Origin of the sequence: uncultured Alsobacter sp. (assembly GCF_945952055.1) — a bacterium.
In the GTDB taxonomy this organism is placed as follows: Bacteria; Pseudomonadota; Alphaproteobacteria; order Rhizobiales; family Beijerinckiaceae; genus Alsobacter.
The window spans coordinates 1-55,755 of record NZ_CAMFHB010000002.1; the positions used below are offsets into that span (position 1 = coordinate 1).

The 55,755-nt window shown below is 69.3% G+C and carries 53 protein-coding genes and 2 pseudogenes (1 of these 55 only partly in view); 41 read left to right on the plus strand and 14 right to left on the minus strand.

The features are described from left to right. Nucleotides 1-326 (plus strand): annotated as a pseudogene (locus Q0Q47_RS01335) (hypothetical protein); the annotation flags it as partial. A gap of 89 nt (nt 327-415) precedes the next feature. Here Q0Q47_RS01335 and Q0Q47_RS01340 read toward each other — a convergent pair. After that, nucleotides 416-1,417, minus strand: coding sequence for a helix-turn-helix transcriptional regulator (locus tag Q0Q47_RS01340; protein ID WP_293853523.1), 1,002 nt, complete (start codon nt 1,415-1,417; stop codon nt 416-418). A gap of 619 nt (nt 1,418-2,036) precedes the next feature. Here Q0Q47_RS01340 and Q0Q47_RS01345 point away from each other — a divergent pair. The 3 genes from Q0Q47_RS01345 to Q0Q47_RS01355 all read left to right on the plus strand — a co-directional run bounded on the left by Q0Q47_RS01345 (nt 2,037) and on the right by Q0Q47_RS01355 (nt 4,771). After that, the gene (locus Q0Q47_RS01345; RefSeq protein ID WP_293853524.1) at nt 2,037-2,747 is read left to right on the plus strand and encodes a type 1 glutamine amidotransferase; all 711 of its coding nucleotides are present in this window, start codon (nt 2,037-2,039) and stop codon (nt 2,745-2,747) included. 2 nt (nt 2,748-2,749) lie between these two features. Next, nucleotides 2,750-3,907 (plus strand): Xaa-Pro peptidase family protein, encoded by a 1,158-nt coding sequence (locus tag Q0Q47_RS01350; RefSeq protein WP_293853526.1) that lies wholly within the window; start codon nt 2,750-2,752, stop codon nt 3,905-3,907. 102 nt (nt 3,908-4,009) lie between these two features. Next, on the plus strand, nt 4,010-4,771 hold the full coding sequence (locus Q0Q47_RS01355) for a LamB/YcsF family protein (RefSeq protein ID WP_293853527.1): 762 nt from the start codon (nt 4,010-4,012) through the stop codon (nt 4,769-4,771). On the opposite strand, the gene Q0Q47_RS01360 is transcribed toward Q0Q47_RS01355, so the two are convergent. The 5 genes from Q0Q47_RS01360 to Q0Q47_RS01380 are packed head-to-tail and all read right to left on the minus strand — an operon-like array spanning nt 4,746 to nt 9,386. Then, the gene (locus tag Q0Q47_RS01360; RefSeq protein ID WP_293853529.1) at nt 4,746-5,744 is read right to left on the minus strand and encodes a biotin-dependent carboxyltransferase family protein; all 999 of its coding nucleotides are present in this window, start codon (nt 5,742-5,744) and stop codon (nt 4,746-4,748) included. The genes Q0Q47_RS01355 and Q0Q47_RS01360 overlap by 26 nt on opposite strands. Further along, nucleotides 5,741-6,484, minus strand: a complete 744-nt coding sequence (pxpB, locus tag Q0Q47_RS01365) for a 5-oxoprolinase subunit PxpB (RefSeq protein WP_293853531.1) — start codon at nt 6,482-6,484, stop codon at nt 5,741-5,743. Before pxpB ends, Q0Q47_RS01360 begins: the two co-directional genes overlap by 4 nt. Continuing rightward, complete coding sequence (locus Q0Q47_RS01370) at nt 6,481-7,416, minus strand: hydroxyacid dehydrogenase (RefSeq protein ID WP_293853532.1); 936 nt, start codon at nt 7,414-7,416, stop codon at nt 6,481-6,483. Before Q0Q47_RS01370 ends, pxpB begins: the two co-directional genes overlap by 4 nt. Beyond that, a complete protein-coding gene (locus tag Q0Q47_RS01375; RefSeq protein ID WP_293853534.1) occupies nt 7,413-8,708 on the minus strand; it encodes a Zn-dependent hydrolase in 1,296 nt (431 codons plus the stop codon). The genes Q0Q47_RS01370 and Q0Q47_RS01375 overlap by 4 nt, the downstream gene beginning before the upstream one ends. Before the next feature lie 21 nt (nt 8,709-8,729). Further along, entirely contained in the window at nt 8,730-9,386 is a 657-nt protein-coding gene (locus Q0Q47_RS01380) for a GntR family transcriptional regulator (protein ID WP_293853535.1), read from the minus strand. 170 nt (nt 9,387-9,556) lie between these two features. Here Q0Q47_RS01380 and Q0Q47_RS01385 point away from each other — a divergent pair, with 170 nt between their 5' ends. From Q0Q47_RS01385 to Q0Q47_RS01420, 8 genes are all read left to right on the plus strand, one after another. Beyond that, nucleotides 9,557-10,744, plus strand: coding sequence for a Xaa-Pro peptidase family protein (locus tag Q0Q47_RS01385; protein ID WP_293853537.1), 1,188 nt, complete (start codon nt 9,557-9,559; stop codon nt 10,742-10,744). 14 nt (nt 10,745-10,758) lie between these two features. After that, entirely contained in the window at nt 10,759-12,300 is a 1,542-nt protein-coding gene (locus tag Q0Q47_RS01390) for an ABC transporter substrate-binding protein (RefSeq protein WP_293853538.1), read from the plus strand. 6 nt (nt 12,301-12,306) lie between these two features. Next, nucleotides 12,307-13,257 carry an ABC transporter permease gene (locus tag Q0Q47_RS01395; RefSeq protein WP_293853540.1) on the plus strand — a complete coding sequence of 317 codons (951 nt, stop codon included), beginning with the start codon at nt 12,307-12,309 and terminating at the stop codon, nt 13,255-13,257. Beyond that, the gene (locus tag Q0Q47_RS01400; protein WP_293853542.1) at nt 13,250-14,068 is read left to right on the plus strand and encodes an ABC transporter permease; all 819 of its coding nucleotides are present in this window, start codon (nt 13,250-13,252) and stop codon (nt 14,066-14,068) included. Before Q0Q47_RS01395 ends, Q0Q47_RS01400 begins: the two co-directional genes overlap by 8 nt. Continuing rightward, nucleotides 14,065-15,726 carry an ABC transporter ATP-binding protein gene (locus tag Q0Q47_RS01405; protein WP_293853544.1) on the plus strand — a complete coding sequence of 554 codons (1,662 nt, stop codon included), beginning with the start codon at nt 14,065-14,067 and terminating at the stop codon, nt 15,724-15,726. Before Q0Q47_RS01400 ends, Q0Q47_RS01405 begins: the two co-directional genes overlap by 4 nt. A gap of 35 nt (nt 15,727-15,761) precedes the next feature. Continuing rightward, nucleotides 15,762-16,979 (plus strand): M20/M25/M40 family metallo-hydrolase, encoded by a 1,218-nt coding sequence (locus Q0Q47_RS01410; RefSeq protein WP_293853546.1) that lies wholly within the window; start codon nt 15,762-15,764, stop codon nt 16,977-16,979. A 162-nt stretch (nt 16,980-17,141) separates the two neighbouring features. Beyond that, nucleotides 17,142-18,338 (plus strand): Xaa-Pro peptidase family protein, encoded by a 1,197-nt coding sequence (locus Q0Q47_RS01415; RefSeq protein WP_293853547.1) that lies wholly within the window; start codon nt 17,142-17,144, stop codon nt 18,336-18,338. 57 nt (nt 18,339-18,395) lie between these two features. Continuing rightward, on the plus strand, nt 18,396-19,169 hold the full coding sequence (locus Q0Q47_RS01420; RefSeq protein ID WP_293853549.1) for an MBL fold metallo-hydrolase: 774 nt from the start codon (nt 18,396-18,398) through the stop codon (nt 19,167-19,169). A 172-nt stretch (nt 19,170-19,341) separates the two neighbouring features. On the opposite strand, the gene Q0Q47_RS01425 is transcribed toward Q0Q47_RS01420, so the two are convergent. From Q0Q47_RS01425 to Q0Q47_RS01435, 3 genes are read right to left on the minus strand one after another with little or no spacing between them, the layout of a single operon-like run. Then, nucleotides 19,342-19,869 carry a MaoC family dehydratase gene (locus Q0Q47_RS01425; RefSeq protein WP_293853551.1) on the minus strand — a complete coding sequence of 176 codons (528 nt, stop codon included), beginning with the start codon at nt 19,867-19,869 and terminating at the stop codon, nt 19,342-19,344. A 17-nt stretch (nt 19,870-19,886) separates the two neighbouring features. After that, complete coding sequence (locus Q0Q47_RS01430) at nt 19,887-20,324, minus strand: MaoC family dehydratase (protein WP_293853552.1); 438 nt, start codon at nt 20,322-20,324, stop codon at nt 19,887-19,889. Further along, on the minus strand, nt 20,321-22,087 hold the full coding sequence (locus tag Q0Q47_RS01435) for an AMP-binding protein (protein WP_293853554.1): 1,767 nt from the start codon (nt 22,085-22,087) through the stop codon (nt 20,321-20,323). Before Q0Q47_RS01435 ends, Q0Q47_RS01430 begins: the two co-directional genes overlap by 4 nt. A gap of 275 nt (nt 22,088-22,362) precedes the next feature. Here Q0Q47_RS01435 and Q0Q47_RS01440 point away from each other — a divergent pair, with 275 nt between their 5' ends. From Q0Q47_RS01440 to Q0Q47_RS01510, 15 genes are all read left to right on the plus strand, one after another. Beyond that, nucleotides 22,363-23,988, plus strand: a complete 1,626-nt coding sequence (locus Q0Q47_RS01440; RefSeq protein ID WP_293853556.1) for an NAD(P)/FAD-dependent oxidoreductase — start codon at nt 22,363-22,365, stop codon at nt 23,986-23,988. Between the two features lie 17 nt (nt 23,989-24,005). Then, on the plus strand, nt 24,006-24,797 hold the full coding sequence (locus Q0Q47_RS01445; RefSeq protein WP_293853558.1) for an SDR family NAD(P)-dependent oxidoreductase: 792 nt from the start codon (nt 24,006-24,008) through the stop codon (nt 24,795-24,797). 117 nt (nt 24,798-24,914) lie between these two features. Further along, complete coding sequence (locus tag Q0Q47_RS01450) at nt 24,915-25,613, plus strand: TetR/AcrR family transcriptional regulator (RefSeq protein WP_293853560.1); 699 nt, start codon at nt 24,915-24,917, stop codon at nt 25,611-25,613. 36 nt (nt 25,614-25,649) lie between these two features. Further along, complete coding sequence (locus Q0Q47_RS01455) at nt 25,650-26,558, plus strand: 3-hydroxyacyl-CoA dehydrogenase family protein (RefSeq protein WP_293853561.1); 909 nt, start codon at nt 25,650-25,652, stop codon at nt 26,556-26,558. Continuing rightward, on the plus strand, nt 26,555-27,730 hold the full coding sequence (locus Q0Q47_RS01460) for an acyl-CoA dehydrogenase family protein (RefSeq protein ID WP_293853563.1): 1,176 nt from the start codon (nt 26,555-26,557) through the stop codon (nt 27,728-27,730). Before Q0Q47_RS01455 ends, Q0Q47_RS01460 begins: the two co-directional genes overlap by 4 nt. 12 nt (nt 27,731-27,742) lie before the next feature. Beyond that, the gene (locus Q0Q47_RS01465) at nt 27,743-29,272 is read left to right on the plus strand and encodes a long-chain-fatty-acid--CoA ligase (RefSeq protein WP_293853565.1); all 1,530 of its coding nucleotides are present in this window, start codon (nt 27,743-27,745) and stop codon (nt 29,270-29,272) included. Nucleotides 29,273-29,323: 51 nt separating this feature from the next. Then, a complete protein-coding gene (locus Q0Q47_RS01470) occupies nt 29,324-30,562 on the plus strand; it encodes an ABC transporter substrate-binding protein (protein ID WP_293853567.1) in 1,239 nt (412 codons plus the stop codon). A 32-nt stretch (nt 30,563-30,594) separates the two neighbouring features. After that, a complete protein-coding gene (locus tag Q0Q47_RS01475) occupies nt 30,595-31,461 on the plus strand; it encodes a branched-chain amino acid ABC transporter permease (RefSeq protein WP_293853568.1) in 867 nt (288 codons plus the stop codon). Nucleotides 31,462-31,476: 15 nt separating this feature from the next. Continuing rightward, a complete protein-coding gene (locus tag Q0Q47_RS01480; RefSeq protein ID WP_293853570.1) occupies nt 31,477-32,577 on the plus strand; it encodes a branched-chain amino acid ABC transporter permease in 1,101 nt (366 codons plus the stop codon). After that, the gene (locus Q0Q47_RS01485) at nt 32,574-33,332 is read left to right on the plus strand and encodes an ABC transporter ATP-binding protein (RefSeq protein ID WP_293853572.1); all 759 of its coding nucleotides are present in this window, start codon (nt 32,574-32,576) and stop codon (nt 33,330-33,332) included. Before Q0Q47_RS01480 ends, Q0Q47_RS01485 begins: the two co-directional genes overlap by 4 nt. After that, nucleotides 33,329-34,108: an ABC transporter ATP-binding protein gene (locus Q0Q47_RS01490; RefSeq protein WP_293853574.1), complete on the plus strand. Its 780-nt coding sequence runs from the start codon at nt 33,329-33,331 to the stop codon at nt 34,106-34,108. Before Q0Q47_RS01485 ends, Q0Q47_RS01490 begins: the two co-directional genes overlap by 4 nt. Then, a complete protein-coding gene (locus tag Q0Q47_RS01495) occupies nt 34,108-35,031 on the plus strand; it encodes an alpha/beta hydrolase (protein WP_293853576.1) in 924 nt (307 codons plus the stop codon). The genes Q0Q47_RS01490 and Q0Q47_RS01495 overlap by 1 nt, the downstream gene beginning before the upstream one ends. Before the next feature lie 33 nt (nt 35,032-35,064). Next, the gene (locus tag Q0Q47_RS01500) at nt 35,065-35,904 is read left to right on the plus strand and encodes an SDR family oxidoreductase (protein ID WP_293853577.1); all 840 of its coding nucleotides are present in this window, start codon (nt 35,065-35,067) and stop codon (nt 35,902-35,904) included. 100 nt (nt 35,905-36,004) lie between these two features. Beyond that, a complete protein-coding gene (locus Q0Q47_RS01505; RefSeq protein WP_293853579.1) occupies nt 36,005-36,814 on the plus strand; it encodes a TIM barrel protein in 810 nt (269 codons plus the stop codon). A gap of 3 nt (nt 36,815-36,817) precedes the next feature. Continuing rightward, on the plus strand, nt 36,818-37,468 hold the full coding sequence (locus Q0Q47_RS01510; RefSeq protein ID WP_293853580.1) for a LysE family translocator: 651 nt from the start codon (nt 36,818-36,820) through the stop codon (nt 37,466-37,468). Between the two features lie 23 nt (nt 37,469-37,491). Here the strand turns inward: Q0Q47_RS01510 and Q0Q47_RS01515 are convergent, their stop codons facing one another. Continuing rightward, a complete protein-coding gene (locus Q0Q47_RS01515) occupies nt 37,492-38,400 on the minus strand; it encodes a lipase (protein WP_293853582.1) in 909 nt (302 codons plus the stop codon). Between the two features lie 100 nt (nt 38,401-38,500). Between Q0Q47_RS01515 and Q0Q47_RS01520 the strand changes: the two genes are divergently transcribed. Beyond that, a complete protein-coding gene (locus Q0Q47_RS01520) occupies nt 38,501-39,046 on the plus strand; it encodes a hypothetical protein (RefSeq protein ID WP_293853584.1) in 546 nt (181 codons plus the stop codon). A 277-nt stretch (nt 39,047-39,323) separates the two neighbouring features. Here Q0Q47_RS01520 and Q0Q47_RS01525 read toward each other — a convergent pair whose 3' ends face one another. Beyond that, entirely contained in the window at nt 39,324-39,734 is a 411-nt protein-coding gene (locus Q0Q47_RS01525) for a type II toxin-antitoxin system VapC family toxin (RefSeq protein ID WP_293853586.1), read from the minus strand. Further along, nucleotides 39,731-39,973 (minus strand): antitoxin, encoded by a 243-nt coding sequence (locus Q0Q47_RS01530; protein WP_293853588.1) that lies wholly within the window; start codon nt 39,971-39,973, stop codon nt 39,731-39,733. The genes Q0Q47_RS01525 and Q0Q47_RS01530 overlap by 4 nt, the downstream gene beginning before the upstream one ends. A gap of 181 nt (nt 39,974-40,154) precedes the next feature. Here Q0Q47_RS01530 and Q0Q47_RS01535 point away from each other — a divergent pair, with 181 nt between their 5' ends. Together Q0Q47_RS01535 and Q0Q47_RS01540 are read left to right on the plus strand one after the other, a co-directional pair. Then, the gene (locus tag Q0Q47_RS01535) at nt 40,155-40,874 is read left to right on the plus strand and encodes a 3-oxoacid CoA-transferase subunit A (protein WP_293853590.1); all 720 of its coding nucleotides are present in this window, start codon (nt 40,155-40,157) and stop codon (nt 40,872-40,874) included. Then, nucleotides 40,871-41,545, plus strand: coding sequence for a 3-oxoacid CoA-transferase subunit B (locus Q0Q47_RS01540; protein WP_293853591.1), 675 nt, complete (start codon nt 40,871-40,873; stop codon nt 41,543-41,545). Before Q0Q47_RS01535 ends, Q0Q47_RS01540 begins: the two co-directional genes overlap by 4 nt. Nucleotides 41,546-41,684: 139 nt before the next feature. On the opposite strand, the gene Q0Q47_RS01545 is transcribed toward Q0Q47_RS01540, so the two are convergent. Then, nucleotides 41,685-43,286, minus strand: coding sequence for an IclR family transcriptional regulator C-terminal domain-containing protein (locus Q0Q47_RS01545; protein ID WP_293853593.1), 1,602 nt, complete (start codon nt 43,284-43,286; stop codon nt 41,685-41,687). A gap of 191 nt (nt 43,287-43,477) precedes the next feature. Between Q0Q47_RS01545 and Q0Q47_RS01550 the strand changes: the two genes are divergently transcribed. From Q0Q47_RS01550 to Q0Q47_RS01590, 9 genes and pseudogenes are all read left to right on the plus strand, one after another. After that, nucleotides 43,478-44,251 carry a ribonuclease activity regulator RraA gene (locus Q0Q47_RS01550; RefSeq protein ID WP_293853595.1) on the plus strand — a complete coding sequence of 258 codons (774 nt, stop codon included), beginning with the start codon at nt 43,478-43,480 and terminating at the stop codon, nt 44,249-44,251. Beyond that, nucleotides 44,248-44,700, plus strand: a complete 453-nt coding sequence (locus tag Q0Q47_RS01555; RefSeq protein ID WP_293853597.1) for a nuclear transport factor 2 family protein — start codon at nt 44,248-44,250, stop codon at nt 44,698-44,700. Before Q0Q47_RS01550 ends, Q0Q47_RS01555 begins: the two co-directional genes overlap by 4 nt. Further along, entirely contained in the window at nt 44,697-45,812 is a 1,116-nt protein-coding gene (locus Q0Q47_RS01560) for a mandelate racemase/muconate lactonizing enzyme family protein (protein WP_293853599.1), read from the plus strand. The genes Q0Q47_RS01555 and Q0Q47_RS01560 overlap by 4 nt, the downstream gene beginning before the upstream one ends. A 196-nt stretch (nt 45,813-46,008) precedes the next feature. Then, nucleotides 46,009-46,956 (plus strand): LysR substrate-binding domain-containing protein, encoded by a 948-nt coding sequence (locus Q0Q47_RS01565; protein WP_293853600.1) that lies wholly within the window; start codon nt 46,009-46,011, stop codon nt 46,954-46,956. A gap of 103 nt (nt 46,957-47,059) precedes the next feature. Continuing rightward, nucleotides 47,060-47,809, plus strand: coding sequence for an SDR family oxidoreductase (locus Q0Q47_RS01570; protein ID WP_293853602.1), 750 nt, complete (start codon nt 47,060-47,062; stop codon nt 47,807-47,809). Nucleotides 47,810-47,896: 87 nt separating this feature from the next. Beyond that, nucleotides 47,897-48,748 carry a transketolase gene (locus Q0Q47_RS01575; protein WP_293853603.1) on the plus strand — a complete coding sequence of 284 codons (852 nt, stop codon included), beginning with the start codon at nt 47,897-47,899 and terminating at the stop codon, nt 48,746-48,748. Further along, nucleotides 48,745-49,752 (plus strand): transketolase C-terminal domain-containing protein, encoded by a 1,008-nt coding sequence (locus Q0Q47_RS01580; protein ID WP_293853605.1) that lies wholly within the window; start codon nt 48,745-48,747, stop codon nt 49,750-49,752. Before Q0Q47_RS01575 ends, Q0Q47_RS01580 begins: the two co-directional genes overlap by 4 nt. A 184-nt stretch (nt 49,753-49,936) precedes the next feature. Then, complete coding sequence (locus Q0Q47_RS01585) at nt 49,937-50,956, plus strand: TRAP transporter substrate-binding protein (protein WP_293853607.1); 1,020 nt, start codon at nt 49,937-49,939, stop codon at nt 50,954-50,956. 4 nt (nt 50,957-50,960) lie between these two features. Then, nucleotides 50,961-52,843, plus strand: a pseudogene (locus tag Q0Q47_RS01590) (TRAP transporter large permease subunit). Between the two features lie 161 nt (nt 52,844-53,004). Here Q0Q47_RS01590 and Q0Q47_RS01595 read toward each other — a convergent pair. Further along, nucleotides 53,005-54,354, minus strand: a complete 1,350-nt coding sequence (locus Q0Q47_RS01595) for a PLP-dependent aminotransferase family protein (RefSeq protein ID WP_293853609.1) — start codon at nt 54,352-54,354, stop codon at nt 53,005-53,007. Between the two features lie 104 nt (nt 54,355-54,458). Between Q0Q47_RS01595 and Q0Q47_RS01600 the strand changes: the two genes are divergently transcribed. Further along, nucleotides 54,459-55,412 carry a nitrate ABC transporter substrate-binding protein gene (locus tag Q0Q47_RS01600; protein WP_293853610.1) on the plus strand — a complete coding sequence of 318 codons (954 nt, stop codon included), beginning with the start codon at nt 54,459-54,461 and terminating at the stop codon, nt 55,410-55,412. 52 nt (nt 55,413-55,464) lie between these two features. Further along, a protein-coding gene (locus Q0Q47_RS01605; protein WP_293853612.1) for an ABC transporter substrate-binding protein crosses the window boundary here: on the plus strand, nt 55,465-55,755 show its 5' portion. 579 nt of this gene lie beyond the right edge of the window; 291 of the gene's 870 nt are visible here — the first part of the coding sequence; its start codon is at nt 55,465-55,467; the stop codon falls past the right edge of the window.

The window sequence follows — 55,755 nt, forward strand, 5'->3', positions numbered from 1 at the left end:
TCGACGAGATGAGCCAGGCCGTCGCGCACATGGACGAGATGACCCAGCAGAACGCCGCCCTGGCCGAAGAGAGCGCGGCTTCCGCTTCGTCGCTGTCGGACCAGATCACGCGCCTCAACGATCTCGTCGCGGCCTTCAAGGTCTCCGGAGCGGGCTCGGCAGCCTTCGGAACGCCCACGATCACGCACGCGCTGCGCGAACGCGCCCAGCAGGCCTTTGCCGGGACGAAGCCGCGCACGCCGGCCAGGGCGGCAGCCACGGCCTCCGCGGCTGCGCCGGATTTCGCCAAGGCTCCGGCGCGGACCGGCACCTGGGACGAGTTCTAGACGGGACCGATTCCAGGCGGGACGGGTTCTAGACGGGACTTGGGCTGCGCGGGCTGACCTGCGCGGCCCTTCCCGTCCCTGTCGTCGCGTCAGTCCACGCCCATCTGCCTGCGCGCCCTCTTGCGCAGATCGCGCGGCGTTTCGCCGAACTTGTGGCGAAACGTGCTGGCGAAACGCCCCAGGTGGGGGAAGCCCCAGGCCACCGCGATGTCGGCGAGCTTCGCGTCCGGGCGCAGGAGGATGTCGCTGCGCGCCCCGGCCAGCCGATAGGCGGTCAGGGTCTCCAGCGGAGACCTCTCACGGTGGCGCTTGAAGGCATGCTGAAGCGTCCGGATGGACACGGACAGATGCTCGGCGACCTCGGTAACGCCGATGGGCAGGTGGCAGTTCTGCTCCATGAAATCCTCGGCGGCGCGCACGTAGGACAGGCTCAGAAGGCCTTCGCGGCTGGTGAGCGCCGACAGCTGCTCGGCTCCGAGCGCGCCGCACAGCAGGTCGACGAACGCGTCGCGGCAGCGGCGCATCAGGATGTCCTGCGTTTCGAAGGCCGGGACGTGCTGCATGGTCGACAGCATGACGGAGGAAAAGTTGACCAGCGCCGAGCCGGCCGGCGCGCGGGCATCCAGCGTCAGGCTCGCATCGCTCAGCAGCTTCACCGACCGGCCCAGCGTCTGGGTCAGCCGCTGTTCGAGCGCGCCGATCGTCACCATGAAGAGAAGTTGCCGCCGCCCGGGGGACAGCGTGATCCGGCGCAGGGTGCGCCCGCTCACGAGATGAATGAAGTTGTGCTCGCTTGCGAGGGTCTCGTCGGCGAGCTCGATCGTCGAGAGCCCGGCCCGCGGAATGAAGCACGTGATGATGTTGGCTTCGGTCGCGGGCTCGATGGTCAGGCCCGTCGCCGTCGCGTTTCGGGCGATGGTGAAATCCGACCAGGACACATACTGCGACCGGTACTCGATCGGCCGTGTCCCGCTGACCGGGGTCACCGTGACGGGGGCGATGACCTTGCTGACCACCTGTGAGATGTAGTCGGCATCCTGCGAGGCGAAGTCGACGTGACCGATTTGCCGGGGACTTGCGGCTTTCTGCATCGAACATGGCTCCACCCGCCAAAGCGGGCACGGGGAAAAACGCTCCGGCGACTTCGTCTTGCCAGGCCGGCCCGTCCGGACCCGGCCATGGCATTGCTTCTCCAGCGCCCTGTTCCCGCCCGGCATGGGCCCCAGGGGCCCCGGTCGTCCCCGCGTGACGGCCAAGATCTCCCGACCTCGTCCGATGCAATGACGACCGCATAAACCACATACTTATTCTGTTTTTATTTCCGTCCACGAACGGACGACTTGGTCAGAGCTAAGCAGGCAAAGCATAAATTCGCAAGATTCAATTCTTTTCGTCTGCGGGGGGAGATTTCATCTGCACGGAGCGCCGCTCCACGCGAATAGCCCGAGGTGCGCAGCAGAGCGCGCGGACCGTGAGCGCGTGTGCCTGTCCGTTCACCGGTCTCATATCGTCGGAATCTATCGACTTCGAAGCGTCGAGCAACAGCGATATCGCTTCGGTATTCGCCGTTTCATTCGCCAATCGGATAAATAACACGGGCGTTCGGCTCCCCGACGCGGGACTTGCCCGTTCGAGCCGCCGCGCCCGGAGACCGTTGCCCCCGCCCGGCGATCGGTCCATCGTGTGCCGACGATCCGAGGAAACCCAGCGATGCGCCTGCTTTATCTCCAGAACGGCCCCGCCCGCACCACCGTGAGCGGCCTCGAGCGGCGATTCGCCGACGCCGGCTTCGACGTGACGATGACCTGGGCCTATGGCGGCGAGGATCCCGGCGAGCTCGGCGCCTATGACGCGTGCTTCGTCTCGGGCTCGCCCCACGGCGCCTACGAGGACATCCCCTGGATCCACCGCGAGCACGCCTGGCTGCAGGACCTCGCCCGCCGGGGCGTGCCGATGCTGGGCATCTGCTTCGGCAGCCAGATCCTCGCCTCGGCCTTGTGCGGGCGCGACCAGGTGTTCCGGCGCAAGACCTGCGAGGTCGGCTACATGGACCTCGCCGTGACGGCGGCGGCACGGCAGGATCCCGTCGCCGGCGACCTCGGCGACACCGTCCACATGTTCGTGTGGCACAACGACGAGGTGAAGGCCGCGCATCCCGACATGGTGATCTTCGCGACGTCGCCCGATTGCCCCAACCATGTCTGGCGCCATGCGCGCCACCCGGCCTGGGGCATCCAGGGCCACCCCGAGGTCAGCGCGGAGCAGGCGCGCGGCTGGTTCGAATCCTCGAGGGCCCGGCTCGAGGCCGACGGCGCCGACGTGCCGGCCCTGCAGCGCGCGGCCCGCGATGCGGTGGAAGCGGACACCATGCTCGTGAACTTCATGACGGCGGCCCGGCAAGGCGCGCTCAAGGCGGCTTGACCATGGAGGCCGATGCCGAAGGCGCGCGTCCCTGGTTCGAAACGGCGGAATTCAGGGACCGGGTGGCCCGCGTCCAGGCGGTGCTGCGGGCTCGTGGGCTCGACGCGCTGCTGGCCTTCCAGCCGGAATCCGTCACCTGGCTGACCGGCTTCTTCACCCGGGGGTACTCGACCTACCAGTTCGCGCTCATTCCCGCCGAGGGCGACCCGTCGGTGTTCTGTCGCGACGTGGCCCGCTACTACCTCGAGCGGACCTGCGTGTTCTCCGATCACGGCGTGTGGGCCGACGGCGAGGACGTGCCGGCCGCGGCGGCGTCCTTCATCGCGGCGCGGCTCGGGGCGTCGGCCCGCGTCGCCGTCGAGATGGAGGCCTGGCAGATGACGGCGGCGCGCTGGTTCGCGCTGGCGGCCGCGCTGCCCGGCCTTCGCGCCGAAGCGGCGGACGGGCTGGTCGGTCGGCTGCGTCTGGTCAAGTCCCCGGCCGAGATAGCCTACCAGCGGGCGGCGGCCAGGGCCGCCGAAGCCGGCATGGCGGCGGCGCGGGCCACGGCCGGCGCCGGCGTCAGCGAGCGGGACGTCGCGGCGGCCATCGTCGCGGCCATGATCCGGGCGGGCAGCGATCACCCGGGGCCCGGGCCCCTCTCGTCCGGCGAGCGGGCCTTCCACCTGCATGGCGGGTTCACCGACCGGGTCCTCCGGCACGGGGACACGCTGCAGTGCGAGTGCACGCCTGCGGTGCGGCACTACCACGCGCGCTTCATGCGCACGATCAAGATCGGCACGGCCACCCAGGCGGAGCGCGACAAGCTGGCCGCCATCATCGCGGTGCAGGACGAGGCGCTCGCCGCCGTGGCGCCGGGCGTCCCCGCGACGGTGCCGGACCGGATCTACCGGGAGGGCATCCTGTCGCGCGGGTTGCGCAAGGACTACACGAACAAGACGTTCTACTCGGTGGGCCTGATGATGCCGCCGGTGGGCGGCGAGCCGCTCGAGGCCTCGCCCCACGCCACCTGGAACTTCGAGCCGGGCATGGTGTTCCACACCTACGTGCTGGCCGACTCCTTCGGTTTCTCGGAGACCATCGCCATCACCGAGACCGGCTACGAGCGCCTGACCACCTATCCGCGCGAGCTCATCGTCACGCCAGAACGGTCGACCTGACCGCATCAGGTCGACCGTTCTATCTTCCTGTTTTGTCGCATTTTCTTTTGACGAACCGGAATCCACGTCGTCGGAAAATGCTCCAGCCTGAGGCCCTTCGCCATGAACATCGATCTGAACGCTGACCTCGGCGAAAGCTTCGGCCCATGGACCATGGGCGACGACGCCGCGATGCTCGCCATCGTGACCACCGCCAACGTGGCCTGCGGGTTCCACGCCGGCGATCCCTCGATCATGCGCGCGACGGCGGAGCTGGCGAAGCAGAAGGGCGTCGCCATCGGCGCCCATCCGGGCTTCCAGGACCTCGCGGGCTTCGGCCGCCGGCGCATCCTGGGGATCTCGCTGCGCGAGCTGGAAAACATGATCGCCTACCAGATCGGCGCCCTCCAGGCCGTGGCGGCGCTGGCCGGGCATCCGGTCACGCACGTGAAGACCCACGGTGCGCTCGGCAACATGGTGGCCGAGGACGACGGGATGGCGCTCGCCGTCGGCCGGGCCATCAAGGCGGCCGATCCATCGCTGCTCTACATGGTGATGCCGGGCATGGCGACGGAGCGGGCGGCCGAAACGCTCGGTTTGCGGGCCATCCGCGAGGTCTACGCGGACCGGACCTACGACGACACGTTCAACCTCACCGACCGCAGCAAGCCCGGCGCCGTGATCCACGACACGCAGGCGGCGATCGACCACGTCCTCAGGATCGTGCGGGACCAGGCCATCACCTCGCTGAACGGCAAGACGCTCAAGGTGGCCATCGACAGCGTCTGCGTCCACGGCGACAACCCCGGCTCGGTGGCTCTGGCGCGCACGTTGCGGGGCGAGCTGGAGAAGGCGGGATTCAAGGTGACCCCGTATCGGCCGTGACGCCGCTGATCAGGTTCACGGACAGCAGCCGCTCGGTGTCCAGGCCCGCCGTCACCGGCCTCACCTGCCCTGCGAGCGCGGCGAAGGCGTCGCGCTGCGCCCTGAGCGCCGCCAACGCCTCGTCCCGATCGACGGCCCGGAAGCGGACGACCGCGCCCGGCCGCAGCTGGGCGAACCGCGGCAGGTCCGCGGTGACGATCCCGGCGAGCTTGGGATAGCCGCCGGTGGTCTGGCGGTCGCGCATCAGCACGATGGGCTGTCCGTCGCCCGGGACCTGGACGTGGCCGGTGACGATGCCGTCCGAGACGATGTTGTAGCCGGCGGAATGGGTCAGCGGTGGGCCCGACAGGCGGGTTCCCATGCGGTCCGACCGGGGCGAAACGGCGTAGGGCTCGGACAGGAACGTCTCGACGGCCGCATCGGTGAAGCGGTCGCGCTGGGGCCCGAGGATGACGCGGATCGGCCCCTCCTCGCCGAGTGGCAGGCCGGGCAGTACGTTGGCGCCGCCGCCCGCCATGGGCCGGAGCGCGAGCCGCTCGCCGGCGGACGGCGCCTTCGGACCGATGGCCGAGCGCCGGTGCAGCGACAGGCTTCCCATCGCGGGTGCGACGTCGAACCCGCCCTCCACCGCGAGATAGGCGTAGACGCCGTCACGGGCCGGCCCGAGGCGCACCCGCGCCCCCTCCCCCGCGACGACCGAGGTCAGCGCCGGGACCGCCGTGCCGTCGACCGCGAGCGCAGCGCCCGCGGCGGCCACGTGCACCGGGCCGCCCTCCACCACGAACTCGCCGCCGAGCATGCCGAACTCGAGCGCCGCCACGTCCGCGGCGTTGCCGACGAGAAGGTTGGCCATGGCGAGCGCCAGCGGATCCATGGCCCCGGCGGGCGACACGCCGAAACGCTGCAGCCCGAAGCGGCCGCCGTCCTGCAGGCTGGTGCCGGGCCCGCATGCGACGACGAGCAGCGCGGTCATGGCGCGAGCAGCTCCGCCACGGGTTCGCCGCGCCCGGCGGCGGCGTCGAGGGCGTCCCACCGTGCGGCCACGATGGGCTCGAACACGACCTCGTCGCCGGCCTCGTAGAGGAAGACGGGGTCGCGCCCCGGCATGAACGCGCGGGCCGGCGTGCGGCCGAGCAGATGCCAGCCGCTGGGCGCCGCGACCGAGCTGATCGCCGCCTGGGCCCCTCCCACCGAGACCGACTGGGCCGGCGTCTCCAGCCGTGGCTCGAGGCGGCGCGGGGTCGCGAGCGCCGGGTCCAGCCCGCCGAGATAGGCGAAGCCCGGCATGAAGCCGATCATGTAGACGCGGTAGAGCCCGCCGGAATGCCGACGCACGACCTCCTCCGGCGTCATCCCGTGATGGGCCGCGAGCGTCTCCAGGTCGATGCCGAAGTCGCCGCCATAGACGACCGGCACGCGCCACCGCCGGACGGTTCGCTGCGCGCCGGCCGGATCGCGGCAGGCGGCGAGGATGGCGGCGACGAGGTGGTCGACATCCGTCGCCAGGGGATCGAACTGGACCAGCAGCGCGCGATAGGTCGGCACGGTCTCGATGACGCCCGGCACGGGCGCGTCGGCGAGCGCCGCCTGGAGCGCCAGCACGCGGGTGTTCAGGTCGGGGTCGATCGCCTCGCCGAACTCGACGCTGATCGCGGCATCGCCGCAGGGCAGGAGTCTCGGGAGCGCCGGGGTGCTCACCGCGTCTGCGCTCACCGGGGCTCCTCCGCCGGGGACCGGTCGAGCACGGCCAGCACCTTGCGGGCCACGTCCTTGGCGGTTCGGTCGAGGGCGTCGGCCGTCGCACCGCCCACGTGGGGCGCCAGGACGAGGTTGGGTGCGCCCAGAAGGGCACTGTCGGCGGGCAGCGGTTCGACGGCGAAGACGTCGAGCCCGGCGGCGCCGAGTTGCCCGGACGTCAAGGCGTCGGTCAGCGCCGCCTCGTCGATCAGCGCGCCGCGGCCCGTGTTGACCAGGATGGCCCCGGGCTTCACCCGGGCGAAGAGGGCGGCATCGAACAGGGGCTTCGGGCCGGGGAGCGCATGCAGGGTCAGCACGTCGCTCCTCGCGCACAGCTCGTCCAGTTCCTGGACCGGACGGATGCCCTCCGCGGCCATGTCGGCGGGATTGGCGCGCGACGACCAGCCGATCACTTCCATGCCGAAGGCCCGGCCGAGCGCGGCGACGCGCTTGGCGATGTGACCGAACCCGACGACGCCGAGCGTGCGCCCCTGCAGCTCGAAGCTTTCCTGGCGATAGCGCCAGCCGAAATCGCCCGAACGGACGGCGCGATCGGCCTCGGTCAGACGCCTGGCGCAGGCGAGCATCAGGCCGATGGCGAGTTCCGCGACGGACTGGGCATTGGCGCCGGGCGTGTTGACCACGGCGATGCCGCGCGCCGCGGCCGCGTCCTTGGCGACGGCCGTGGTGCCGGTCCCGTGCACGCCGATGACCTTGAGGCACGGCGCGATGGCGATCGCCTCGGCCGACAAGCCGGCATCGCGCGTCACGACGGCGATGGCCGTGGCGAGATGCGGTGCCATCGCGGCCAGGTTGCGATCGTCGCACACGTGCAGGGTCAGCCCTGCCGCGCGGAGCAGGTCCAGGCCCACATCGGCGATCGGCTGGACGATGAGGCAGTCGGTCATGGGGTCTCGCTGCAGATCTCGAGGCAGAATCGGGACAGCACGTTAGCGGCCGCGGCAAAATCCGCCATGGCCATGTGCTCATGGGGGTTATGGCTGCCGTTCGCGTTGCGAATGAACAGCATGCCCGACGGGATCCCGGCATTGGCGAAGACCGCCGCGTCGTGCCCTGCCCCGCACGGCATGCGCGGCGCCGCGACGCCTTGCGCCTCCGCGGCGGCCACGAGCCCGTCGACGACGCCCGCGTCCATCACCGCGGGGCGACTGCCGGACAGCGGCCCCCAGTCGAAGCGCACCCGATGCTGCCGCTCGATGCGCGTGGCGATGGCATAGGCCTCGGCCTTCACCGTTTCGAGGGTCTGCGTCGACTGGCTGCGCACGTCGAGGGCGAAGTCCACCCGGCCCGGCACCTTGCTGAAGGCGTGCTCCCGCGGGTCGGTCGCGAACTGTCCGAGCGTCACGGTGAGATCCTCGCCCGCGGCCTCGAGGCGGTCCCAGAGGTCCTGCAGCGCCATGACCAGCGCCGACGCGCCGACCACGGCGTCCCGCCGCAGGGCATGGGGGGTCGTGCCCGAATGGCCGTAGGCCCCCAGGCACGCCGCCGCCCGGTGGCGGAAGCTGCCTCGGATGCCGGTGACGACGCCGACGGGACGATCGTCCGCGATGAGCTGGGGTCCCTGCTCGATGTGAGGCTCGATGAAGCAGGCGACGTTGGCGGGGCTCATCATCGCCTCGCCCCGGGCGAGCGCCGCCGGGTCGCCGCCGAGCGCGGCGATGTGGTCGCCCAGCGAGCGCCCCGTGTCGGACCGCGTGACGGTGTCGAGTTCTTCGGCGGCGATGAGGCCCAGCACGCCCCGGCTGCCGATGTAGGAGGCGTTGAACCAGGTGCTCTCCTCGGCGCGCGTCACCAGCACCGTGAGGTCGCGGGACGGCACGAGCCCGGCCTTGCGGAAACCGGCGGCCACGGCGAGCCCCATCAGGACCCCGGCCGCGCCGTCGTAGTTGCCGCCGCAGGGCACGGAATCGAGGTGGGAGCCGATCACCACCGCCGGCGCGCGCGTTCGGCCGGGCAGAGTCAGGGCGAGATTGAGGCCCGCGTCGACCCGGATGGCGAGGCCCAGCGCCTGCGCCTCGCGCTTGACCATGTCGTGGGCCAGCTGCTCGCCGTCGCCGTAGGACGCCCGGGTGATGCCGCCCGAATCGCCGGTGCGGGCGCGCAGCTCGCCGAACAGGCGCTCGGCAAGGTCGACGTCGGGGGACGGCAGCAAGGGATCGATCGGTCGTACGGCGCTCATGGTCTGACGGGATCCGGCATATCAGGATCCCGAGAGCCGGGCCACGATGCTGCCGCGCACGCCATCGAGATGGGTGCGCATGGCGTCCGCGGCGCCCTCCCCGTCGCCCGCGGCGAGCGCGTCGAGGATCGCGAGATGTTCGCGGCACGTCGACTCGAAGCGCTCCGGCACGCTGCGCAGGTCGAAGATCTGCGTCTGGCGGCGCAGCGTCAGGATGATCGCCGCCATGCGGCGATTGCCGGCGGCCGCGCCGATGGCGCCGTGCAGCTCGTCGTCGACGGAGCGGACCTCGGCGCGGTCCGGCTGACGGCCGGCGAGCGCCTCGTCGAGCAGGTCGCCGAGCCGGATGCGCAGCTGGTCGATCTCGGCGGCGGGCACGCGGCCCGCCGCGGCGCGCGCGGCGTCGGGTTCGAGCAGCCGGCGGACGTTCAGGTTCTCGATGAAGTCGTCGAGCGCAAGATACTTGACCTGCAGGCCTTTCGCGCCCTGGCGCTCGAGCAGGCCTTCGCTCTCCAGCATCAGCAATCCGTCGCGCATGGGGGTGCGCGACATGCCCAGATGCTCGGCGAGGCGGCGCTCCTGGATGAGCGTGCCGGGCTTCAGCTGGCCGCCCATGATCATGTCCAGCACCTGCTCATAGGCCTGAATCGCAAGCCGCTTCTCGGGGACCATCAGCATCGGTCGAACCGGTCTCCTGCCGCCGGTGCACCCTGAACGGGCGCCATGCAAAAGGTTCAGTCGCTGGGGTGCCCCGCGGTGACCGCGATTTGGGCATTCCAGTGGTTGACAGGTGGTATACCACCCCATAGCGTTCTGGCAAGCTTTGCCCAGATCGAGGCCTTTCCAGCATGGCGCCTGCTCCGTTCACCGGTCCGCCCAATCTGCCGTTCAGCCGGGAGGAGCATCTTTCGCGCCAGGCCCGGCTCAGGGCCGAACTGCGGGCCAAGGGCTTCGACGCGATGCTCGTCTTCGCCCAGGAGAGCCACTTCTGGCTGACCGGCTACGACACCGGCGGCTTCGTCTTCTTCCAGTGCGCGATCGTCACCGCCGACGACCGGCCGATCGTGCTGCTGACGCGGCGCCCGGACCTGCTGCAGGCCCGCCAGACGAGCACCATCGAGGACATCCGGATCTGGTGGGACGCCGAGGACGCCAACCCGGCCCGCGACCTCAGGGTCATCCTGGACGAACTCGGTCTCGGCGGCGGCCGGCTCGCGGTGGAGCTCAACACCCACGGCCTCACCGGCTGGAACCTGTGGCGCCTGCAGAAGACGCTGGACGGCTTCTGCACGCTGGACAACGACGACCACATGATCCGCAAGCTGCGGCTCGTGAAGTCGCCGGCCGAGATCGCCTATGTGCGCAAGGCGGCGGCGCTGCTCGACCGGTCGCTCGAAGCCGTCATCGCCACGGCCAAGCCCGGCGTCATGGACGCCTCGCTCAACGCCGCCTATCTCAAGGTGGTGCTCGAGGGTGGCGGCGACATGCCGCCCAATGCGCCCCTCTTCAACTCGGGCCCGCGCGCCGTCTACGGGCGCGGCGTGTCGATGCCGCGCATCCTGGAGCCGGTCGACCAGATCCTGGTCGAATATCCGGTCGCCTACCGCCGCTACAACGTGAAGACCGAGTGGATGATCATCCTCGGCCACGCCACCGACCGGCAGCGGTACATGTACGAGGCCGCGCGCGAGACGCTGCGCCGCATGACCGAGATCGCGCGTCCCGGCACCACGCTGGGCGAGATCTTCGACGTGCATGCCGACGGCCTCGACAAGGCTGGGTTCCGGGCGCACCGTTACGGAGCGACAGGCTATTCCGTGGGCTGCACCTTCGCGCCGACCAGCATGGACGTGCCGCCCATGATCTATTCGGGCAACCCGACACCGTGCCAGCCGGGCATGACGCTGTTCTACCACGTCATGATCGGCGACAGCGACACGGGCTACGCCATGGGCGTGGGACACACTCTGCTGGTGACGGAGGGGGCCCCCGAGGTCCTGACCGGGCTGCCGGACGATTTGACTGTGATCACTTGAGGGGGATGGCAAGCATGAGCACGTTCAGCATCAATCGACGCCAGGTTCTGGCCGGCATCGCCGGCGCCACCGCCCTTCCGGGCCTCGCCGAGGCCCAGACGGCCACGCCGAAGCCGGGCGGCATTCTCAAGGTCAGCCACTCGGTCCGCATCGCGCAGCTCAACGTGCTGCAGCTGTCGGGTCCGGCGGAATACCTGGCCGTCGACATGATCTATTCGGGCCTCACCCGGCTCGACCCGCAGATGAAGCCGCAGCCGGAACTCGCCACCGAGTGGACGGCGAGCCCCGACGCCAAGACCTTCGTCTTCAAGCTGCGGCCGAACGTGACCTTCCATGACGGCTCGCCCTTCACGTCGGCCGACGTTGTCGCGACCTTCAAGGCGATCCTCGACCCGGCCACCAAGTCGCCGGCGCGCACCGTGCTCGACATGATCGCCGACATCACGGCGCCCGACCCGCTGACCGTGAAGTTCGACCTGAAGGTGGGCAATGCCGACCTGCCGGTCTCCGTGGCCCACGCCAACGCCCGCATCGTCTCGGCGGCGGCGCTGAAGGAGCCGCTGATCAACCTCGACACCAAGGCCAACGGCACCGGCCCGTTCAAGATCGAGACCTTCGACGGCTCGCGCCTGCTCAAGCTCGTCAAGCACACGGGCTACTACAGGCCGGGCAAGCCCTATCTCGACGGCGTCGAGATGTACCTCTTCCCGGACCTGGCGGCCGAGTCCGCCAATTTCCTCTCCGGCGCCATGGACGCCATGCTGGAAGTCCAGCAGGCGGACTTCAAGCGCATCGCCGCCGCCCCCGGCGTCAATGCGCTGCGCGTGCCGAGCGGGCGCTTCTCCAACATCGTCATGCGGATGGACACCAAGCCGTTCGACGACATCCGGGTGCGCACCGCCATGGCCCATGCGGTCGACCGGCAGATGCTGGTGGACCTCGTGCTCGACGGTCTCGGCCGCCCGGCGAAGGACAACGTCATCGCGCCCGGCTACCGCTACCTCGCCGACACGCCCGAGGTCCCCTACGACCCCGCCAAGGCGAAGAAGCTCCTGGCCGAGGCCGGCTACACCAACGGCCTCAAGATCCCGCTGATCTGCTCCAACCGCCCGGCGATCCGCTCGCAGGTGGGCGTCGCGGTGAAGCAGATGGCGCAGCCCGCCGGCTTCGACATCGACGTGCAGACGATCCCGCACGACACCTACCTCGCCAATGTCTGGCGCAAGGGCAACTTCTACATCGGCTACTGGGGCATGCAGGCGACCGAGGACGCGGCCTTCACGCTGCTCTTCACGACCGATGCCGCCTTCGCCGACACGGCCTGGAACAACCAGGAGTTCGACGACCTCGTGAAGAAGGGCCGCAGTTCGCCCGACGACGCCGAGCGCCGCGCCATCTACAAGCAGGCGCAGGAACTCATGGTCCGCGACCGGCCCTCGATCATCCCGTTTTTCCAGGACGTGCTGACGGCCAGCCGCTCGCACGTGAAGAACTGGACCAGCAGCCCGCTGTCGCGGACCTTCTACGTCGAGGACGTGTGGGTGCAGCGGGCCTGACCGGCCATGAACGCGGGCTACCTCGCCCGGCGCCTGCTCTCGGTGCTGGTGGTGCTGTGGATCGTCTCCGCGACGGTCTTCGGCATCACCCAGATCCTGCCGGGCAACGCCGCGGTCATGATCCTGGGCGAATACGCCACCCCGGACCAGCTGAAGGCGCTGGAGCTGCAGCTCGGCCTCGATAGGCCGTGGTGGGCGCAGTATCTGAGCTGGATCCAGGGCATCCTCTCGGGGGACTGGGGCATCTCGATGCGCCTGTCCGTTCCCGTCAGCGCGCTGATCGCCGAGGCCTTCTGGCGCTCGCTGGCGCTTGCCGCCGCCGCCCTCGTCGCCGTCACGCTCATCGCCATCCCGATGGGCGTGGTCGCCGCCATGAAGCGCGGCACGTGGGGCGACCTCGTCATCAGCCTGTTCGCCTATCTCGGGACCTGCGTGCCGGAGTTCGTCACGGCGACGATCCTGCTCGTCTTCCTCGCGGCGCCCGAACGCCAGTTTTTCCCGGCCGGCGGCTACACCCCGCCGGGCGAGAGCCTGCCGGGCTTCCTCTACCACATGGTGCTTCCGGCCCTGACGCTCTGCCTCATCCTCACCGCGCACATCGCCCGGCAGGTGCGCAGCGAGATGTCGGACGTGCTGGCCAGCGACTACATCCGCGCCGCGCGCCTGAAGGGCCTCTCCGAATTCACCGTGATCCGGCGCCATGCGCTGCGCAACGCCATGGCCCCGGCCGTCGCCGTGATCTCGCTCGACATCGGCTACCTGCTCGGCGGCATCATCGTGGTCGAGGAGGTCTTCGCCTGGCCGGGGCTCGGCCGGCTCATGATCTACGCCCTGCAGAACCGCGACCTGCCGGTCATCCAGGCGACCACGCTGGTGCTCGCCGGCGTCTACGCCCTGTCGAACCTCATCTCCGACATCGTGATCGCCGCGCTCGACCCGCGGGTGCGCTATGCGTGACCTCCTGCGCCACCCGACGGGCCTCGCCGGCGCCATCCTGCTGGCCGTCGTACTGCTCGCCGCCCTCTTCGGGTCCTTTCTCGCGCCGCACGACCCGCAGCTCTTCCATCCGGCGACGCGCCTGCAGGGTCCGTCCGCGTCGTTCTGGCTCGGCACCGACCAGTTCGGGCGCGACCTCTTCTCGCGCATCCTGAACGGGGCGCGCACCACGGTCGCCTTCGGGGTGAGCGCCACCCTGCTGGGCGTCGGCTTCGGGGCCATGATCGGCATCACCGCGGGCGTGGTGGGCGGCTGGATCGACAGCCTCATCATGCGCCTCGTCGACGGGCTGCTGGCCGTGCCCGACCTCCTGTTCACGCTGCTCATCGTCACCGTGCTGGGCGGCGGCGCCGGGCACGCGCTGCTGGCGGTGGCGGTGGCCTTCACGCCCGGCATGGCGCGCATCTCGCGCAGCGCCGTCCTGTCGGTCCGCACCCGCGAGTTCGTGCAGGCCGCCGTCGCGCGCGGCGAGAGCCGGGCCTACATCATCGGCGCGGAGGTGCTGCCGAACGCCCTGGGGCCGCTGATCGTCGAGGCGACCATCCGCGTCTCCTTCGCCATCATGCTCGGCGCGACGCTGGGCTTCCTCGGGCTGGGCGCCCAGCCGCCGAGCACCGAGTGGGGCCTGATGATCGCCGAGGCCCGCCAATACATGTTCCGCAATCCCTGGTGCGTCGCGGCCCCCGGGGCCGCCATCGCCATCGCCGCGCTGGGCTTCAACCTGTTCGGCGACGCGCTGCGCGACCTCATCGACCCGCGGGGGCGCCGGTGAGCGCGGCACCCAACATCGCGCAGGGGAGCGGACGCGAGGCCGCGCCCGCCGTGCTGGAGGTGCGCGGTTATTCGCTGGCCTACGAGACCCCCGCTGGCCTCTTCCATGCGCTGAAGGACATCAACCTCGCCGTCCGGCATGGGCGCACGCTTGGGCTCGTGGGCGAGTCCGGGTCCGGCAAGACGTCGCTCGCCTGGGCCATCCTGCGCTACCTGGCCGGCAATGCCCGCGAGGGCGCGGGCCAACTGCTGATCTCGGGCGAGGACCTGCGCACGAAGACGCCGGCGCAGATCCGCGACATTCGCGGCCGGCGCATCGGCATGGTGTTCCAGGACCCGAGCACCTCGCTGAACCCGACGCTGACGCTCGGCCAGCAGCTCGCCGAGGTGCTGGTGCGCCATCGCGGCCTCTCCGAGAAGGAGGCGCGCGATCAAGGCGAGGCGCTGCTGGCCCGCACCGGCATCAGCCGGCCGGCCGACATGATGGGCCGCTACCCGCACCAGGCCTCGGGCGGCGAAAAGCAGCGCGTGGTGATCGCCACCGCCTTCGCCTGCAACCCGGAATGCATCATCTTCGACGAGCCGACCACGGCTCTCGACGTGATCACCGCCCGGCAGATCCAGGACCTCTTCGTCAAGCTGCAGGACGAGACCGGCGTCGCGGCGCTCTACATCTCGCACGACCTCGCGCTCGTCTCGCGCATCGCCCACGATCTCGCGGTCATCCACCGCGGCACCATCGTCGAGCAGGGCCCGGCGCAGCAGGTGTTCTCCGCGCCGCGGGACGACTACTCGCGCCGCCTCATCGCCGCCGTCCCCCGCCCGACCCACCGCCTCGTCCACAACGTGCCGGCGGCCACCGGCGAGCCGCTCCTGCGGCTCGACAAGGCCACCATCCGCTACGGCGAGAGCACGCTCGTCGAGCGCCTGCTGGGACGCCGCCAGTCGGAAGTGGTCGGCGCCCGCGACGTGACGCTGACCGCGCGCAAGGGCGAGATCCTGGGCATCGTCGGCGAGTCCGGGTCGGGCAAGTCGACCATCGCGCGGGCCATCGCCGGCCTCAACGCCTTCGACGGCACGGTCAAGCTCGGCGATCGCAGCTTCGGCTCGCGCGAGGCGCTGGACCGCGCCTACCGCAGGCGCGTCCAGATCATCTTCCAGAACCCGGACGGCTCGCTCAACCCGCGCCAGCGCATCCGAACCATCCTGTCGAGGCCGCTGAAGCTTTACGGCCTCGTGCCCGAGGGCGGCCTCGATGCCCGCGTGGCGGAGCTCCTCGAGCAGGTGCTGCTGCCGAAGGACTTCGCGCTGCGCTACCCGCACCAGCTCTCGGGCGGCGAGAAGCAGCGCGTGGCCATCGCCCGCGCCTTCGCCTCGGAGCCGGACGTGGTGCTGTGCGACGAGGTCACCTCCTCGCTCGACGTGTCGGTGCAGGCCGCGATCGCCCGACTGCTGGTCGACCTGCAGGCGCGCACCGGCTCGACCTGCCTGTTCATCACCCACGACATCAACCTCGTGCGGCAGCTCGCGCACCGCATCCTGGTGATGTACCGCGGCGAATGCGTCGACGTGTTCGACGTCGACCAGTGCGACGCCCCCGACCGGCACCCCTACACGCGCAGCCTCCTCGACGCCGTTCCCGCGCCCGCGGGCGGCTGAGATTCCAAGGACACTCCGCCAAGGAACACCTTGCCATGGACCCGAAAGCGATCCTCGCCCGCATCGACGAGAAGGCCTGCCTCGACTTCCTCGCCGGCATGGTGCGCCACAAGAGCTACACGCAGACCGAGGGCGAGCGGAAGCTCGTCGAGCACATGGTCGCCTCCATGCGCGGCATCGGCCTCGAGGCCGAGATGACCCCGGTGCAGGAGAGCCGCTTCAACGCCATAGGCCGCTGGAAAGGCCAGGGCGGCGGCAAGAGCCTGCTCTTCAACGGGCATGTCGACACCAACCCCGTCACGGAGGGCTGGACCGTCGACCCCTGGGGCGGGCTCGTCGACGACAAGTTCATCTACGGCATCGGCGTGTCGAACATGAAGGCGGGCGACGCGGCCTATTACTGCGCCGTGAAGACGCTGATCGATGCCGGCGTGAAGCTGAAGGGCGACGTGATCCTGACCTTCGTCATCGGCGAGTTGCAGGGCGGCGTCGGCACGCTGGCGGCGATCAGGCAGGGCGTGCGGGCCGACTACTTCGTCAACAGCGAACCCACCGACCTGCAGGCGCTGACGATGCACGCGGCGGCCTTCACCTTCATCATCGAGCTGCAGGGCATCACCCGCCACATGTCGAAGCGCGAGCAGGCGGTGGACGCCATCATGGCGGCCTGCGACCTCATCCCGCGCCTCAACGCCATGACCTTCTCCGACGCGCCCAGCGACGAGCACCGCTCGATCAACCGGGTGCATGTGGGCGTGGTGCGCGGGGCGCTCGGCAAGGAGTTCCACGAGTGGCGCCCGCCGCAGGTCGCCGACGTCGTGCGCATCAAGGGCTCGGGCCGCTACGCCCCCGGCCAGACCGAGGCCAACGCGCTCGCGGATCTGCGCAAGGCGCTCGACGGCCTGGAGCAGCGCTTCCCGGGCCTCAAGGCCACGGTCGAGCGCGAGACAACCGACGGCCAGCCGCTGATGCCCTTCTTCCAGGTCGACAAGAACGCCCGCATCGTGAAGGCCATCAACAAGGCCTACGAGACCGTGCGCGGCGTGCCCCAGCCGACCGGCGCCATCACCCCGCCGGGCTTCTACGGCACCGACGCGGGCCACTTCTACAACGAGCTCGGCATGGAAGGCATCGTGTGCGGCCCGGGCGGGCGCTACAACACCATGCCCGACGAGCGCGTCGACATCGCCGACTACCTCGACATGGTGCGGGTGTACCTGCTCACCATCCTCGACATCTGCGAAGTGGCGTGAGGGCCGCCAGGTCCCTTCAATCTCCAAGCTCGTCCTGCCCGGGCTCGGCCCGGGCATCCACGCCTTTGCCGGGGCCGTCCTGAATTCGTGGATGCCCGGGCCGAGCCCGGCCAGGACGGTGGAGAGAGCGAGCCGATAGCCCAGAACACAAGGAGCCCGACCATGGCCGAGTACCAGGCGACCACCCCCTCCGGCCGCGAGGTCACGCTGCGCTTCGAGGCCGCCGAGCATGCCGGCCGTCTCGCCAGTGCCCGCAGGGAGCTGAAGGCCCGCGGGCTCGATGCGCTGCTCGTGTTCGCGCAGGAGAGCCACTACTACCTCACCGGCTTCGACACCTCGGGCTACGTCTTCTTCCAGGTCGGGGTCGTGACCGCGGACGAGCGGCCCACCGTGCTCCTGACGCGCCGGCCCGACCTGCGGCAGGCCCTGGTCTCCTCGCTTTACGACGACGTCCGCGTCTGGCTGAACGCGGAGGGCGCGCGCCCTGCCCTCGAGCTGCGCGGCATCCTGGAGGAGCTGGGGCTCAAGGGCGCCAGGGTCGGCGTGGAGTTCGCCACGCATGGACTGACCGGCGCGAACTGCCGCGAGGTGGAGGCGGCGCTCGACGGGGTCTGCGCGCTGACGGACGCGTCCGACCTCGTGCGGACGCTGCGGCTGACCAAGTCGCCGGCCGAACTCGTCTACGTGCGCGAGGCGGGCCGGCTGGCGGACGTGGCCACGCGGGCGATGATCGATGCCACCCGGCCGAACATCCTCGACAGCGCCGTCACGGCGGCGGGCGTCGGCGCCATGCTCGCCGAGGGGGCGGAGATGCCGGCCACCGGGCCGCTGGTGAACTCCGGCCCGCGCGCCCTGTTCGGCCGCGGCGTCGGCGGGCCGCGGCGCATGGGCGACACCGACCAGCTGATGATCGAGCTCGGCGCCTCCTACTGCCGCTACCACGTCTGCATCGAGCACACGGTGGCGATCGGCCCGGTCGACCCGCGCCAGCGCGACATGGTCACGGTGGCCGCCGCGGCGCTCGACGAGATTGTGGAGGCGGCGCGCGCCGGGCGCGAACTCGGCACGCTGGACGACATTCACCGCCGCGTGCTCGACGGGGCGGGCTTCGCCACGGAACGCTTCGCCGCCTGCGGCTATGCGCTGGGCTGCACCTTCCGCCCGACCTGGATGGACGTGCCGCCGATGATCTACTCCGGCAACCGCCTCGTCATGCAGCCGGGCATGGTGTTCTTCGTGCACATCATGATCCCCGACACCCGCACGGGCCTCGCCGCGGGCGTCGGGCAGACCTTCGTGATCACCGACGGGGCCGCCGAGCGGCTCAGCGACATCCCGCTGGTGCTGCACCAGCGGTAGCGGCAAGCTGGCCAGCCCGACCGGAGCCCTCTAGGCTTCGGGGGAGGAGGAACCAGCATGCAATCCATCGGCGAACCGGATCCGGCGCTCGACGCCGTCGACATCATGGTCTGCGGCTTTCCGGGCAAGTCCGTCTGCCACGGCGGACTCGGCTGGAGCACCGTGGCCCTGATCCGCGCCGAAGGACGCACGGCGCTGATCGACGCCGGCAACTTCGGCATGCGGGGGCTCGTCATGGAGCAGTTGCGCGGACGCGGACTCACGCCCGCCGACGTCACCGACCTGCTGCTGACCCACTCCCATTTCGACCACTCGGTGAACTGGCCCCTCTTCCGCCACGCGCGCATCGTGGTCGGCGCCGTGGAGATGGCGTGGGCGCTGGAGCAGCCCTGGGGCGAGACGCCGGTGCCGGAGTTCTACGTCCGCGCGCTCGACGACTGGGCGACCTGCGAAAAGGTCGCCGACGGCTCGACGGTGTTCCCCGGCATGACGGCGCACATCGCGCCGGGCCACACGCCGGGCTGCCTCGTGTTCCACTGGCGCACGCCGGAACGCGACTACGTGTTCACGGGCGACGCGGCCAAGAACCGGGCCGAACTCATCTCGCGCGACACGGACATGACCTACGACGCGGCGGTGAGCAAAGCCTCGATCGAGATGATCTGGGGGCTGTGGCGGCAGCGGCCGGGCACCGTCGTGATCCCGGGGCACGACATGCCCATGGTGCTGGACGGCGACGCGCCGCGCTATCTCGGGCGGCGCAAGGCGGGCATCCGGGCCTGGTACGCCAGGGACATGCAGACGCTGACGGAGATCGACCTGGCGGTGTAAGCCGCGGCGGGATGGTGCTCCAACAAGTCCAACCTGCTCGTCCTCTCCGCGTCCTGGCCGGGCTTGGCCCGGCCATCCACGACTGAGGATGGCCCCGGCTCAGTCGTGGATGCCCGGGCCGAGCCCGGGCAGGACGGCTGAGAGGGGGGCGCACAATCGGCGGGCAGCGGCGTTACAAAGACAGGATGTCCCTGAGCTCGCGCATGTAGAGGGTGCCCGTGGCGACGTCCTCGACGGTGACCTCGTGGCGGACGTAGCGGCGGCCGCGCTTCTCGTATTTGTCGACGGCCTTCGCATCGATCCGCACCGTGGCGCCGACGGGGATCGGGGCGAGGATTTCCGTGTCGTGGAAGGTGTGGATCGAGCCGATGGCGAAGGGCTTGGTGTGGTCGAACTGCACGCAGAGCACGAAGTGGGACATCATCAGCGGCGGCACGATGGCGCCGCCGAAGGGCGATTCGCCGGGGATGTGCCACGTGTTCATCTTCCATCCCTCGTACCAGGGATTGTAGTCCTCGACGCCGTCGGCATAGAGGATCACGAGCTCGGGCGTGATGGTCAGCTCGCGCGACAGCACCGATCCGATCTCGATCATGTCCCAGTAGGTCTGCGAGCCGTTCTGCAGGCCCTCGACGAAGGCGCGGGTCTGCTCGTCCTGGATGACGGTGGTGGGGCGGAGCGTTTGCGTCCGGTCGGTCATGGTCTTTGCTCCGTCTCTCAAACGCCGACGTCGACTTCGACGAAGCCGACCGTCTTCTTCTCGCCGTCCTCGTTGGCGGCCCAGACGTCCACGGTGAAGCGGTAGCCGCTGCCCTTGGCGGTCTTTTCGCGCACGACGCCAAAGGTCTCGATGGTCTCGCCGGCGAAGGTCGAGGCGATGTATTTGCAGTTGATCCGGGCGCCCTTGAAGAAGTCCGCGCCGAACCAGTTCACGCACATCTCGGCGATGTAGGCCGAGGACATCTCGCCGGTCTGGATCGGAGCCTTGAGCCCCGTCTCGCCGGCATAGGCCGGATCCCAGTGGTTCGGGTTGAAGCGCCCCCACAGGCGCGAGCCCATGAGCTGGATGGCGGCCTTCTTCTTCACGCCGATCAGTTCGAAGCCGACCGGCGTGTCGACGGTGATCCGCCGGACCGGGGTGCTGGTGGTGGTCATGATGCCTTTCCGAGGTTCAGGCGCTCGCGCACGATGTCGGCGAGCAGGAACTTGCGGGCCCGCCCGGAGGGCGTCACCGGGATCTCGTCACCGCGCAGGAACACCACGTGGCGCGGGACCTTGAAGCGCGCGAGGTGCGCGGCGCAGAAGGCGATGAGCTCCTGCGCGGTCACGGCCGCGTCGTTGCGGAGCACGATGCAGGCCACCCCGATCTCGCCCATGCGCTCGTCGGCAACCGGCACGACATGGGCCTGGAACACCGCAGGATGGGTGACCAGCAGGTCCTCGATCTCGGAGGGCAGGACCTGCTCGCCGCCGCAGCGGTAGGATTCCTTCAGCCGGCCGACGAGGGTGAGATAGCCTTCCTCGTCGACGCGGCCGAGATCGCCGGTGCGAAGCCAGCCGTCCGCCGTGAAAGCTGCGGCCGTCTCGTCGGGCTTGTTGTAGTAGCCGGCCGTCACCCCGATGCCGCGGGCCTGCAGCTCCCCGACCTCGCCCGGCTGGAGGACCTCCCCGCTCAACGGCTCGACCACGCGATAGGAGACGAGCAGCCCGCCGCTGGCTAAATCGCCCGCCGGACCCACGTCGCGCAGGCGGCCGTTGGTGTGGAGCAGGCGCTTGAAGGGATCGTCAGGACGCGTGACGGTCGCGGACGCGGTGACCTCGGTCATGCCGTAGCCCGTGGTGAGTTCGTGCGGACCGAGGTCATCGAAGATGCGCTGCCAGATCCAGGACGGCGAGCGGCCTCCCGACGAGATCATGGCGTGCAACGACGACAGGTCGTAGGGAGCCTTCGCGACCTCGTCGAGGAGGGCCATAGTCATCGTGGGGATCAGCAGGACGTCGGTCGCCCGGTGGCGCTCGATGCCGCGCAGGGTCATTGCAGCATCGAACTTCAGCTGCGGCACAATGGAGCCGCCCACGAAGAGGCAGGCCAACAGGCCCTCGACATAGCCATAGACGTGGTACATCGGCAGCGAGAAGAGAATGCGCCGCCCGTCCTCGAACGCCCGGCCGTACGTGCTGCCGAACGCGGTGCGCGCCAGCATGTCGTGGGTCAGCATGACGCCCTTGGGGGCGCCGGTGGTGCCCGAGGTGTAGATGATGTCGGAGTTCGTGGTCGGGCCCGGATGAGCGATCGGCGTCCAGGCCGGCGCCTGCTCCTGGAAGTCCGCCAGAGTGGTCAGCCCCCCGCGAGGGGCGATGCCGGCATCGGGCCGGACGACGATCGCCTTCAGGCGCGGGAACCGGCTGCCGCCGGCCCTGCCCTCCCAGCCCGGGGCCAGTTCGTCGAGAAAGCCGAGATAGTCGAGGTCGCGGAAGCGATCCATCGTGAACAGGAAGACCGCGTCCGACTGCGCGAGGACGTAGCTGAGCTCGTCGCGGCGGTTCAGGAAGTTGATCGGCACGGCGACGGCGCCGGCCCGCGCGATGCCGAACTTGATGGCGACGAAGTCGGGATGGTTCGCCATCAGCAGCGCGACGTGGTCGCCGGGCTTCACGCCGGCTGCCACCAGCCCTGCGGCGATGCGCTCGGACCTGCGCTTCACCTCGGCGTAGCTCCAGTCGAGGTCGTCGGTGACGACGAGCGGACGGTCGGGATGCGCGGCGGCGATGTCGTCGAGCACGCGGTCCAGCGTATGCGAGGTCCAGGCCGGGTAGAGGTCGCGAAGGCGGGCCTGACGATCGGAAACGGAGCCGAAGGGCCAGGCCGGGGCACGGTCGACGGCCGCCGATGGCTGCGGTTGCGCCTGCGTCTCCATCCGGCGTCCTCCCTTTGAAACGGCGCTCGCTCGCCCGGCGGCCACGCTCTTACTGGTGAGTAGACATACGATACCGGCCAGTTTTCCACAATCCCGCCGCGTGCGAAAATGCCCACAGCGTGCATGCGCAAGATCGCACTTGCCAACTCAAACCAATGCGTACATAAATCTACCCACGGGTAGGAAATGCCAATCGACGTGGCGCGGCGAAGCGGCTCCGGGCGGAGTTCGCGATGGTCTGCCGGCGCGCGTCGGGTACTGCAGGAGGCTGCACAGTGGACACCCTCGACGTCCTGATCGTCGGCGCCGGATTCGCCGGCCTGCGCGCTCTCCACACCTTCCGCGGCATCGGCGAGAAGGTCCTCGTCATCGAGGCGAGCGACGGCATCGGCGGCGTCTGGTACCACAACGGCTACCCGGGCGCGCGCTGCGACGTCGAGAGCTACGACTACTCCTACAGCTTCTCCCCCGAGCTCGAGCAGGAGTGGCGCTGGAGCGAGCGCTACGCGACCCAGCCCGAGATCCTGCGCTACATCGAGCACGTCGCCGACCGCTTCGACCTGCGCAAGGACATCCTGCTCAACACCCGCATGGCGTCGGCCGTGTTCGACGAGGCGGCCGAGCGCTGGACGGTGACGTCGCAGGACGGTCGCCAATGGTCGGCCAAGCACCTCGTGCTGTGCCTCGGGCAGCTCTCGACCACCAAGGCTCCCGCCTATCCCGGGCAGGAGAGCTTCAAGGGCCGCATCATCCACAGCGGCGTGTGGCCGAAGGACAAGGTCGACTACACCGGCAAGCGGGTGGCCATCATCGGCACCGGTTCGTCCGGCATGCAGATGACCCCGGTGATCGCCCGCGAGGCCGCCCACCTCACCGTCTTCCAGCGCACCGCGAACTACTCCATCCCGGCCGCCAACGCCCCCGTCACCGACGAGGAGGACAAGGCGGTGAAGGCGAACTACGCCGAACGCCGCCTGCAGGCCCGGAATTCGCCGACCGGCCTCGGCTTCAAGCCGAACCGCGTCTCGGCGCTCGACGCGCCGCCGGAAGAGCGCGAGAAGGTCTACGAGGCCGCCTGGAACCGCTGGGGCTTCGGCTTCGCGCTGGCCTATTTCGACATCCTCCTCTCGAAGCCCGCCAACGACACCGCCGCCGACTTCATTCGCCGGCGCATCGCGGCCAAGATCGAGAAGCCGGACCTGCGCGAGAAGCTCGTGCCGAAGGACCACGCCTTCGCCGCTCGCCGTCCCTCCGTCGACAGCGGCTACTTCGAGGCCTTCAACCGCGACAACGTCGAGCTCGCCGATCTGCGCGAGGCGCCGATCGTGGCGTTCACCGCGAACGGCATCCGCACGGCGGCGAAGGACCACAGCTTCGACATCGTCATCTTCGCCACCGGCTTCGATGCCTTCACCGGCTCGCTGCTGAAGCCCGACATCGTCGGGCGCGGCGGCGTCACGCTGAAGGAGAAGTGGGCGGCAGGCCCCGTCTCGCAGCTCGGCGTCGGCGTGCACGGCTTCCCGAACATGCACATCGTCTGCGGCCCCGGCAGCCCGTCGCTGCTCAGCAACGTGATGGTCTCCATCGAGGAGCAGATCGACTGGTTCTCCCGCCTCGTCCGCACCATGCGGGAGAAGGGGCTCAGCACCTTCGAGGCCGAGGAAGAGGCGGAGCGCGCCTGGGTCGCCCACGTCAACGAGCGCGCCAAGGAGACGCTCTACCTGACCGCCGACAGCTACTACAACGGCGCCGAGGTGGCGGGTAAGCCGCGCGTGTTCATGCCCTATTCGGGCGGGGTGCGCGGCTATCGCCGGATCCTGGAGCGCAGCGAGGCCGAGGGCTATCCCGGCTTCAAGCTGTCCCCGAAAACCGGGTCCGCGACCCGGGCCCCCGCGGCCTGAGACCGGTCCACCGCCCCATGGCTCCCCTCCCCCGCTCCACCATAGACCTGACCGGCCGCGCCGCCATCGTCACCGGAGCCGGCGGCGGCATCGGCCGCGCCGTGACGCTGGCGCTGGCCGGCGCCGGGGCGCGGGTGCTGGCCGTCGACATCGACGAGCGCAAGGCCGGCGAGACGGCAGGGCTGGCGACGGACGGCGGCGGCGAGGCCTTCGCGATCAGGGCCGACGTGACCCGCAGCGACGACGTCGCCGGCTACGTGCGGGCCGCTATGGACCGCTGGGGCCGTATCGACGTGTTCATGAACAATGCCGGCTGGCAGGGCCCGGTCATGCCGCTGGTCGACGTGCCCGAGGACGCGTTCGACGCGGTCATGGCCGTCAACGTGAAGGGCGTCTTCCTCGGCCTGAAGCACGTCCTGCCGGTCATGATCGCGCAGAAGAGCGGCGCCGTGGTCAACACGGCCTCGCTCGCCGCGCGCATCGCCACGCGCCAGCTCGGCCCTTACGTCGCCAGCAAGCATGCCGTGCTGGGGCTCACCCGCACGGCCGCGCTCGAGGTCGCTCGCAGCGGCGTCCGCGTCAACGCGGTCTGCCCCGGCCCGGTCGACACCCCCCTGATGCGCGACATCGAGGTGTCCCAGTCCGGCGGCGACTTCGAGGCGTTGCGCAAGCGCCGGACCTCGACCATCCCCCAGGGACGCTACGCAACGCCTGAAGAGGTCGCCGGCGTGATGCTGTTCCTGGCCTCCGATCTCGCCGCCCACATGGTCGGCGAGGGCGTGAACGTGAACGGGGGGGCCTTCTCGTGAGCGCTCCCGGCGTCACCTCCACCGCTTTCCAATCGGGCGGCTTTTGTCGTACCACCAAGCACGGCTCACGAACCGAACCCGCGGTCTGCCGCGAGGCAGAAGGACAGTTTCGTCATCATGACCGACAGCACCCCCACGGCTGCCGCGAAGCGGTCGTCGCGCAAATCGGCGCGCAAGCAGGAGGCCGCACCGGTATCCGGCGGCGACATGCGGGATCTCGTCTCGCAGCTGAAGCGGGAGCGCATCCTCTCCGCAGCGGTAGACCTGTTCTACCGGCAGGGCTACGCGCACACGACGCTGGACGAGGTGGCGAAGGCGCTGGGTGTCACCAAGCCCTTCATCTACCAGTACTACCGCTCGAAGAACGCGCTTTTGGCCGAGATCTGCTCCCGAGCCATCCTGCAGGCCCATGCGACGATCAGCAGGACGCTGACGCAGCAGGGCACGGCCAAGCAGAAGCTCTGGACCGTCATGAGCGACTTCACGCGGACGGTGCTGGAGAACCAGGCTCACGCGGTGATCTACAACCGCGAGGAGAAGGAGCTGGAGCCGGAGGACCGCGACCGCATCAACCGGATGCGGCGGGACTTCGATCACCGGCTCGTGCAGCTCCTGGAAGAAGGCGTGGCGAACAAGGAGTTCGTCATCCCGGACGTCCGTCTGGCGGCCCTGGCCATCGGCAGCATCGTGGGCTGGGCGCCGGTCTGGTTCCGCAGCGGCGGACGCCTGACGAAGGAAGAGGCCGCGGACGGAGCGGCCTCGCTCGTGCTGACGATGGTCGGCTGCCCGCCCTCCGCAACGCATCCCACCGCCTGACGCGCCTGTCGCAGGCGCTCCGGAAGGAGGCCTGCCATGGCTGACGTCATTGCCCCCGTCACTCCCGCTTCGGTTGCCGTCGTCGGAGCCGGCACCATGGGCGTCGGCATCGCCTACGTGCACGCCGTCGCCGGCTCGCAGGTGTGGCTCGTCGAGCCCGGCCAGGCCCGCCGCGAGGCGGTGCGCGGCATCCTTGCCGAGGCCGCGGCCTCCGGCCTGAAGCGGGGCAAGCTCACGGCCGACCAGGCCGGACGCGTCGAGACGGCCATCGCCATGGTCGGCGACGCCACCGATCTGCCGCGCGGCATGGACCTGATCGTCGAGACGGTGCCGGAACTGCCCGATCTCAAGGAGCGCGTGCTGCGCCAGCTCGCCGCGCTCGAGCCGCGCATTCTGGCCACCAACACGAGCTCGATCTCGATCGACCGGCTTTCCAGCTGCGCGCTCGATCCGTCCCGCTTCCTCGGCATGCACTACTTCAACCCGGTCTGGTCGCTGCCGATGGTCGAACTCGTGCGCGGGGCCGCGACGAGCGACGAAGCGGTGGCGCTGGCGCGCGCCTTCGCGGAGTCGACCGGCAAGACCACGATCGTCTCGCGCGACGTGCCGGGCTTCGCGACGAGCCGCCTCGACATGCTCGCCGCCATCGAGGCGATCCGCATGCTGGAGGACGGCGTCGCCAGCGCCGAGGACATCGACAAGGGCCAGGTCGTCGCGTTCCGCCATCCGGTCGGGCCGCTGAAGCTGTGCGACATCGTCGGGCTCGACGTGCGGCTCGACATCGCCCTGTACCTCTCCTCGAAGCTCGGCGACCGCTTCGCCCCGCCCAAGCTCCTGCGCGACAAGGTCGCCCGCGGGGAGCTCGGCGTGAAGTCCGGAAAGGGCTTCTTCGACTGGTCCGACACCCGCTACTTCGTTTCCAAGGACGCAGGTCCCCGCGCATGAACACGCTCTTCCGCTCCTCCCTCGTCGACACCGCCGAGCACCACGCGATGCTGCGCGACAGCGTCGGGAAGCTGGTCGGCCGCTACGGTCGCAAGTACTTCCAGGAGGTCACCAAGGCGAAGCAGAAGCCCACGGAGCTGTGGAACGAGCTCGGCCGGGCCGGCTTCCTCGGCGTGCACGCGCCGGAAGCCCATGGCGGCAGCGGCGCCGGGCTCGCCGACTACCACGTTGTGGTCGAAGAGGTGGCGGCCAACGGCTGCCCGATCCTGTCGCTCGTCATCAACTCGATCTGCGTGCCGATCCTCGACCAGCACGCCAGCGACGACCTGAAAAAGGCCTGGCTGCCCGGCCTCGCCGATGGGTCACGCCGCCTCGCGTTCGCGATCACGGAGCCGGACGCCGGTACGAACACCCACAAGATCAGCACCGTCGTGCGCAAATCGGGCAAGGGCTGGACGCTGTCGGGCACCAAGTACTGGACCTCGGCGGTCGACGAATCCGACGGCATCATGGTCGTCGCGCGCGGCGAGACGCTCGACGCCAAGGGCCGGGCGCCGCTCTCCCTCTTCATCGTGCCCGCCGACGCGCCGGGCATCAGCAGGACGCCCATCGAGACGGCGCTGCACGTGCCCGAGACGCAGTTCATGATGTTCTTCGACAACGTGCAGCTCGACGAGGGCAGCCTGATCGGCGTCGAGGGCCAGGGCCTGAAGCAGGTCTTCGCTGGCCTCAATCCCGAGCGCGTCTGCGCGGCCGCGATCAACAACGGCATTTCCCGTTTCGCCCTCGAGCGCGGCGCGCAGTACGCCCGCGAGCGCAAGGTGTGGGACGTGCCGATCGGCGCTCACCAGGGCATCGCCCACCCGCTGGCCAAGGCCTTCGCCGCCGTGCAGCAGGCCCGCCTCATGACAGCGCGGGCCGCGCAGCTCTCCGACGAGGGCTCGGCCGAGGCGGGCGAGGCCGCCAACCTCGCCAAGTTCGCCGCCGCCGACGCCTCCCTCGAGGCGCTCGACCAGGCGATCCAGATCCATGGCGGCAACGGCCTGTCGATCGAGTACGGCCTCGCCGACCTGTGGTTCGTCGCCCGCCTGCACAAGACGGCTCCCGTGAGCCGCGAAATGATCCTGAACTTCGTCGCCCAGCACAGCCTCGGTCTTCCCAAGAGCTATTGAGCGGGTTTTCCCATGTCGACCTCGTTCGCCACCATCCTGCGCGACCTTGCGGCCCGGCGTCCCGACGCGCCGGCGCTGACCTGCGGCGACGTGACCTGGACCTTCCGGGATCTCGACACGCGCAGCTCGCAGACGGCGCAGGCGCTGATCGCCGACGGGGTGCGACCGGGCGACCGGGTGGGTGTCCTCTCACGCAACTGCGCGGAATTCTATGAGCTCATCTACGCCTGCAGCAAGGCGGGCGCGATCCTCGTTGGCCTGAACTGGCGCCTCTCCTCTTACGAGATCGAGGCGATCGTGGCCGACGCCGCACCGACCGTGATCGTCACCGGCGCCTCCGGCGAGGGCGACCTGCTCAGCCAGCCGGTGCGCGGCGCGAAGTCCCTCAAGCGGATCGTCTCGATCGGCGACGCATACGAGGCGTGGCGTGCTGGTGCTCCCAAGGCCGACACCGGTCATGCGGGCGCGGCGGACGACGTCGCCATGCTGCTCTACACCTCCGGCACGACGGGCCTGCCGAAGGGCGCGATGCTCACCAACCGGGGCATGTGCTATTCGAGGCGCCTCGGCGAGGCCTGGGGCATGACCGCCGACAGCGTCAACCTCGTGGCCATGCCCCTCTTCCACATCGGCGGAAGCGGCTACGGGTCGAGCACCATGCTGCTGGGCGGACACACGGTCCTGATGAAGGACGTGAACCTGCCGCTCATCGCCACGACGATCGAGCAGCACAAGGTCACGCACGCCTTTTTCGTGCCGACGGTCCTGCAGGCGCTGATCGATGTCCCGGGCATCGAGGCGATGGACCTCGCCAGCATGAAGCTCCTGATGTACGGAGCCTCGCCGATCAGCGAGACGCTGCTGCGCAATGCCCTGCAGGTGCTGTCCTGCGACTTCATCCAAGCCTACGGCATGACGGAGACGTCGGGTACGGTGGTCACGCTGGAGCCCGTCTACCACCGGCTCGACGGGACCTCGACGGAGCGCCTGCGCTCGTGCGGCCGCGCCCTCCCCTTCGCCGAGATCCGCATCACCAACACGGTCACAGGCAACGAGGTGCCGCGCGGCGACGTCGGCGAGATCTGGGTCCGTTCCGAAATGGTCATGAAGGGCTACTGGAACAACCAGCGCGCCACCGAAGAGGCCATCACGAAGGACGGCTGGTTGCGCACGGGCGACGCCGCCTACCAGGACGCCGACGGGTTCATCTACCTCTACGACCGCTACAAGGACCTGATCATCTCGGGTGGCGAGAACATCTACCCGGCCGAGGTGGAGAACGCCCTGCTGGCGCACCCCGGCGTGTCCGAATGCGCGGTCATCGGCATCCCGCACCCGCGCTGGGGCGAGACGCCCCGCGCCATCGTCGTCCCGCGTGCCGGCCACGCGCCGACGGAGGCCGAGCTCATCGCCTTCGCCCGCACGCGGCTCGCCCACTACAAGTGTCCGACCTCCGTCGTGCTGGCCGAGACACTGCCCCGCAATGCCTCCGGCAAGCTGCTCAAACGCGAACTGCGCAAGGTCTACATGCCGCCGGGCTGAAGCACGCAAGCCTCAATGCGAACAATGACACCAACATCCTGGAGGGAACACATGGAACAGCATAAGGGCAAGTTGGAGATCGCGCGCCGCGCCGCTCTGGGCCTGGCGGTCGCCGCCGCCGTGGGCTACGGCGTGGGCTCGGTGAAGGCGCAGGAGAGCCCCGCCGACGGCGTCACCAAGGACCGCATCGACTGGGGCCTGCTCATGGACATGAGCGGCCCGACCTCCGCCTCCCAGTCGATCTGGGTCGCTGGCTTCCAGGACTACATGAAGAAGGTCAACGAGGGCGGCGGCATCTTCGGCCGCAAGGTCAACGTGCTGGCCGAGGACAACCGCTTCAATGCGGCCACCGACAAGATCGCCTTTGAGAAGCTCGTCGGCCAGACGCCCGTCATCGCGATCTCCGGCATGGGCACGTCGGCCTCTCAGGTGGCGCTCGCCCCGACCATCAAGGCCGGCAAGGTGCCGATCGTGGGCACCTACACCTCGACCAGCGCACTGTCCGAGCCGGTCACGCCGATGGTCTACAACGGCTTCTGCGGGTACAAGCAGATGGCCCAGGCCGGCGTCGGCTACCTCGCCGAGAAGACGGGGGCCAAGGCCCCCAAGGTCGTGACCGTGGCGATCGAGAGCGCCGGCGGCAAGGAGTACCACGACTACGTGGCCGAGGCGGTCGGCAAGCTCGGCGGCACCGCGCAGCTCATCTCGGTCAAGGTGACGGCGGCCGACATCACCCCGCAGATCCTCGAGCTGATGGCGGCCAAGCCCGACTTCATCACGATCTACGGCGTCGCCAACACCTCGATCCTGACCATGAAGGCGCTGGGCCAGTACGGCGCGAAGATCCCGGCCTTCGGCATCACCTATCTCGGCGCCCCGCAGATCTTCAAGGCCATCGGCCCTGAGGCCGGCGCCAACTACAACTTCATCAGCTGCTTTACGCCCGGCGGCGCGGACGCCTCGGCCGGCAACGCCGAGATGTCGGCCTATGCCGACAAGGTGGGCCGCGGCGCCATGAAGGAAGACATCAACTACGTGGCCGGCTGGGTCGTCGGCCAGATGGCCGCCGAGGCGCTGCAGCGCACCGGCGACAACCCGACCCGCGCCAAGCTCGTGGAGACGCTCTCGAAGGGCTTCACGGTCGACAGCAAGGGCCTCGCCGCGCCGTTCACCTACACCCCCACGAACAACACGGGGCCTGTCGTCTTCAAGATGTTCGGCTACGATTACGCCACGAACAAGTTCAAGGCATTCGGCGAGTACGCCGACTACGCCAAGTACACGAAGTGACAGCCGACTAAGGCTGCGCCGGGAGGGCGACCATGTTCCAGCAGGTGCTGTTCAGCGGAATGGCCTTGGGCAGCATCTACGGGCTGGTCGCCCTGGGATTCGCCGTGATCTTCAAGGCCACGGAAGTCTTCAACTTCGCCCAGGGCATGTTCGTGGTGTGCGGCGCCTATCTCGCCGTCACCGCGATCGCGATCCTGGACCTGCCCTTCCCAGTCGCCGTCCTGTTCGTGCTCGTGATGGCCGCGCTCATCGGCGCGGTCATCCAGAGCACGCTGATCCAGCCGCTCGCCGGCCGGCCCATCCTGGCGGTCATCATGCTCACGATCGCCATATCGATCGTGCTGCGCGCCGGCATCGAAATCGCCTATGGCCCGCCGGCCCGCACCCTGACCACGCCCATGCCGAGCGGCGGCTTCGCCTTCATGGGGCTCATGATCTCCAAGCTCCACCTCACCGCCGCGCTGGTCAGCTGGGCCTGCGTGATCCTGTTCGGCCTGTTCTTCCGCTACACCTCGATCGGCCTCCTGATGCGCGCCACGGCCGACAGCCACGAGGCGGCAACGATCTCCGGCATCCGCGTCAACACCATGAACCGCCTCGCCTGGGGGATCGGCTTCACGCTGGCGGCCATCGGCGGCGTCTTCCTCGGCCAGTTGCAGATCGTCTCGACCGAGCTCGAGAGCATCGGGCTCCTGGCCCTTCCGGCCGTCGTCATCGGCGGCATGCAGAGCATCCCGGGCGCCGTCCTCGGCGGGCTCCTCGTCGGGGTCATCGAGCAGCTCGCGGCCGCCTACATCTCGCCCAAGGCCAGCGACGTGGCGATCTACGTGCTGCTGCTCGCCATCCTGATGGTCCGGCCGTGGGGTCTGCTCGGCCAGCGCGGCATCAACCGGGTCTGAGGAAGCGGAGCATCCATGTCCTCGGCCACGACGTCCTCCCCCACCGCCACGGCCCGCCCGGGCGTCCGCCCCGGCCTCGGCCGGATCGTGCTCCTCATCCTCGCGGTCGCGGCGCTGCTCTACGTCCCGACGCTGCTGACCGAGCGGGCGATCTTCGGGCATCGCCTCTCCAACATGCAGCTGTTGAACCTGGGCCTCACCCAGATCAACCTGATGCTGATCTCGATGCTCGGCGCGCTCTCGCTCAACTACCTGATGGGCTGCGCCGGCCTGATCTCGATCGGCCATGCCGCCTTCTACGCGACCGGCGCGATGGCCGCGGCCGTCACGGGCACGCAGCTCGGCTGGCCCTTCCCGCTGGTGCTGGTCGCCGCCGGCGTCGCAGGGGGCGTGGTCGGCGCGCTCGCGGGCCTGCCGTCGCTGCGCGTGCGCGGCCTCTACTTCGTGCTCTCGACGATGGCCGTGCATTACATGGTCACGTTCGGCTTCCTCGAATACCAGTTCCGCGTCTTCGACGTGGTCGGCATCCCCTTCGCCACGCCCTCGCTGTTCGGGTTCGAGCTCAGCACGCCGACCCGCTGGTACTTCGTTCTGCTGGCGCTGGTGGTGCTGACCTACTGGGGCCTCAGGAACACCCTGCGCTCGCGCGAAGGCCGGGCGATGCTGGCCATGCGCGACCACGAGCGCGCGGCGGTGGCGGCAGGCGTCGACGTGCGGGTCCTGCGCATCAAGGCCTTCGGGCTGAGCTCGGCGATCGCGGGCGTCGCCGGCGCGCTCTATGCCTATTACCTGTCCAACGCCACGGCAGAAACCTTCGGTATCAATTTCGCCATCCAGTTCATCGCCATGATCATCATCGGCGGGATGGGATCGCTGGCCGGCGCCATCATCGGCGCCGCCGTGTGGCTGCTCCTGCCCTCCGTCATCGGCGGCATGGCGAGCGAGATCGGCCCGATGCCGGGCCTCCTCGGATCGCTGCTCACCGAGCACCGGGCCCAGTTCGTCCAGCTCATCTTCGGCGTGCTGGTCATCGTGCTGCTCATCTTCGCCCCCGGCGGCCTCGTCGGTCTCGCCCACCGGTTCAAGGCCCTCTTCGGCCGCAGGAGCGAAGGATGAGCGCGCTTCTCTCCATCGAAGGTCTGTCGGCCGGCTACCACCGCAAGGGCCTGACGCTCGAGGACGTGACCCTGCCGATCGGCAAGGGTCGGATCGTGGCGCTGCTCGGGGCCAACGGCGCCGGCAAGACCACCCTGATCCGCGCAGTCTCGGGCGTCATCGACCTGCATGGCGGGTCCATCATGGCGGGCCGCGCCACGTTCGACGGGCGCGACGTGACCCGCATGAGCGCCGACCGGATCGTGCGGCTGGGCATGGGCCAGGTGCCGGAAGGCCGCCTCGTGTTCAAGACCCTGAGCGTCGAGGACAACCTCGCCGTCGGCGCCGCCGTGCTGCCCCGCGGCCGGCGCACCGCGCGGCTCGATGCGATCTACCAGCTTTTTCCGCGCCTGGCCGAGCGGCGCAAGCAGGCCGCGGGCCTGATGTCGGGCGGCGAGCAGCAGATGCTGGCCGTGGGGCGGGCACTCGCTTCCGAGCCGCGGCTGATCCTCATCGATGAGCTGTCGCTCGGGCTGGCGCCGCTCATCGTCAAGGCCATCTACGACCAGCTGAAGGTCATCGTGGCCGAGTTCGGCACGGCGATGCTGGTGGTGGAGCAGAACGCGCGGCTGGCGTTGCAGTACTGCGACGAGGCGCACGTGCTGGAGCGCGGCCGCATCGTGCTGTCCGGCACGGCTGCCGCGGTGGCGGGCGATCCGAAGATCCGGGAGTCCTATCTCGGCCTCGGCGAGGCCCGCCAGGGAGACGCGGCATGAGCGACGCGCTCCTGCAGGTGCAGAACCTCGACATGCGCTTCGGTGGCATCGTGGCGCTGCGTGACGTCAGCTTCGCGGCGCGGCGCGGCCAGGTCACCTCCGTGATCGGGCCCAACGGTGCCGGCAAGACGACGCTGATCAACTGCATCACGGGCATGTACCGGGCGACGAGCGGCAATATCCTTTATGCCGGCAGCGACCTCGCGCGGCAGTCACCGCACGCGATCGCCCGGGCCGGCATCGCACGGACCTTCCAGAACATCGCCCTCTTCGACGGTCTGACCATCGCCGACAACCTGAAGCTCGCCCGCTACCAGCACGGCACCACGGGCCTCCTCGAAGGGGCCCTTCGCACGCCGCGGGTGCGCCGCGAGGAGGCCGAGGCCGACCGGCGCGTCGAGGAAACGCTCGCCTTCCTCGGGCTCTCCGATATCGCCGGGAACACGCCGTCCGAGCTCTCCTACGGCACGCAGAAGCAGGTCGAGTTCGCCCGGGCGCTCATGCAGGACGCGACCATGATCCTGCTCGACGAGCCCATGGCCGGGATGAGCCGAGCCGAAAAGACCAGGTTCGTCGACCTGATCCTGCGGGTGCGCGACTCGCTGGGCGTCTCGTTCCTGCTGGTCGAGCACGACATGCCGGTGGTGATGGGAGTGTCCGACCACATCGTGGTGCTGGACTTCGGCAGCAAGATCGCCGAGGGCCTGCCAGCCGAGATCCGCGAGAACGAGGCGGTCATCGCCGCCTATCTCGGCACCGACGCGGAGGCGCACTGATGGCGCTCGACCCCTTCCTGGCCGACCTCGTCGCCATCGCGGCCAAATTTCCCGCCATGAGCGCACTGCCGGTCGAGCGGGTCCGCAAGGCGGTGCCGCGCCAGCTCGCAACGGGGCTTCCGAAGGTGGAGGTCGCCTCGGTCGAGGACATCGCCATTCCCGGCCCCGACCAGCCCATTCCGCTGCGCGTCTACAGGCCGGACGCGGGCCATGGCCACCCGGTGACGGTGTTCTTCCACGGCAGCGGGTTCGTGATCTGTAGCCTCGACACCCACGACGACATGTGCCGGCAGATCTGCCGCGGCTCGGGGCACGTCGTCGTGTCGGTCGACTACCGGCTGGCGCCAGAGCACCCCTTCCCGGCCGCCCCGCGCGACTGCCTGGCGGCCGTCCAGTGGGTCGCGGCGAACGCGTTGACCTTCGGCGGCGACCCCGCCCGCCTCGCCGTGTGCGGCGACAGCGCCGGCGGGTGCCTCGCGACCGTTGTGGCCCGGCAGTGCCGGGATGCCGGCGGTCCCCGCATCGCCGCCCAGGCGCTGATCTATCCCGTCACCGACCACTACAGCGCCTCGCACGATTCCTACGCCGAGCGTGGCAGCGGCTACGGCATGACCGAAGGCGACATGCGCTGGTTCTGGAACCACTATTGCCCCGACCCAGCCCAGGGCGCCGATCCGGTGGCGTCGCCCCTGCGCGCCGGCGACCTCGCCGGCCTGCCCCCAACATACCTGGTCACCGCAGAATATGACGTCCTGCGCGACGAGGGTCGGCTCTATGCCGGCAAGCTGACGGAAGACGGCGTGCCGGTCACGACGCGGCACTACGACGACGTGAACCACGGCTATCTGCACTGGGTCGGCATCGTACCCACCGCAACGCGCACCATGGACGAACTCACGCTTTGGTTGCGCGAAGCCGTCTAACCCCCTGATCAAGAGTCACAAAGGACGCCGCCCATGGCAGGCCAGACGCAGCGGCCGGAGACGGTCTTCCATCCCGAGCTCCTCGCCGGCAAGGTCGTGGTGATCTCCGGCGGCGGCTCGGGCCTCGGCCGGGCGCTCGTGCTCGCGATGGCGAAGCTCGGCGCCAAGATCGCCATCTGCGGGCGCCGGCAGGAACCCCTGGACGAGACGGCCCGCCTCGTCGCCGAACAAGGCGGCGCGCCGGTCTTCGCCAAGGCCATGTCCATCCGCGACCCGGAGGCGGTGAACGCCTTCTTCGACGACGTCTATGCCCATTTCGGCACGGTCGACATCCTCGTCAACAACGCCGGCGGCCAGTTCGCGCAGGCGGCGATCGACTTCTCCGTGAAGGGCTGGAACGCCGTCGTCGACACCAACCTGAACGGCACCTGGTGGATGATGCAGGCCGCGGCGCGGCGCTGGCGCGACCGCGACCTGCCGGGCAGCATCGTCAACGTGGTCGCGGTGGTGTGGCGCGGGTTGCCGGGCATCGCCCACTCCTGCGCGGCGCGCGCCGGAGTCGTCTACCTGTCCAAGACGGTGGCGATCGAGTGGGCGCCGCTCAACATCCGCGTCAACTGCGTGGCGGCAGGCGCCATCGCCACGGCTGGGCTCGAAACCTATTCGGACGAGGCCCGGCGCGAGCTGCCGCGCTCCAACCTCATGCAGCGCTTCGGCGAGACCAGAGACGTCACCGACGCCGTCATCTATCTCGCCTCGGCCTCCGGCTCCTTCGTCACCGGCGAGGCGCTGGTGGTGGACGGCGGCAACCAGATCTGGGGCGACCAGTGGACGATCCCCCGCCCCGCCTATTTCGGCGGGCCTGCGGTCTAAGACGAAGAGCAGACCGGTGTAGGCGGCCCGATCGCGGCGATTTCCCCCTTCCCTTTCCCCGCGTCCTTGCCGAAAAGAGGGCAACGACAGGAGGAAAAGCATGGCGCTTCGGTTCGCTCTCAACCACATGGCCGCCCCGGGGCTCCGGCCGGAGGCGCTGTTCGCGCTGGCGCGGCGGCTGGGCATCACCGAGGTCGAGATCCGCAACGATCTCGCCGGCAACGCGCTGGTCGACGGGACCCCGGCCGAGGCCGTGCGGAAGGCCGCCGAGGCCGCCGGGGTGACGCTGATCACGATCAACGCCCTGCAGCGCTTCAACCAGTGGAGCGCCGCGCGGGCGGCCGAGGCGAAGGATCTCGCTGCCTACTGCAAGGCGAGCGGCACCAAGGCGCTCGTGCTGGTGCCCGTCAACGACACGGCGTGGACGCCGGACACCGCGGCCCGCCTGGCGGGCCTGCGGGAGTCGCTCTCCGGCCTGGCTCCCATCCTCGAGGCGGCCGGCCTGATCGGCTTCGTAGAGCCCCTCGGGTTTCCCGAGTGCTCGCTGCGGCTGAAGCGCGAGGCGATCGAGGCCATCGACGAACTGGGTCTCGCCGCGCGCTTCAAGGTGGTGCACGACACGTTCCACCATCGCCTGTCGGGCGAGAAAGAGATGTTTCCGGCGCGCACCGGCCTCGTGCACGTATCGGGCATGGAGGACACCTCCTTCCCGGTCGAGCTCGCGCGCGATGCTCACCGCGTGCTGGTCGGCCCCGGCGATCTGCTGGGCAACCGCGAGCAGGTGAAGGCGCTCGCGGCCGGCGGCTATGCGGGGCCCCTCTCCTTCGAACCGTTCGCCGACAGCGTCCACCGCTCGAAAGACATCGAGGCGGACCTGCGCACCAGCATGGACTACCTGAGCAAGGCCTGACCGATGATCGACCCGGCCCAGCTCGCGCTGTTCACCGCCGCAGCCTTTCTGCTCGCGATCACGCCGGGTCCCGGCATCTTCTACGTCGCCGCCCGCACGCTCGCCGGCGGCCGGGCGGAGGGCCTGGCCTCAAGCTTCGGCACGGGCCTCGGCGGCATGGTGCACGTGGTCGCCGGCAGCCTCGGCGTCTCGGCGATCGTGCTCGCCAGCGCCGAGCTCTTCACCGCCCTGAAGTTCGCCGGCGCCGCCTATCTCGTCTGGATCGGCTTTCGCACGATCCAGACCGCGCGCCGCGACGCCGCCAACGCGCTGCAGGGCGGCCCGGCCGCGCCGCCCGTCGGGGCACGGCGCGCCTTCCGCGAGGGCGTGCTGGTGGAGGCGCTCAACCCGAAGACCGCCGCCTTCTTCCTCGCCTTCGTCCCGCAGTTCGTGGACCTGCAGGCCGGCGGCGTCGCGGTGCAGTTCGTGATCCTGGGCACGATCTCGGTGGTGCTCAACACGCTGGCCGACGTCGTCGTCGCCTACGCGGCCAGCGGCATCCGCAACGGCGCAGCGGCGCGGCCGACGCTCGTCCGGCGGCTGCGGGAAGCGTCGGGCGGCGCCATGATCGCTCTCGGTGTCGGACTGGCGCTGGCCCGGCGGCCGGCGGGATAAGGCCGGTCGTCCTGCCTCACCCGCTACACCAAAGGGCGGCAGGGGTCGAAGAATGGCGCATCGAGCAACGGCAGTGGTGGTGCGCCAAGGATCGCGAGATAGGTGTTCGGCATGTGCTGGTGGAGCATCTGCCGGAAATAGCCGGATTGGGGACAGAGCACGCTTCCGGTCAGCGGCATGGACACCCCGACTGGAACGAATGCTTGGTCGATTCGGGCGGCCGTCAGTCTCAGCATGTCGCGCACGAGGACCCCGCCTTGGGGTGCCGGCTGGTAGAAGTCCTGCGTACCAAGGACGTTGTTCCAGCCATATCCAACTGTGTCCAACGTGTTCCAGTAGCGCCAGGCCGGGACGGTGCTCGCACTGAACAGGTCCGCGAAGGCCTGGTTCCCGGGTGTCATCCCTGCGAAGGTCGCCACCGCGATGGGACCAACGCGAACGGTGGACAGCCAATGTCCCAGCAGAGGTGCCAGGCTCCCACCGAGGCTATGGCCCACGACGGTGACGCGGACGTGCGGCGGCAGGGTCCGAAGAAAAGCCCCCAGTGTCGTCCCCGCGCCGGGAAGATCGTGAAGCACACGGAAGCCAGTCAGCAGGCCTTGCGTCACGCAGGCACCATTGGCGGCGAATGGCCAAGGCGTGAAAGGCGAAAATGGGCTCGATTGGTGCCCGTCTTCCCAATAGGCGAGATTCCACGGCACGGGATACGTGCCGCGGATAGCGACCACGACATCATCGTCCTTGCGAGCCACAAACGCGAAGTTCTCTGGCATCTCGGCCGGATCGGGCATCCAGACCGCCGCAAAGGCCTGCAGCAGTGGGTAACTCGCCATAAGCCCCGCGATGGCCTCAGGCTCAGCGTAAGCAATTTCGGCCAAGGCCATTGCACTTGGTGCTGCAATCGAGAGCTGCAATAGATCTCCATCGGGCATTTGACACCCTTTAAAGTTTTCTTTCCGAAAATAAATTGACAAATCTTGAATGTTATATATAATTATATTATTGCAAATTATATTATCGTCGAGGTCAGAAATGCCGGTCTTTTCACCCTTCGAAATCCTGTTCGAGTTTCTTTATCCCACGAACATTCCGGTCCAGGCTCCGGACCCGATTGCCGTCCAGGGATACTGGCTCCAAGTGTCCTTGCGTCCTGACTCTCCGGTTCAATCTCTGAGTTTTGATATCGCGTTCGCAGAAACGACGAATTTCAACAGCGGCGCTGGATCCAAGTACTTACAAGCTCAGTTCATCGACGCGAATGGCAATGTAAATATCTATTCGAATTTCTTTTCATCCGCTCAGCCGGGCTTTCTGAACCAGGTGATCAGCAAGGGTCAGACCTTGATTTACGGTGCTCAGTGTCTTGCCCTGAAAGCCGGGGCACCTGTCGCTGCCACGCCTCAATCGGGAACCGGCTGGCGAGGCCTCGTCAGCGTGACGCCGCATGGATCCAGCGGCAACCTGATCTGCGAGCCGACACAACGCCTCCTGTATTTGAACCTGTCAAATACAGGAACGCCCGCAGTGTTCGGCGCCTGTGTTTACCCAGTCGCTACTCTGGCTGGCATTGTTGTGTGATCGCAGCACCATTGGCGTGATTGGTCACGGGCTTTTGCCAAAGGGTTGATCACGCCAACTTGCCATCACCAAATGCGAACATGCGAGGTCGACACGTCTGGTGAGTTTCGCAATGACATGTGCCACGCCGAGGACGACATCTTCGGCTTCGATGGGGCGACGCCCCAAGAGAGTGCCGGCGTTGGGCGGCGAGCGGCCTTCGGCTACGGATACGGCTTGCGGCGCCATGATCGCGCTCGGCATGGGACTGGCACTGGCCGGACGGCCGACGACTGAGTCAGTTCGCCCAGTCGACAACATTCAGGGCGGGGACGCGGCTGAACTCGCGGGTGTTGGCCGTTACCAGCGTTGCATTGACGCGTCTGGCTTGCGCCGCGATCAGCATGTCGAAAGGACCGATCGGTAGACCCGACCGCCGCAGGAAGGCGCGGATGTCACCCGCTTCTCGCGCGTCATCTGCAGTGAACGGAACAGTTTCTATACGCCCGGCGGCCAGGAACAGCGCCAGTTTCTGCTCGTTCTCGCGCTGCCTTTCACTCGCCGCTGCGCCGTACATCAGTTCATGGAAGGCGATCGCCGAAAGGACGATCGGCACGCCGGACATCCGGACGGCGTCGAACCGTTGCCGGACGGTGGGCTGTCTCGTACCCATCAGTGCGATCACGGCATTCGTGTCGAGGTGGATCATGGCTCAAAAATGGGCGGGTCTTCCGGCATCGGTGGCTGATCGCGCCCTGCGGCCATGAACTCGGGGTCGCCAAGCTGGTCGATCAGGGCCCAAGGCACAGGTCCATCGCCGATCGGTTCGAGGATCACCCTGTCACCCACCTTCGTGATGCGGACTTCCTTGCCCTCGAAGCGAAATTCCTTGGGAAGGCGGACTGCCTGGCTGCGACCGTGGGTAAAAATCTTTCCGGTGGCGTTCATTCCGTGCAACTCGCGATAGATACCAACAGATAGATATCACAAATCATCCGCTGAGGCCACTCATCCGCTTTGTGCGAATGACGCACATTGTTTTGTATAACGCACGAACTGCTTGCTCCGCCTCTTGACGCGCAGTACTGTTTCGCCCGTGCCGAACCAAGGGCGCGGGCGAGGAACTCCCATGGACAAGACGATTGCCGGCGTGGCGGAGGCCGTGGCCGACATTCCCGATGGCGCCACCGTCATGATCGGCGGGTTCGGCGGCTCCGGTTCGCCGATCGAGCTGATCCACGCCCTCATTGCCCGCTTCAAGGCGACCGGTTCGCCCAAGAACCTCACGGTCATCAACAACAATGCCGGCAACGGCAAGGTCGGCCTCGCCGGGCTCATCGACCACGACATGGTCGCCAAGCTGGTGTGCTCGTTCCCGCGCTCGGTCGACCCCAAGGCCTTCACCGAGCGCTACCTCGCCGGCAAGATCGAGCTCGAACTGGTGCCGCAGGGCACGCTGGCGGAGCGCATCCGGGCGGGCGGGGCCGGCATCCCGGCCTTCTACACGCCGACGAGCTACGGGACGCAGCTCGCCGAGGGCAAGCCGGTCGAGGAGTTCGAGGGGCGCCCTTATGTCCGCGAGCGCTGGCTGAAGGCCGAGTACGCGCTGGTGAAGGCCGAACTCGCCGACCCCTACGGCAACCTCACCTTCCGCATGGCCGGCCGCAACTTCGGGCCGCTAATGTGCATGGCGGCGGCGGTGACCATCGTCCAGGCGAGCAAGATCGTGCCGCCGGGCGGCATCGACCCCGAGCACGTCATCACCCCCGGCATCTTCGTGCAGCGGGTGGTCGAGGTGCCGAACCCGCAACAGGAAGAGACCCTCTTGCGCGCAGGAGCGACGCTGTGACGACGACACCGCTGACCAACGCGCAAATCGCCTGGCGCGCCGCGCAGGACATCGCAGACGGGGCCTATGTGAACCTCGGCATCGGTTTCCCCGAGATGGTGGCGCAGTACCAGCCGGCCGGGCGAGAGGCCGTCTTCCACACGGAGAACGGCATCCTCGGCTTCGGCGAGGCGCCGCCGAAGGGCGAGGAGGACTGGGACCTCATCAACGCCGGCAAGAAGGCCGTGACCCTGAAGCCCGGCGCCGCCTTCTTCCACCACGCCGACAGCTTCGCCATGGTGCGCGGCGGGCATCTCGACGTCGCCATCCTCGGCGCCTACGAGGTGGCCGAGACCGGCGACCTCGCCAACTGGAGCACGGGGCCGAAGGGCGTGCCTGCCGTCGGCGGCGCCATGGACCTGGTGCACGGGGCCAAGCGCGTGGCGGTGATCACCGACCACGTGACCAAGGACGGCAAGCCCAAGCTCGTGAAGCGCTGCACCTTGCCGCTCACCGGCGTCGGCTGCGTGACGCGGGTCTATACGAGCCTCGCGGTGGTCGACATCGCGAACAAGCGCTTCGTGCTGCGCGAGAAGCTGTCAGGGATGTCGGTGGCGGACCTGCAGGCGGTCACCGGCGGCGAGCTGGTGATCGATGGGTCGGTGGGCGACCTCGTGGTGCCGGCGCTGTGAGCGGTTGAACGGTTCTGCGTCCTTCGACACGCCGCCTTCGGCGGCTGCTCAGGATGAGGACCGTTTTTGCTGTAATAACAATGCAGTGGTCCTCATCCTGAGCAGGCCGCGTAGCGGCCGTGTCGAAGGACGCAGGATCTCACAACCCGCCCGGTGACAGCTCCAGCACCATCCCGCTCATGGGCGCCCTTTCCAGCACGTCCCGCGACAGCCCGTATCGCGCCGTCGTGACGAAAAGGCTCTGCCCCTCCGGCCCGCCGAAGGCGAGCCCCGTGGGCCGGGGCACCGGCAGCGGGATCGTGCGGGAGAACTCGCCGCTGTCGTCGAGGCGGGCGACGGCCCAGCCCTGGTCGAGGGCGACCCACACGTGGTCCGACGTGTCGACGGCGAGCGCGCTCGGCCGGCCCGAGGCGGGCGGGATGCGGCTGAAGACGCGGGGCGCACTGCGGCCTGCGCCGATCGTGTAGACGATGCCGCGGGCGCCGTCCGCCGCCGCCGCAAGGGTGCCATCCGGGGCGCAGGCCAAGGCATCGATGCGGCCGCGTACAGTCCAGCGGCTCTCGACCTGGGTGCCCTTAAGGAGGCCAATCACCGTTCCGCCGTCCTCCGGGAGTGCGAGCCACACGGCCCCCTCGGCACCGGCGCAGGCCGCCGTGACGCCGGCGAGAGTGTCCCCGGGAAGGCGCACGGGCTCGCCGGCCGCGACGCTCCACGCCTCGGCCCCCATGAACACGAGCGAGCGCCAGCCGGCATGGACCGACGCCACCACGGGCGACGAGGGGGCGAGCCGCCGAATGTCGTCGCGCCCGGCGCTCGTGGCGTGCATCGCCTGGCCCAGCCGGTCGGTCCACACCAGCGCGCTGCGCTCGGCGTCCCATTGAGGATCGGCACCGTGAAAAGCCGGCTCGGCCTGGGCGGCCATCGCCGCCACCCCTCCCCCGGATTGCCGCGGCCGCTCGACGGCCTGCAGCATCTGGGCGATGCGCCGCGCCACCTCCGCCACCTCGGGACCGAGCTGCTCGGCCCTCTCGCGCGTCAGACGCCAGGCCGGGCCGGCCACGCTGATCGCGCCGACGGGCCGGCCATGGTCGCCGAGCACCGGCGCGCCGACGCAGCGCGAACCCGCCAGGATCTCCTCGTCCTCGATGGCGAAGCCGTCCTTGCGGACGGCATTCAGCTGCGCCTCCACCTGCTCGCGCCGCGTGAAGGTCGCCTCGGTGTAGCGCGCGAAGGGCTCCGGCCCGAGCCGGCGGCCGCGCTCGGCCTCGTCCCAGTGGGCGAGCATGGCCTTGCCCTGGCTGGTGCAGTGGTATGGCTTCAACACGCCGAGACGGGCGGCCGAGCGCACCGCGTGCGGGCTCTCGAACTTGCCGATCGACAGCACGCCCTCCCGGTGCGGAATGGCGAGATAGGCCGTCTCGCCGGTGAGGTTGCGCAGCCGCTGCAGGTCGAGGCTGGCGACGGCCACGAGATCGGACCCGGCCCAGGCGTTCTGGGCAAGCTCGAGGAAGCGGTAGCCGAGCGTGTAGCCCTGCAGCGCCGGATCCCGGCGGACATAGCCCTCCGCGACCAGGGCCGAGAGGATGCGGTAGAGCGTCGGGCGGGACCAGCCGGTCTCGGCCATGAGCTCGCGCACCTCGACCGCCCCCGGCGCCGCGCCGATCGCATCGACGAGGCGCAGCGCCTTGCCGATCAGCGCCGTCCCGGCGACCGCACTCTGCTGCTTCGCGTCCCAGCCCACGATCCGATCTCTCGAGCCCATTGTGCAGACCCGTCGTCGGCGTGCCATAGCACGCCCCATCGCCAGTCTCACGATTTGAGACTGACCTGCGGCCGATGCCCCGCGGTCACCTCCCAGGCGGGGACCGATCGGCTAAGGTTGCCGTCGACACGCACCGGGCCGGCAGGGCCCCGTGCCTCGGAGATCATCCCTTGCCCGACCCCATCGCGATTTCATCCGAACTCCTGGACCGGCTCGCCAGGATCAGCAGCGGCTCGCTCACGACGGAGCTCTTCCGCAAGGGCCTTCGCCAGTGCTTCCTCGTGGGCCTGAAGGCGCTGAACCCGGCCTGCGCGAAGTTCGCCGGCGAGGCCTTCACCATGCGCTACATCCCGGCGCGCGAGGACATCGACACCTACGCGACGCTCACGCCCTACCCCAACCCCATGAACCTGCAGTGGGAGGCGGTGGAACAGATCGGGCCGCGGCAGGTGCTCGTCATCGACAGCCGCAACGACGTGAGTTCGGCGTCGGCCGGCAACGTGCTGCTCACCCGCATGATGGTGAAGGGCTGCGCCGGCGTGGTGACGGACGGCGCATTCCGCGACGGGCTCGAGATCGGGCAGATGGCATTCCCGGCCTATGCGCGGGATGTCGTCGCCTCCACGCGGCTCTCGACCCATCATGCGGCCGATCTCAACGTGCCGATCGCCTGTGCCGGCGTGGCGGTCTATCCGGGCGACATCCTGGTGGGCGACGGAGACGGGGTCACGGTCATCCCCCGCGCCATGGCGGCCGAAATCGCGGATCTCTGTGAGGCGCGCGACGCCTTCGAGGCCTATGTCCAGTTGCGCATCGCGGCAGGCGAGAGCTTGTATGGCGTCTACCCGCCCACGCCCCAGACCCGGGCCGACTACGCCGCCTGGCAGGCGGCCGGCTCGAAGCCCGAAGACGCCCCGAAGATCCGTGCGGAGACCGTGTCGTGACCGTCGCCATCACTCCCCAGCACATGGAGGCGGAGATCCGCCGCTACTTCGCCGCGTGCAACGCCGGCGACTACGACGCCCTCGTCTCCTGCTTCACGGCGGACGCGGTGCACTACTTCCCGCCGGGGCTGCCGGAGGTGCCGTGGCGCTCGGCCGACGTCATTGCCCGCAAATGGGTGTGGTGCGTCGAGAACCTCGGCTCCCAGTGGTCGATCGAGAAGATCCTGTGCTCCTCGACCGCCCCGGAGGCGGTCATCGAGTGGACGCACTGGAAGCGCAAGGCCGGGACGGCGCTGCGTGGGGACGAGTGGTACGTCTTCGACACCGCCACCGGGCTCATAAAGGAGATCCGGGCCTACTACGCGTCTCCCGCGGACAGCTCCGTGCCGATCGCCGAACTCGTCGGCTTCGACTACGCCGGCCGCGGCTACCGGCTGACGGCGCCGTGATCCCCGCCCTCGCCGGCCGTCACGCGCCCGACCCGATCGCCTCGGTCGAGACGCAGGTTCTGCGCATCCCCTTCGTCGACGGGGGCGAGGGCAAGGGCATCACGCCCAAGCGCTGGAACGCGCTCGACATCGTGCTCCTGCGCGTCGAGACCGCCTCCGGCCTCGTCGGCTGGGGCGAAGGCTTCGGCTACACCTGCCAGAACGCCACCGCGCAGCTCCTGCGCGACATGGTCGGGCCCTGGGCCATCGGACGCGACAGCGTCGACCCGGCGCAGGTGAACCGCGACGGGCAGCTCGCCTTCCACCTCTTCGGCCGCTTCGGCATCACCATCTTCGCGCTGTCGGCGCTCGACACCGCGCTGTGGGACATCGCGGCGAAGCGCAAGGGCGTGTCCCTGTCGCGCCTGCTGGGGGAGCGCGTGCGCGAGAGTGTTCGCGCCTATGCGAGCCTCGTGCGCTACGGGACGCCGGACCTCGTCCGCCACTTCTCGGAGAAGGCCCTGTCGGAGGGCTATACCGACCTCAAGCTGCATGAGATCGAGGAGGCCTGCATCGCGGCGGGCCGTGCCGCAGCGCCGGACGCGACGATCACGGTCGACGCCAACTGCCAGATCGGCCGCGAGCGCATGCTGGCCATGGCGCCCTTCCTCGAGGCGCAGCGCATCGACTGGCTGGAGGAGCCGACCTTCCCGCCCGAAGACACAGGGCCCTGGCAGGAGGCCGCCGCGCTCGGCCTGTCGATCGCCGCCGGCGAGAACCTGTGCACGCTGGAGGGCTTCGCGCCGCTGATCCCCTCGCTCGCGGTGGTGCAGCCGAGCGTCACGAAGGTCGGGGGCATCACCGAATTCCTGCGCGTCGTCGGCGCGGTGCGCGCGACGGGCAAGCGGCTCGCGCCCCACTCGCCCTATTTCGGGCCGGGCTACTGGGCGACGCTGCAATTGGCCGCGACGCTGCCGGAGTTCGACCTGTTCGAGGTCCTCTATGTCGAGCCGGAGGCGTGGTGCGGCCTGGCTGCGCCGCTGGTGAAGGGTGGCGCGATCGCGATCCCCGACCTGCCGGGGATCGGGTTCGAGCCGGATCCGGCGGTGGTGGCCAAGTACCGGACGGGGTGAGCGGCCCCTGCGAAGGCCGTTATCCAGCCTGCTCTGCACTCTCAGCCGTCCTGGCCGGGCTTGGCCCGGCCATCCACGACTTCGGGATGGCCCCAGCAAAGTCGTGGGTGCCCGGGCCAAGCCCGGGCATGACGCGCGGAGGGGTGGAGGCTCTGTGCGGAGTTGATATGGTTCTTCTCCCCTCACCGCGCCCCCCATGATCCGCAAGCTCCATCTCTCCGCCCTTCGCGCCTTCGAGGCCGCCACGCGCACCGGGTCGTTCCGGCTGGCGGCGGAGGATCTCGGACTGACGCCGAGCGCGGTGAGCCATGCGATCCGCGGGCTGGAGCGCGATCTCGGCACCGTGCTGTTCGAGAAGGAAGGGCGCGGGCTGCGGCTGACGGCGGAGGGCGACACGCTGATGCGCTATGTCGAGCGCGGGTTCGGCGAGCTGGCGCTGGGGCTCGGCAGCGTGGCGGCGCGGAAGCCGCAGCTCTTCAAGCTGCACTGCGCGCCGAGCTTCGCGGCGCAGTGGCTGGTGCCGCGGCTGAAACGCCTGCTCACCGACTGCCCGGGCCTGGAGCTGCGGCTCGCCACCGGCACCGACTACACGCGCTTCCTCGCCGACGAGTTCGACGCAGACATCGTCTACGGCGTGCCCACGGCCGATTACTATGGCAGCCTCAAGCAACAGGGCGTGATCGTGGTGCCACTGGGGATCGAGACGGTCACGCCGCTGTGCGCGCCGGCCGTCGCCGCGGGCATTCGCACCGCCGCCGATCTCCTGCGTCACACGCTGATCGAGAGCGACAACAAGAAGGTGCGCTGGCCCGATTGGTTCGCCGCCAACCACCTGGTCGCCCCTGCCCCGGCCGGCCCCCGCTTCGATCGCAGCTTCATGTCGCTCAGCGCCGCCGCCGACGAACTCGGGGTGGCTCTGGAGTCCACGCTCCTCGCCGAGCGTGAGCTGGCCTCCGGGCGCCTGGTGCAGCCGCTGAAGAGCGTCGCGCAGGACGTCACCTATACGGGCCACTGGCTCGTCTTTCCGCGGGCCAAGCGCTATTCGCGACCGCTGCTGACCTTCGTGGGATGGATCCAGCGGGAGCTGGCTCTGGACATCGATCTGGCGCTCACCGATCCGGAGAGTGTCGCTCCCGACACGTGAAATTGAATCATCTTTTGGCGGGTTTTTCTCGTTTGCGGTCGGGCGCCAACCGCCGCTAACTGTCTCCCCAGGATCACCAACGAGGATCCGCCGGAGGAGAACGATGCTGCTCAAGGACAAGATCGCCGTCATCTCGGGCGCCGCCAGCAAGCGCGGCATCGGACGGGCCACCGCAAACCTCTTCGCCGAGCACGGCGCGCGGGTCGCGATCCTCGACCTCGACGCGGCCGGAGCCGCCGCCGCGGCCGCGGAACTGGGCGAAGGCCACATCGGTCTCGGCTGCAACGTCGCCGACGCGGAGAGCTGCAAGGCCGCCGCCGCCGAGGTGCTCGCCCGCTTCGGCAAGGTCGACATCCTGATCAACAACGCCGGCATCACGCAGCCGGTGAAGGTGATGGACATCACCGGCGCCGACTGGCAGCGCATCGTCGACGTCAACATGACCGGCGTGCTCTACCTCAGCCAGGCGTTCATCCCGTCCATGCGCGCGCGCAAGCAGGGCTCCATTGCCTGCATGTCGTCCGTCTCGGCGCAGCGCGGCGGCGGCATCTTCGGCGGCCCGCACTACTCCGCCGCCAAGGCCGGAGTGCTGGGCCTCGCCAAGGCCATGGCGCGCGAACTCGGCCCCGACGGCATCCGCGTCAACAGCGTGACGCCCGGCCTCATCCAGACCGACATCACGGGCGACAAGCTCACACCGGAGATGAAGGCGGAGATCATCAAGGGCATCCCGCTGTCGCGCCTCGGCGACGCGATTGACGTCGCCAACATCTACCTGTTCCTCGCCTCCGACCTCTCCGCCTACGTTACCGGCGCCGTCATCGACGTCAACGGCGGCATGCTCATCCACTGACAGACAAGAGCATGCAGCGAAAAGGTGGAGACCGGCTTTTCGCGAATGGCATGCGACCACGATGAAATCGCCGCAGGAGACGCTCCCATGACCACGGACGCTGCACCGCGCAGCAACGCCCCGAGCCTGGCCGAACGGGCCTGGCGCATCCGCCGCAACGCGGTGCGGATGGGCGAGGTACAGGGCCAGGGCTACATCGCCCAGGCGCTGGACATCGCCGACGTGCTGGCCGTCGCGTATTTCCACGCCATGACCTACCGCCCGGACGATCCGGAGTGGGAGGGCCGTGACCGCTTCCTGCTGTCGAACGGGCACTACGCCATCGCGCTCTACGCCGCGCTGATCGAGGCCGGGATCATCCCCGAGGCGGAGCTGGAGACGTACGGCAGCGACGACAGCCGCCTGCCCATGTCAGGCATGGCCTCCTACACGCCCGGCATGGAAATGTCCGGCGGCTCGCTCGGCATCGGCCTCTCGATCGCGGTGGGCATGGGGCTCGGCCTCAAGCGCAAGGGCTCGAAGAACTTCGTCTACACGCTGTTCTCCGACGGCGAGCTCGACGAGGGCTCCAAGTGGGAGGCGATCATGGGCGCCGCCCACCACAAGCTCGACAACCTCATCGCCGTCGTCGACATCAACCAGCAGCAGGCCGACGGCCCCTCCGGCCAGGTGATGGGCTTCGAGCCGCTGGTCGACAAGATGAACGCCTTCGGCTGGTTCACCCAGCGCGTCGACGGCAACGACCTCGATGCCGTGAAGGCCGCCTTCGACGCGGCGCGGAACCATCCGGAGCCGAAGCCCCGGATGATCATCGCCGACACCAAGATGGGCAAGGGCGTGCCCTTCCTCGAAGCCCGCGAGCGCAACCACTTCATGCGCGTCGACGCCCATGAGTGGCAGCTCGCCCTCGACGCGCTGGATGCCGGGAGGCCCGCATGAAGCCCGCACCGACCACCGCCGGCGGCAAGCCGCGCCTGACCACCTCGGCCATGATCGCCTCGATCGCCGCCGAGGGCCAGGCGACGAAACCCGCCCCCTTCGGCCACGCGCTCGTCGCCGCGGCGAAGCAGGACGACACGATCGTCGGCATGACCGCCGACCTCGGCAAGTACACCGACCTGCACGTCTTCCGCGACGCGTTCCCGGACCGCTGCTACCAGTTCGGCATGGCCGAGCAGCTGATGCTCGGCGCCGCCTCGGGCCTCGCCAAGGAGGGCTTCACGCCCTTCGCCACGACCTACGCCGTGTTCGCCACGCGCCGGGCCTACGACTTCATCCACCAGACGATCGCGGAGGAAGACCGCAACGTGAAGATCGTCGGCGCCCTGCCCGGTCTCACCTCGGGCTACGGCCCGAGCCACCAGGCGGCGGAAGACCTCGCCCTGATGCGGGCGATGCCGAACATGACCGTGATCGACCCGTGCGACGCGCACGAGACCGAGCAGGTCGTGCCGGCTATCGCCGCCCACAAGGGCCCGGTCTACATGCGCCTGCTGCGCGGCCAGGTGCCGCTGGTGCTGGCCGAGTACGGCTACCGCTTCGAGCTCGGTAAGGCCAAGACCATCCGCGACGGGCGTGACGTGCTCATCATCTCCTCGGGGCTGATGACCATGCGCTCGCTCGAGGCCGCCGCCCTGCTCGCCGCCGACAAGGTGGACGTGTCGGTGCTGCACGTGCCGACCATCAAGCCGCTCGACACGGCCACCATCCTGGCCGAGGCCGGCAAGGGCGGGCGTCTCGTGGTGGTGGCCGAGAACCACACGGTGATCGGCGGCCTCGGCGAGGCCGTCGGCGCCCTGCTGATGCGCGAGGGCGTGCAGGCCCGCTTCCGCCACATCGGCCTGCCGGACGAGTTCCTGCTCGCGGGCGCCCTGCCCACCCTGCACGACCACTACGGGATCTCGGCCGAAAAGGTCGCGAGCCGCATCAAGGCCTGGATGTAAGGCCCGCGGCAGCGCCCCGGCGCTGCCGCCCCCTCACCCCATCCCTGCGACGCCTGCCTTCCGTCCCGGTGCGCCCGGGCGACGAGCGACGCCGCGTGCCTGAAGCCCGGCGCCCGAGAGCCGGTGGCCCAAGACGGTCCCTGACGACCGCGGCCACACCCCGACACCCCTGGAGGAAAACACGATGTCCAACGCCTCGCTTCTGTCGCGCCGCACCCTGGTCAAGGCCGCCGCCGCGGTCCCCCTCGTCGCGATCCTGCGCCGGCCGGCCCATGCGGCCGAGTTCACCTACAAGCTCGCCACCGGGCAGGACCCGACCCATCCGGTCAACAAGCGCGCCCAGGAGGCCATCGACCGCATCAAGGAGGCGAGCAGCGGCAAGCTCGAGATCAACCTGTTCCCGGCCAACCAGCTGGGCTCGGACACCGACCTGCTCACCCAGGTGCGCAACGGCGGTGTGGAGTTCTTCAACCTCTCCTCGCTGATCCTGGCGACCTTCGTGCCGGCCGCCGGCATCGTGAACCTCGGCTTCCTGTTCACGAGCTACGACGCGGTGTGGAAGGCGATGGACGGCGAGCTCGGCTCCTACATCCGCGCCCAGGTCGCCAAGACGCCGATCTTCACGGTCTCCAAGGCCTGGGACAACGGCTTCCGGCACATCACCTCGTCCGGCCGCGAGATCCGCACCGCCGAGGACCTGAAGGGCTTCAAGCTGCGCGTGCCGGCCGCGCCGAATCTCACCTCGCTGTTCCAGGCGCTGGGTGCCGGCCCCGCCCCGATCAACTTCAACGAGGTCTATTCCGCGCTGCAGACCAAGGTCGTCGACGGCCAGGAGAACCCGCTGCCGATCATCGCGACGGCCCGCCTCTACGAGGTGCAGAAGACCTGCAGCCTCACCGGGCACGTCTGGGACAACTACTGGATCCTCGGCAACAAGCGCGCCTTCGACAAGCTGCCGAAGGACCTGCAGGAGATCGTGACGCGCGAGTTCGACCGCTCGGCCATGGACGAGCGCGCCGACATCGCCAGGCTCAGCGACTCGCTGCGGGCCGACCTGACGGGCAAGGGCATGCAGTTCATCGACGTCGACCGCGCCGCCTTCCGGGCCTCGCTCGCCAAGACGAGCTTCTACGCCGACTGGAAGGCGAAATTCGGCGACGACGCCTGGGCGCAGCTCGAGAAGGCCGCCGGAAAGCTCGGGTGACGGCATGGCCCAGGCACCGCACCTCACCGTGGAGGCCGCCGACCTGCGGCCTCCCACCCCCTGGGCCGCCGCAGCGCTGCGCGCCGGCGAGCTCCTGAAGCCGGCGGTGGCGATCCCCGCCGCCGGCCTCGTCGTGGCCGAGATCGTCGTCCTGCTCGCCGGCATCGTGGCCCGCTACGTGTTCCATTCGCCATCGTCTGGGCGGACGAGCTCTCCGGCATCCTGTTCCTGTGGCTCGCCATGCTGGGCTCGGTCCTCGCCCTGCAGCGCGACGAGCACATGCGGATGACGGCGGTGGTGGCGCGGCTCCAGCCGGCCGCACGCGCCCTCCTCGACGTCGTGGCCATCGCCGCGGCGCTCGCCTTCCTGGTGCTCGTCATCGAGCCGGCCTTCGAGTTCGCGGCCGACGAAGTCTACGTGACGACGCCGGCGCTCGGCATCGTCAACTCCTGGCGCGCGGCGGCCCTGCCCGTCGGGCTCGGGCTGATGCTGGTCGTCGCGGCGCTCAAGCTCGCGACCGTGGGCGACCTGCGCCGCATCGCCACCGCTGTCGCGGTGGTCGTGGCCATCATGGCCGTGTTCTGGCTGCTCGGCCCGGTCCTGAAGCCGCTCGGCAAGCTCAACCTGCTGATCTTCTTCGTCGGGCTCGTGGGCGCGATGGTGTTCGCGGCGGTGCCGATCGCCTTCGCCTTCGGTCTCGCCACCTTCGGCTATCTCGCCCTCACCACCACCACGCCGGAGGTGGTGCTGATCGGGCGCATGGATGAGGGCATGAGCCATCTTATCCTGCTCTCCGTGCCGCTCTTCGTGTTCCTGGGCCTGCTCATCGAGATGACCGGCATGGCGCGCGCCATGGTGGCCTTCCTGGCGAGCCTGCTCGGGCACGTGCGCGGCGGCCTGCACTACGTGCTGGTCGGCGCCATGTACCTCGTCTCCGGCATCTCGGGCTCCAAGGCCGCCGACATGGCCGCGGTCGCCCCCGTGCTGTTCCCGGAGATGCAGAAGCGCGGCGCCAAGCCCGGCGACCTCGTCGCCCTGCTGTCGGCGACCGGCGCGCAGACCGAGACCATCCCGCCCTCGCTCGTGCTGATCACCATCGGCTCGGTGACGGGCGTGTCGATCTCGGCGCTGTTCACCGGCGGGCTCCTGCCCGGCGTAGTCCTCGCCGTGCTGCTCTGCCTCATGGTGTGGTGGCGCTACCGCAACGAGGACCTGAGCCATGTCCGCCGGGCGACCGGCCGGGAGATCGGCAAGGCCCTCGTCGTGGCGATCCCGGCCCTGGCCCTGCCCTTCGTCATCCGCGCCGCGGTCGTCGAGGGCGTGGCGACGGCGACCGAGGTCTCGACCATCGGCATCGTTTACTCCGTGCTCGCCGGGCTCCTGATCTACCGCCAGTTCCCGCCGAAGCGGCTCTACCCGATGCTGATCGAGACGGCGGCGCTGTCGGGCGCCATCCTGCTCATCATCGGCGCGGCGACCGGCATGGCGTGGGCGCTGACGCAATCAGGATTCTCGGCGGCGCTGGCCAAGGTGATGATGCAGGTCCCGGGCGGCGCGCCGACCTTCCTCGCCGTCACCATCGTGGCCTTCGTCATCCTCGGCAGCGTGCTGGAAGGCATCCCTGCCATCGTCCTCTTCGGGCCCCTGCTCTTCCCCATCGCCCGGCAGATCGGCGTGCATGACGTGCACTACGCGATGGTGGTGATCCTCGCCATGGGCATCGGCCTCTTCGCCCCGCCCTTCGGGGTCGGCTACTACGCGGCCTGCGCCATCAGCCGCATCCACCCGGACGAAGGCATGAAGCCGATCGTCGGCTACATGGTGATGCTGCTCATCGGCACGATCGTCATCGCCGCGGTGCCCTGGCTGTCGATCGGGTTTCTTTAGAGCATGCCGCGAAAAGCTGGAATCCGGCTTTTCGCGAGAAGCATGCGACCACCAAGAAACCTAGCGCATGCTTCGTTTCCAATAAGCGAAGCATGCGCTAGGCCGCTGACCTAACGATCGTCCGGGACGGCGGGGCAGCGATGCCCCGCCATCCGCGTGCTCTACGCGCCATCGAGAGGGCTCGCCCATCCGGCCGCCCGCGTGATCGCCTCGGCGACGGCCGGGGCCTCGGCCGGCGGGAGGCAGCTCGCGGCGACCCGCACGAAATCGAGCGAAGCGAGGGAGAAGTTCTTGCCCGGCGCCACACCGATGCCCTGCGCGCCCAGCAGCGCCGTGGCGTCGCGCCCCGGCATCACGGGCACGAAGAGGGACAGGCCGTGGCCCGGCTGCACGGATACGCCGCGGCGCTGGAATTCGCCCGCCAGCACCTCGCGACGGTGACGATAAACCCGACGGGCCTCCTCAACGCGCACCGCCGTCGCCGGGTCGCGGAGCAGCCACGCCGCGGCAGCCTGGAGAATGCGGCTGGTCCAACCGGCGCTGAAGCCGCGATAGCTCTGGATCTCCTCGACGAGCACGGCCGACGCCGAAAGCACGGCGAGGCGCAGGTCGGGTCCGAGCGTCTTCGAGTAGGACAACACGTGGATGACGCGGTCGGGCATGAGCTGGCCTAGCGACAGCCGCGGCGCGTCCATGACGTCGCCGATGCCGTCGTCCTCCACGACGAGCGTGTCGCTGCCCTGCAGCAGGCGCCCGAGTTCGCCTAGTCGCTCGGCGGTGAGCAAGGCGCCGGTGACGGCGTGGACCCGCGGCTGGAAGATGAACAGCGCCGGCCGCCGGGCCAGCGCCTCGGCCAGGGCGTCGGGTCGCGGACCGGCCGCGTCGCACGCGACCGGCAGGATCGGGACGTTGAAGTCCTCCAGGATGTCGAGGATGCGAAGACCCGTGGGGTCTTCCACCGCCACGGGCGCGCCGGGCGGCACCAGCGCGTGGACGATGGTGTGGATGGCGCTGTAGCCGCCGTCCGTCGCCAGGAAGGCGCTGGCGTCATAGGGCCAGCTTCGGCGCACGGCCAGCTCCAGCTCGGGCAGGATGCGCACACGGTCGTAGCTGTTGAGGCCCTCCGCCCGCGCTCCGTGGGCCAGGGCGTCGCGCAGGTCCGGCAGGAGTTCCGGGTCCGGAACGGCTCGCGCCAGATTGAGCCCCTGGTCCAGCCTTTGCTGCCCGCTCATCAGCCGCTCGGGGCGCGGCGAGAAGCTGTCGCTGATGACCCAGGAGCCGTTGCGGCCGCGGCCGCTGATGATCCTGTGGCGCCTGAGATCGGCCCAGGCCTGCGAGATGGTCGCGGGACTGACCCGCAGCTCGAAGGCGAGGTCGCGGACCGTCGGCAGCTTGGCCCCGACCGGCAGGACGCCGGTCCGCACCAGCGCCGCCGTTTCCTGCGCGATGCCGCGCCGGGTGGCCTGGCCGAGCCGGCTCGCGAACCATCGGGCATCGAACGCGTCGGACATGCGGCTCTCGAATTCAAACTATAAATGTTCAGTAACACAATAACTTTTGATCCGTCACCGCCCCCTCGCTACCGTCCGCTTGCATCGCCATGGAGGGTTTTCGCGTGACCGTCACGCTGCGCATCGCCACGCGCGACTGGGACTACCTGACGCCGCTGCTGCTGGGCGACGTCACCTCGGACCGCCTGTCGTTGCAGATCACGCGGGTGGGCACGCTGATTTCCGACCTCGCCACCTCGGCGGACTACGACGCGGCCGAGCTGTCCTTCAGCCGCTACGTGTCGGCGATGGCGGCCGGAGCGTCGGCCGTGGTCGGCATTCCCTGCTTCATCATGCGGGGCTTTCGCCACCGCTGCGTGATCACCACGGATGCGAGCCCGCTGGAGCACTTCTCGCAGCTCAAGGGCAAGCGGATCGGCGTGACGGGCTGGCGCGACAGCGGCAACACCTGGACCCGCGCTGCGCTGCGCCGGGACGGCGTGGGCGTCGAGGACGCCTTCTGGATCGCCGGGCGGCTGACCGCCCAGCACCCCATCGTCGACCGGCTCGACGGCTTCGGCCGCCCGGGGCTCATCGAGGCCGATCCGGACGAACGCCCGATGATGGAGATGCTGGCGCGCGGCGACCTCGACGCGATCTTCACCCCCTTCATGCCCGACGGATTCTTCGGCCCGGGGTCCGGCTTCCGCCAGGTGCTGCGCGACTTCCGCCAGGCGGAATGCGCCTACTACGCCGAGGTCGGCTACGTGCCGGCCCACCATCTGGTCGGCATCAAGGCCGACATGCTGCGCGCCCACCCCTGGATCGCCGACGAACTGACGCGGCTTCTCGACGAGAGCCAGCGCGCCTGGACCGCCAAGCGCCGCAAATATGCCGAGACGTCGCCGTTCGTGCTCGACGAGTTCGTCTTCGCGGGGCGTGCGCTGGCCCCCGACTGGAACGACAGCGGCCGCGACCTCAACCGGCCGATGATCGAGACCTTCGCCCGGGAGTTGTTCACGCAGGGCATCATGCCCGCGCCCATGACCGCCGAGGCCCTGTTCCCAGGGCTGCAATGACTTAAGGTGCGGCACCCGCCGGACCCGCTTCGAACCTCGAGGGAGACCGCAGATGACCGTGAAAGCACTCGCCCTGGCCGCGCTCGTGGCGCTTTGCGCCCCTGCGGCGCTGGCCCAGACCATCCCCGCGCAGAAGGTCGACGAGGCCCTGAGGGCCAAGCTGCCGGAGGAGATCCGCAAGGCGGGCAAGATGACGGCCGTGAACAACGGCTCGTTCCCGCCCTATGAGATCGTCACCGGCACCGAGCTCACCGGCGCCACCAAGGACATGTCCGAGGCCATCGGCCAGCTGCTCGGCATCACCATCGAGCACGCCACCGTCGCCGGGCTGCCGGCGCTCCTG

Excerpts from the sequence above, each read along its gene's own strand:
- Q0Q47_RS01485 (WP_293853572.1), top strand. The coding sequence starts at position 32,574 with ATGAGCGCGCTTCTCTCCATCGAAGGTCTGTCGGCCGGCTACCACCGC.
- Q0Q47_RS01410 (WP_293853546.1), top strand. The coding sequence starts at position 15,762 with ATGGACCCGAAAGCGATCCTCGCCCGCATCGACGAGAAGGCCTGCCTC.
- Q0Q47_RS01375 (WP_293853534.1), bottom strand. The coding sequence starts at position 8,708 with ATGAGCGCCGTACGACCGATCGATCCCTTGCTGCCGTCCCCCGACGTC.
- Q0Q47_RS01360 (WP_293853529.1), bottom strand. The coding sequence starts at position 5,744 with ATGACCGCGCTGCTCGTCGTCGCATGCGGGCCCGGCACCAGCCTGCAG.
- Q0Q47_RS01435 (WP_293853554.1), bottom strand. The coding sequence starts at position 22,087 with ATGGAGACGCAGGCGCAACCGCAGCCATCGGCGGCCGTCGACCGTGCC.
- Q0Q47_RS01500 (WP_293853577.1), top strand. The coding sequence starts at position 35,065 with ATGGCAGGCCAGACGCAGCGGCCGGAGACGGTCTTCCATCCCGAGCTC.
- Q0Q47_RS01445 (WP_293853558.1), top strand. The coding sequence starts at position 24,006 with ATGGCTCCCCTCCCCCGCTCCACCATAGACCTGACCGGCCGCGCCGCC.
- Q0Q47_RS01595 (WP_293853609.1), bottom strand. The coding sequence starts at position 54,354 with ATGTCCGACGCGTTCGATGCCCGATGGTTCGCGAGCCGGCTCGGCCAG.
- Q0Q47_RS01450 (WP_293853560.1), top strand. The coding sequence starts at position 24,915 with ATGACCGACAGCACCCCCACGGCTGCCGCGAAGCGGTCGTCGCGCAAA.
- Q0Q47_RS01370 (WP_293853532.1), bottom strand. The coding sequence starts at position 7,416 with ATGACCGACTGCCTCATCGTCCAGCCGATCGCCGATGTGGGCCTGGAC.
- Q0Q47_RS01490 (WP_293853574.1), top strand. The coding sequence starts at position 33,329 with ATGAGCGACGCGCTCCTGCAGGTGCAGAACCTCGACATGCGCTTCGGT.
- Q0Q47_RS01380 (WP_293853535.1), bottom strand. The coding sequence starts at position 9,386 with ATGCTGATGGTCCCCGAGAAGCGGCTTGCGATTCAGGCCTATGAGCAG.
- Q0Q47_RS01345 (WP_293853524.1), top strand. The coding sequence starts at position 2,037 with ATGCGCCTGCTTTATCTCCAGAACGGCCCCGCCCGCACCACCGTGAGC.
- Q0Q47_RS01580 (WP_293853605.1), top strand. The coding sequence starts at position 48,745 with ATGAAGCCCGCACCGACCACCGCCGGCGGCAAGCCGCGCCTGACCACC.
- Q0Q47_RS01420 (WP_293853549.1), top strand. The coding sequence starts at position 18,396 with ATGCAATCCATCGGCGAACCGGATCCGGCGCTCGACGCCGTCGACATC.
- Q0Q47_RS01515 (WP_293853582.1), bottom strand. The coding sequence starts at position 38,400 with ATGCCCGATGGAGATCTATTGCAGCTCTCGATTGCAGCACCAAGTGCA.
- Q0Q47_RS01390 (WP_293853538.1), top strand. The coding sequence starts at position 10,759 with ATGAGCACGTTCAGCATCAATCGACGCCAGGTTCTGGCCGGCATCGCC.
- Q0Q47_RS01575 (WP_293853603.1), top strand. The coding sequence starts at position 47,897 with ATGACCACGGACGCTGCACCGCGCAGCAACGCCCCGAGCCTGGCCGAA.
- Q0Q47_RS01465 (WP_293853565.1), top strand. The coding sequence starts at position 27,743 with ATGTCGACCTCGTTCGCCACCATCCTGCGCGACCTTGCGGCCCGGCGT.
- Q0Q47_RS01355 (WP_293853527.1), top strand. The coding sequence starts at position 4,010 with ATGAACATCGATCTGAACGCTGACCTCGGCGAAAGCTTCGGCCCATGG.
- Q0Q47_RS01530 (WP_293853588.1), bottom strand. The coding sequence starts at position 39,973 with ATGAACGCCACCGGAAAGATTTTTACCCACGGTCGCAGCCAGGCAGTC.
- Q0Q47_RS01385 (WP_293853537.1), top strand. The coding sequence starts at position 9,557 with ATGGCGCCTGCTCCGTTCACCGGTCCGCCCAATCTGCCGTTCAGCCGG.
- Q0Q47_RS01470 (WP_293853567.1), top strand. The coding sequence starts at position 29,324 with ATGGAACAGCATAAGGGCAAGTTGGAGATCGCGCGCCGCGCCGCTCTG.
- Q0Q47_RS01565 (WP_293853600.1), top strand. The coding sequence starts at position 46,009 with ATGATCCGCAAGCTCCATCTCTCCGCCCTTCGCGCCTTCGAGGCCGCC.
- Q0Q47_RS01425 (WP_293853551.1), bottom strand. The coding sequence starts at position 19,869 with ATGACCGACCGGACGCAAACGCTCCGCCCCACCACCGTCATCCAGGAC.
- Q0Q47_RS01395 (WP_293853540.1), top strand. The coding sequence starts at position 12,307 with ATGAACGCGGGCTACCTCGCCCGGCGCCTGCTCTCGGTGCTGGTGGTG.
- Q0Q47_RS01475 (WP_293853568.1), top strand. The coding sequence starts at position 30,595 with ATGTTCCAGCAGGTGCTGTTCAGCGGAATGGCCTTGGGCAGCATCTAC.
- Q0Q47_RS01460 (WP_293853563.1), top strand. The coding sequence starts at position 26,555 with ATGAACACGCTCTTCCGCTCCTCCCTCGTCGACACCGCCGAGCACCAC.
- Q0Q47_RS01340 (WP_293853523.1), bottom strand. The coding sequence starts at position 1,417 with ATGCAGAAAGCCGCAAGTCCCCGGCAAATCGGTCACGTCGACTTCGCC.
- Q0Q47_RS01480 (WP_293853570.1), top strand. The coding sequence starts at position 31,477 with ATGTCCTCGGCCACGACGTCCTCCCCCACCGCCACGGCCCGCCCGGGC.
- Q0Q47_RS01455 (WP_293853561.1), top strand. The coding sequence starts at position 25,650 with ATGGCTGACGTCATTGCCCCCGTCACTCCCGCTTCGGTTGCCGTCGTC.
- Q0Q47_RS01430 (WP_293853552.1), bottom strand. The coding sequence starts at position 20,324 with ATGACCACCACCAGCACCCCGGTCCGGCGGATCACCGTCGACACGCCG.
- Q0Q47_RS01585 (WP_293853607.1), top strand. The coding sequence starts at position 49,937 with ATGTCCAACGCCTCGCTTCTGTCGCGCCGCACCCTGGTCAAGGCCGCC.
- Q0Q47_RS01520 (WP_293853584.1), top strand. The coding sequence starts at position 38,501 with ATGCCGGTCTTTTCACCCTTCGAAATCCTGTTCGAGTTTCTTTATCCC.
- Q0Q47_RS01495 (WP_293853576.1), top strand. The coding sequence starts at position 34,108 with ATGGCGCTCGACCCCTTCCTGGCCGACCTCGTCGCCATCGCGGCCAAA.
- Q0Q47_RS01350 (WP_293853526.1), top strand. The coding sequence starts at position 2,750 with ATGGAGGCCGATGCCGAAGGCGCGCGTCCCTGGTTCGAAACGGCGGAA.
- Q0Q47_RS01400 (WP_293853542.1), top strand. The coding sequence starts at position 13,250 with ATGCGTGACCTCCTGCGCCACCCGACGGGCCTCGCCGGCGCCATCCTG.
- Q0Q47_RS01570 (WP_293853602.1), top strand. The coding sequence starts at position 47,060 with ATGCTGCTCAAGGACAAGATCGCCGTCATCTCGGGCGCCGCCAGCAAG.
- Q0Q47_RS01525 (WP_293853586.1), bottom strand. The coding sequence starts at position 39,734 with ATGATCCACCTCGACACGAATGCCGTGATCGCACTGATGGGTACGAGA.
- Q0Q47_RS01510 (WP_293853580.1), top strand. The coding sequence starts at position 36,818 with ATGATCGACCCGGCCCAGCTCGCGCTGTTCACCGCCGCAGCCTTTCTG.
- Q0Q47_RS01415 (WP_293853547.1), top strand. The coding sequence starts at position 17,142 with ATGGCCGAGTACCAGGCGACCACCCCCTCCGGCCGCGAGGTCACGCTG.
- Q0Q47_RS01535 (WP_293853590.1), top strand. The coding sequence starts at position 40,155 with ATGGACAAGACGATTGCCGGCGTGGCGGAGGCCGTGGCCGACATTCCC.
- Q0Q47_RS01505 (WP_293853579.1), top strand. The coding sequence starts at position 36,005 with ATGGCGCTTCGGTTCGCTCTCAACCACATGGCCGCCCCGGGGCTCCGG.